This is a genomic window from Paractinoplanes pyxinae (genome assembly GCF_026626335.1).
Lineage (GTDB): Bacteria > Actinomycetota > Actinomycetes > Mycobacteriales > Micromonosporaceae > Actinoplanes > Actinoplanes pyxinae.
The window spans coordinates 1-57,113 of sequence record NZ_JAPNTZ010000024.1; the positions used below are offsets into that span (position 1 = coordinate 1).

Below are 57,113 nucleotides of genomic sequence, written 5' to 3' on the forward strand. Positions count from 1 at the left end.
GCCGAGGGGGAGCGGCGCGGGGGCAGAGCAGGGGCGGGGGGGGCGCGGAGCCCCCCCCGCCGTACCTTATGAATTGATCAGTTTGCTTGTTCGGCGAGAGCCAGGAACTGCTTCTTCGAGTTGAGCGCCTGCTCGGCCTCTTTGATGCGGCGCTGGTCGCCGGCGTTGCGGGCTCGCTCGAGACGGGACTCGGCCTCGGCCACCTGCTCGCGCATCTGCTGGAGCAGCGGGTTGTCCTGCGGGGTGGTCTTGCGCCAGGCCGAGTCCATGGCGACGCGGATGCGCTCCTCGGCGGCCCGCCAGCGACGGTCGAGCGAGGCGGCCGATTCGCGCGGCACGCGGCCGGCGTCGTGCCAGGCGGCCTGCGCGTCGCGCAGCTTGTTCTGGGCGCCGCGCGGGTCGGCGTCGACGTCGAGCGCCTCGACCTCGGCCAGGATCGCCTGCTTCTTGTCGAGGTTGCCCTTGTACTCGGCGTCGCGGGCCGAGAAGACCTCGCTGCGGCGGGTGAAGAACGCGTCCTGCGCGGCCCGGAAACGTTCCCAGAGGCGCTGTTCGGCCTCTTTGGCAGCGCGGGGAGCGGCCTTCCACTCGGCCATCAGCTCTTTGAGGCGGTTGGCCGTGGGCGCCCACTCGGACGACTCGGACAGGCTCTCGGCCTCTTTGACCAGCTCTTCCTTCGCCGTCTGGGCCTGCTTGCGCTGGCCGTCGAGGGTGGCGAAGTGGGCGCCGCGGCGGCGGGTGAAGCCGTCCCGGGCGGTGGCGAAACGCTTCCACAGCTCGCCGTCGGTCTTCTTGTCGACGCCGCGGATGGTCTTCCACTCGTCGAGGATTTCCTTCAGCCGGTCGCCGGCCGACTTCCAGCCGGTGGACTCGGCGGCGATCTTCTCGGCCTCTTCGACCAGTGCCGTCTTGCGGGCGAGGGCCTCGGTGCGGGCCTGCTCGCGGGCCACGCGGGCCTCGCCGGCCTTCTCGTCGGCCAGGGCGGCCAGCCGGTCGAGCCGGCCCGCGAGCCCTTCGATGTCGCCCACCACGTGCGCCTCGTCGAGCTGCTGGCGCAGGCGCTTGACGCTGCTGAGCGAGTGCGACGCGTCGGCGGCACCCGACTTGAGGCGGGCCTCGACGAGGTCGACCTCGGTCACCAGGTCGGCGAAGCGGCGCGCGAAGTGGGCCAGCCCCTCTTCCGGTGTGCCCGCCTGCCAGGAGCCGACCACGCGGTCGCCCTCCGCGGTCTTGACGTACACGGTGCCGTCGGCGTCCACACGCCCGAAGGTTGTCCAGTCGATCATGACCCATCCTCGTCTTCCCGGCGTCCCCGATCTCGCCTGACCGGTGACCACCGCCACAGCACAGTTGAACGCCTAGCTTCTCTACGGCATTCTTTCTCGCGCATTGTCACAGGTCCAACCCGGTTACGGGGAAGCGCCCGACGATGACCGTGGCCAAACCTTGTCCTACCGTTGCTCCGTGCCGTTCGAGACAGCTCCCCGCGTGATCACCGTCGTCGGGCCGACGGCCGCCGGGAAGTCCGCTCTGAGCATCGCCCTCGCCCACGAGCTGGGCGGCGAGGTCGTCAACGCCGACTCCATGCAGCTCTACCGGGGCATGGACGTCGGCACGGCGAAACTCACCCGGGCCGAGCGCGAGGGCGTGCCGCACCACCTGCTCGACATCTGGGACGTCACCTTTCCGGCCGCCGTGGCCGAATACCAAGGGCTGGCGCGGGCCGCGATCGACGACATCCTGGCCCGGGGGCGGGTGCCGCTGCTGGTCGGCGGGTCGGGGCTGTACGTGCGGGCGGTGCTCGAAGAGTTCGAGTTCCCGGGCACCGATCCGGTGATCCGGGCCCGGCTGGAAGAGGAGTTGGCCGCGGTCGGCACCTCTTCTCTGTACGAGCGTCTGCGCGCGAGCGACCCGGAGGCAGCGGCGAAGATCCTTCCCTCGAACGGGCGACGGATCGTGCGGGCCCTGGAGGTCATCGAGCTGACCGGGCAGCCGTTCACCGCGTCGCTGCCGTCGCCGACGCCTTATTACTCGTCCGTGCAGATCGGCGTCGACCGCGATGACGTGGACGAGCGGATTGCCCTGCGCGTCGACCTGATGTGGGAGCAAGGGCTGCTCGACGAGGTGCGCACGCTGATTCCGCTGGGGCTCCGCGAGGGGCGTACGGCGGGCCGGGCGCTCGGCTATCAGCAGGCGCTGGCCGAGATCGACGGCACGCTGAGCGAGGCGGAGGCCAAGGACGACACCGTACGGGGAACGCGTCGGTTCGTGCGCCGGCAGCGTTCCTGGTTCCGGCGGGACCCGTCGATCACCTGGCTCGACGGCGCCGCGCCGACGCTGGTGGCCGACGCGCTGAGAGTTGCGGGATGATGGACGGCGTGAATTTCACCAAGGGCCACGGCGCCGGCAACGACTTCGTGATCGTCGAGGACGTCGACGGCGCGCTCGACCTGACGCCGGCCCAGGTGGTGGCGCTGTGCCACCGCCGCTTCGGGATCGGCGGCGACGGCGTGCTGCGGGTGGTGCGTACGGCGAAAGACCCGGCCGCCGCCGGCCAGGCCGCAGAGGCCGAATGGTTCATGGACTACCGCAACAGCGACGGCTCGATAGCCGAGATGTGCGGCAACGGCGTCCGCGTCTTCACCCGGTATCTGGTGACGCACGAACTCGCCGAGCCTTCGCCCACCGGCATCCCGATCGCCACGCGGGCCGGTGTCATGGTCGCGATCGTCGAGGGCGACCAGATCCGGGTGCACATGAAGAGCCCCCGGGTGTACGCGGCGAGCACCGCCACCACCGGCCCTCTGACGTTCCCCGGCGTGGCCGTCGACTGCGGCAACCCGCACCTCGTCTGCGGCCTGCACGACGGGCTGCCGCTCGACTCGCTCGACCTGCACGTGGGGCCCGGCTTCGACCGCGCGCTGTTCCCGGCCGGGGTCAACGTCGAATTCGTGGTCGGCGCCGAGCCGCTGCCCGAGGCCGACCTGCACGTCGCGATGCGCGTGTTCGAACGCGGCTCGGGCGAGACGCTGGCCTGCGGAACGGGCGCGCTGGCGGTCGGCGCGGTCGCCCTGCGCGACGCCGGCCTGGCCATGGGCGTGGTGGCGATCGACCTGCCCGGCGGCCGGCTGACGGTGACCCACGACGCCGAGGACCGCTGGTGGCTGGCCGGTCCCGCCGTGCTGGTGGCGTCGGGCGAAACCACGCCGGCTTGATGCACGTCGTCGCGCATAGGGGCTATTCGGCGGTCGCCCCCGAGAACACGCTGCCCGCTTTCGCCGCCGCCGTTCGGGCCGGGGCGACACTCATCGAATTGGACGTGCGCACGACGGCCGACGACGTGCCGGTGGTGATCCACGACCGGACGTTGGACCGCACAACAACCGGATCAGGACACGTGTGGGAAGCCTCTTATGCGGAGGTGGCCGCCGTGGATGCGGGCTCGTGGTTCTCCGCTGCTTATTCCGGTGTGCGTGTGCCGACGCTGGCTGCGACCTTGGATCTGCTGCGCGCGCCCGGGCCCGACCTGCTGCTGGAGATCAAGCCGCCGGCCACGCTGCCGCAGGTGAAGACGATTGTCGAGATGATCGACTCGTATGGGCTGAGTGCGCGCACGATTGTGCAGAGCTTCGATCCCGAGATCGTGCGGCTGGTTCGCGAGGCGGAGCCGTCGCTGCGGCGGGGATTGCTTCGCCTGCGCTTCGAGGCCGACACGCTACCGCTGGTCGACGAGCTGGATGTCGTCTGCTGCAATCCGTCGACCGCTGACGTGCTCGGGGATCCGGACACGGTGGCGTCGCTGACCGAACGCGGCGTCGCGGTGATGCCGTGGACGGCCAATGACATGTCGGAATGGGCGGCATTGTCGAGCGCGGGAATCGCCGGCCTGATCACCGACCGCGTAGGCGAGCTGACGGGATGGTCGGCCGCCGCCGTTGAAGTTTTGAACTGATCAACTTCATAAAGTACGAATTTGGGCAGCCGCGCTGATGAAGCGGGGGCTCACTGCGTCCGGCCACAGCCTCACCCCCCGCGGGCGGTGCGGTTCCGTTGGGTCAGTGCAGGGCGGCTAATTCTTGTGGGGAGGCGTTGCCGCCCGAGCAGACGACGGCCACTGTGCGGCCGGCGAAGCGGTCGGGGTGATCCAGCAGGGCGGCCAGGCCGGCGACTCCGGCGCCCTCGGCGAGGGTGTGGGCGGCGGTGGCCAGCAGACGCTGCGCTTCGGTGATGCGGTCGTCGTCGAGCAGGAGGAAATCGCTCAGCTCGCGCATGTGTCGCTGCGGCAGGTCGTAGCCGCGGCCGGTGGCCAGGCCCTCGATGCGGGTGCGGTTGGGGCGGGTCTGCAGTTCGCCGGAGCGCCAGGAGTCGTGGGCGGCCGGTGACCCCGCCGACTGCACGCCGATGATCTCGCACTTCGGGGCCAGCTCGCGGGCGACCACCGTGGCCGCGGCGGCGCCGGTGCCGCTGCCGACGGGAACAAGAATCGCGTCGAGGTCGGGGCGGGCCGTGAGGATTTCGTCGTACAGGGTGCCCACGCCGGCCAGCAGTTCGGGGGTGTCGCCGGGGCTGACCAGGCGGTGACCGGTTCGCTCGGCCAGCTCGGTGGCGTGGGCTTCCGAGTCGGCCAGGACCGCGCCGGCCAGCACGACCTCGGCGCCCCAGGCCCGTACGGCGGCGACCTTGGACGGGTTGGCGCCCTCGGGCATCACCACCGTGCACGGCAGCTCGAACAGGTGACTGGCCCAGGCCATCGCCTGGGCATGGTTGCCGGTGGAGTACGTGACGGTGCCGGTGCGCACGCCGGCCAGCAGGGTCAGCGCGCCCCGGGCCTTGAAGGCGCCGATGGGCTGGGTGTTCTCGTGTTTGACGAGCACTGTCGCACCCACGGCGGCGTTCAGCACCGGGTACGACCACATCGGGGTGGGCGGCAGATGCCGGGCGACGGTGGCGTACGAGAAGTCCATATTTTGATCTTGGCGGGCCGAAACTCATTGGTCCAATGCCGGTTGTTGCACCAACCTATAGACGTGCTCGATATGACCCGAATGCGTGTGCTGGCCGCGGTGGCCCGCCACGGAAGCGTCACTGCGGCCGCCGAGGCGTTGCACTACGCCCAGCCGTCGGTGAGCCACCACCTGGCCCGGCTCGAGGCCGAGACCGGCAGCCGGCTCGTGCAACGCGTGGGGCGGGGCATCCGGCTCACCGCGGCCGGGCGGCTGCTGGCCGACCGGGCGGAAGAGATCCTGGGCCGGCTCGACGCCGCCGAGCAGGAGCTGGCCGCCCACACCGGGTTGCGGGCGGGGCGCGTACGTCTGGCTGCCTTCCCGTCCGCGCTGGGCACCTTCGTGCCGGGCGCCGCGGCCGCCTTCGACGCCGACCACCCCGGGGTCGAGCTGCGCTTCCGCGAGGCCGAGCCGCCCGAGGCGGTCGACCTGCTGCGCCGGGGCGAGGTCGAGGTGGCGGTGCTGTTCACCCACGCCGGCGGGCCCGACCTGACCGGGCTGCGCACCGAGGAACTGTTCGAGGATCCGACGTACCTGGTAACCCAAGCCGACGCCGAGGGCGACCGCATCACCGACTTTCGCGACCGGCGATGGATCGGCGGATGCGAGCGCTGCCGCGACGAGCTGCTGCGGGTGTGCGCGGCCGACGGCTTCACCCCGGACATCCGGTTCACCACCGACGACTACGTGGCCGCCCAGCAGCTGGTCGCGCGCGGTCTCGGCGTCACCACGCTGCCGGCGCTCGCGCTGGCCGCGCATCGCAACGACGGCGTACGGGCGGTGCCGTTGCCCGGCCACTCGCGGCGCGTGCTCGTCGCCGTCGTGGGTGAGCCGCCGGACCCGCCCGCCACGACAGCCCTGATGGCCAAACTCAGAGAGCGCAGCCCTGAGTGGCCGGCAGCGGGGCCGGGACGCCGATCGTCGGCAGGCCGAGCGAGACGCCCTTGAGCTTCGGGGTGCGGCCGGCCTCGAACGCGTCGCCGGCGCGGGTACGGCGGTGGGTCAGCGGCGCGCCGTCGGCGTTCAGGTGATGCGGTGCGGCGTACGTCACCACGGTCTCGACGATGTCGCCGGGGCGCGGGGAAAGCTCGCCGGTGGCGAAGTGCACGAGGCGACCGTCCCGGGCCCGGCCGCTCATCCGGCCCGTACGCTCGTCCTTGCGACCCTCGCCGACCGCGACCAGCACCTCGACCTTCTCGCCGACCAGCCGCTTGTTCTCGGCCCAGGTGATCTCTTCGAGCAGCGCGATCAGCCGCTCGTAGCGCTCCTGCACGACGGCCTTGGGCAGCTGCTCCTCCATGATCGCGGCGGGGGTGCCGGGACGCTTGGAGTACTGGAAGGTGAAGGCGCTCGAGAAGCGGGCCCGGCGGACGACCTCGAGGGTCTGCTCGAAGTCCTCGTCGGTCTCGCCGGGGAAGCCGACGATGATGTCCGTCGTGATGGCGGCGTCGGGCATCGCGGCCCGCACCTTGTCGATGATGCCCAGGTACTTCTCTTGCCGGTAGCTGCGGCGCATCGCCTTGAGCACGCGGTCGGAGCCGGACTGCAGCGGCATGTGCAGCGAGTGGCAGACGTTCGGCGTCTCGGCCATCGCGGCGATCACGTCGTCGGTGAAGTCTTTCGGGTGCGGGCTGGTGAACCGTACGCGCTCGAGGCCTTCGATCTCGCCCGTCGCGCGCAGCAGCTTGCCGAAGGCCAGCCGGTCGCCGAACTCGACGCCGTACGAGTTGACGTTCTGCCCGAGCAGCGTGACCTCGAGCACGCCCTCTTTGGTCAGCGCCTCGACCTCGGCCAGGATCTCGCCCGGGCGGCGGTCTTTCTCTTTACCGCGCAGCGACGGCACGATGCAGAACGTGCACGTGTTGTTGCACCCGACCGAAATGGAGACCCAGCCCGCGTACGTCGATTCGCGCTTGGTCGGCAGCGTCGACGGGAAGACCTCGAGCGACTCGAGGATCTCGACCTCGGCCTCCTGGTTGTGGCGCGCGCGTTCGAGCAGCGCCGGCAGCGAGCCGATGTTGTGGGTGCCGAAGACCACGTCGACCCAGGGCGCCTTCTTGACGATGTCGCCGCGGTCCTTCTGGGCCAGGCAGCCGCCGACGGCGATCTGCATGTCCGGGTTCTTGACCTTGGTGGGGCGCAGGTGGCCGAGGTTGCCGTAGAGGCGGTTGTCGGCGTTTTCCCGTACGGCACACGTGTTGAACACCACGACGTCGGCCGATTCGGGGTCGGCCGCGCGGACGTAGCCGGCGTCCTCCATGAGGCCGGAGATGCGCTCGCTGTCGTGCACGTTCATCTGGCAGCCGTACGTGCGCACGTCGTACGTGCGGGCGGCGCTCTGCGTTTCGGTAGTCATGGCGATTGACCAGCCTACGCTTCAGGCCGCCGGACGGTCGCGCCGGAGACGCCGCTCGGTGCCCGCGTCGGTCTCGGTCTCGTCGATCCGCACGTCACGCAGCCCACCGTCGGGGCCGGCCAGCACGTACGCGGAAGGGTCGAGCGAATCGTCAGGAAGAACGATCTCGACGCCGAGCCGGACCGCCACGGCGCTGGCCGCGGTCGACTCGGCCAGCGTCTCCGGAGCCAGATAGACATCGATGACGGTCGGGAAGTCGCCGCCGACGTGATAGACGTCGCACAGAACGGCCGACCCGGACTCCAGCGGCCCGACATTGCGCTCCAGTGCCCCGGCCAGCGCGCCGTGGACCCGCTCGGCCGGAAGGGACGCCGCGGCCGCCCAGTTCCAAAGGCCGCCTGTCGGATCCATGTCAGCCATACCGAACATGGTGGACAATGCCCTCGCTTCGCACTCGCTGTGTTACCGCTCCGTGACCATTCTCGGTGTGAACCGATACAAGGGCCCACATAGAGTGTGCCCATCCGGGTGATCCGCCAGAACAGGGACGGTGGTCCAGCAGTGTCCGACGAGGCTCTCATCGTCCTCGACAAGGTCAACAAGTGGTTCGGCCCGTTGCACGTTCTCGACAACGTGAACCTCACCGTCGCCAAGGGCGAGGTGGTGGTCGTCATCGGACCGTCCGGTTCCGGCAAGTCCACGCTCTGCCGTGCGATCAACCGGCTCGAGCCGATCAACGACGGCACGATCACCTTCGACGGCAAGCCGCTGCCCGCCGAGGGCCGGCCGCTCGCGCGCCTGCGCAGCGAGGTCGGCATGGTCTTCCAGTCCTTCAACCTCTTCGCGCACAAGACGATCCTGCAGAACGTCATGCTGGGCCCGACCAAGGTGCGCAAAGAGAAGCCGGCGGTCGTCCGTGACCGGGCCATGGGCCTGCTCGAACGGGTCGGCATCGCCAACCAGGCCGAGAAGTACCCGGCCCAGCTCTCCGGCGGCCAGCAGCAGCGCGTGGCCATCGCGCGCGCCCTGGCCATGCAGCCCAAGGCGCTGCTGTTCGACGAGCCCACCAGCGCGCTCGACCCCGAGATGGTCGGCGAGGTGCTCGACGTCATGACGTCGCTGGCCAAAGAGGGCATGACGATGGTCGTCGTCACCCACGAGATGGGCTTCGCGCGGCACGCGGCCAACCGGGTCGTCTTCATGGCCGACGGTCAGCTCGTCGAGCAGGCGCCGCCGGCCGAGTTCTTCGCGAACCCCAAGAGCGACCGCGCCAAGGACTTCCTGTCCAAGATCCTCACCCATTGAGACAGGTACGCGACTCTCCAGCCCCGCGGCTGCCGCGAACCACTCTCAATTGAGTCCATAAGACACACGAACGACACTCGAGGAGCGACATCATGCGCATCACCCGATTGGCCGCCACGATCGGAGCGCTCACCATGGCGCTGGCCGTGGCCGCGTGCGGCGGCGACGACGAGGGCAGCGGCTCCGGCAGCGGCGGCGCGAAGGGCATCGAGGGCAAGGCGGCGAGCGGCAAGCTGGTCATCGGCGTCAAGGCCGACCAGCCCGGCCTCGGCCTGCAGTCCGGCACCACCTACACCGGCTTCGACGTCGAGATCGGCAAGATCATCGCGAAGGGCCTGGGCGTTCCGGAGAGCGGCATCGAGTGGAAGACCACCGTCTCGGCCAACCGTGAGCCCTACATCCAGCAGGGCCAGGTCGACCTGGTCGTGGCCACGTACACGATCAACGACGAGCGCAAGAAGGTCGTCAACTTCGGCGGCCCGTACTACCTGGCCGGCCAGGACCTGCTGGTGCCGACCAACTCCGACATCACCGGTCCGGAGTCGCTGGCCGGCAAGCGGGTCTGCTCGGTGAGCGGCTCGACCCCGGCCAAGCGGATCCAGAGCGACTACAAGGACGCCAAGCTGCAGCAGTTCGACACGTACTCGAAGTGCGTGACGGCGCTGGCCGGCGGCAACGTCGACGCGGTCACCACCGACGACATCATCCTGGCCGGCTACGCCGCGCAGGACCAGTACGCGGGCAAGTTCAAGGTCGTCGGCAAGCCGTTCAGCGAGGAGCCGTACGGCATCGGCCTCAAGAAGGACGACAGCGCCGGCTGCAACAAGATCAACGACATCCTGAAGACGGCGGCGACCGACGGCTCGTACAAGAAGGCCTGGGACGACACGCTGGGCAAGAGCGGCAAGGCGGCGCCCGAGCTCGACGCCTCCAAGCTCACCAACTGCAGCTGAGAAGTTTCTCTGGGGCGGGGCCGGGTGACCGGCCCCGCCACCCTTTTACTCGAAGGTGCCGATGGACGTCTTCTCCGACCCGGCGAACCGGGACGTATACATAACCGGTTTCCTCTGGATCCTGAAGCTGACCCTGGCCGGCGGCGTGGGCGCGCTGGTGCTCGGCGTGGTCCTGGCCGCGATGCGGGTCTCGCCGGTCCCGGTGCTGCGCGGCTTCGGCACCGCCTGGGTCAACATCTTCCGGAACACGCCGCTCACGCTGATCATCTTCTTCTGCTACTTCGGTCTGTTCTCGACGCTGGGACTCTCGCTCGTCGACGACATCGACCTCAACAACTTCTGGCTCGGCGTGATCGGCCTGTCGGTCTACACCGCCGCGTTCGTCTGCGAGGCCATCCGCTCCGGCATCAACACGGTGCCGCCGGGCCAGGCCGAGGCGGCCCGCGCGATCGGCATGACGTTCTTCCAGACCCTGACGATCGTCGTCCTGCCCCAGGCCGGGCGGGCGGTGATCGCGCCGCTGGGCAGCATCCTGATCGCGCTCTGCAAGAACTCCACGATCGTCGGCACGATCGGCCTGATGGAGTCGTCGAACGCGATGAAGGACCTGATCAACGCGAACGGCAACGCCGTCATCCCGATCTTCCTGGTCTTCGCGGGCACGTTCGCCGTCGTCCTCATCCCCACCGGTTACGCCTTCGGCTGGCTGGCCAACCGTCTGGCGGTGAAGCGATGAGCACGGACGCCGTCTTGTACGACCACCCGGGGCCCCGGGCCAAGATGCGCAACCTGATCCTGACGATTGTCTTCGGGGTCGCGCTGCTCGGGCTGCTGTGGTGGATCTATTCGCGCTTCGACACCAAGGGCCAGTGGGCCGGCAACCTGTGGGAGCCGTTCACCCAATCCAGCACGTGGACCGACTACATCCTGCCCGGCCTGGTCGAGACGCTGAAGGCGGCCGCGGTCGCGATGGTGCTGTCGCTGGCGTTCGGCATCATCTTCGCCGTCGGGCGACTCTCGGACCACTGGTGGGTGCGCATCCCGGCCGGCGCGATCGTCGAGTTCTTCCGAGCCGTGCCCCTGCTGCTGCTGATGTTCTTCATCTTCTTCGGGGTGCCGTTCCTCACCGAGCAGCCGATGTCGATCTTCTGGGCCGTGGTGCTGGGCCTGACCCTCTACAACGGTTCGGTGCTGGCCGAGGCCTTCCGCGCCGGTGTGCACGCCGTGCCGAAGGGGCAGAGCGAGGCCGCGTACGCCATCGGCATGCGCAAGGGGCAGGTGATGACCCACGTCCTGATCCCCCAGGCGGCGCGGGCCATGCTGCCGGTGATCGTGAGCCAGCTCGTCGTGCTGGTCAAGGACACGGCTCTGGGCTACATCATCTCGTACGGCGAGCTGATCCAGCTGGGCGTCAACAACCTGTCGGCCAACTTCGGCAACGTGGTGCAGGCGGCGATCGTGGCGGCGATCATCTACATCATCATCAACTCGATCCTCACCGCCTTCGCCGGGTGGCTGGGACGGCGTACGCGTCGCAAGGGCCGGGCCCCGCGGGCGGCCGGCGCCGCGACCCAGCAGGCGACCATCGAGCCCGGTCTGGGCGGTGGCGGCGGCACGTTGTGAGGGTGATGGCCCCGGCTTGATCCGGGGCCATCACGCTTGACATGCTTTTGGCATGATCTCCGCGGACGACGTCATCAACCAGCCGGAACGGGTCCAGTTCGAGGCGTTCCTCGACGAGCACCGCAAGGCCCTGCACGACTGCCTCGATGACCTGTCCGAGGACCAGGTGCGGCAGTCGCTCGTGCCGTCCCGCACCACCCTGCTGGGTCTCGTGAAGCACGCGGCCTTTGTCGAGCGCGTGTGGTTCGACGAGGCTGTGACGGGACGGCCCCGATCGGAAATCGGCATCCCGTCTTCGCCGGACGAATCGTTTGTACTGGATGATTCGGACACGATCGCGTCCGTGCGGGCTGATTTTGTGGAAGCTTGTGCGGCGTCGCGCCGGGCCGTTGCCGACCTGTCGTTGGACGACAAGCTTCCGGGCAACCGGCGCGGGCCGATCCCGCTGCGCTGGGTCTACCTGCACATGCTGCGCGAGCTGGCCCAGCACTGCGGTCACGCCGACATCCTGCGCGAACAGCTGGGGCTAACGAGCGAGCTCGGTGACGCGTGATTCCCGTACGACAGTGACCCGGATCTGCCCCGGGTAGGTCAGCTCTTCCTCGATCTGCTTGGCGACGTCGCGGGCCAGCACCGCGGCGCCGATGTCGTCGATGTCGTCCGGGCGCACCATCACCCTGATCTCGCGCCCGGCCTGCATCGCGAAGACCTTCTCGACTCCGGTCTTGCCGGCGGCGATCTCTTCGATGCGCTCGAGCCGTTTCACGTACGCCTCCAGGCTCTCGCGCCGTGCGCCGGGCCGCCCGCCCGAACAGGCGTCGGCCGCCTGGGTCAGCACCGCCTCGATGGTCTGCGGCTGCACCTCGTTGTGGTGCGCCTCGATCGCGTGCACGACGTCGTCGCTCTCGCCGTACTTGCGGGCCAGGTCGGCGCCGATCAGCGCGTGGCTGCCCTCGACCTCGTGGGTGAGCGCCTTGCCGATGTCGTGCAGGAACGCCGCCCGCTTCATCGACGGCACGTCCAGCCCCAGCTCGGCGGCCATGATGCCGGCGATGTGGGCGGTCTCGACGAGGTGCTTGAGCACGTTCTGGCCGTAGCTGGTGCGGTAGCGCAGCCGGCCCAGCAGCTTGGCCAGCTCAGGGTGCAGGTCGGTGATGCCGACATCGACCAGCGCCTCCTCGGCGGCCCGGTCGCACAGCTGCTCGACCTCGCCCTTGGCGCTCTCGAAGACCTCCTCGATGCGGTGCGGGTGGATGCGCCCGTCCAGCACCAGCTTCTCGAGGGTCAGCCGGCCCACCTCGCGGCGCACCGGATCGAAACACGACAGCAGCACCGCCTCCGGCGTGTCGTCGATGATCAGGTTGACCCCGGTCACCGACTCGAAGGCCCGGATGTTGCGGCCCTCGCGGCCGATGATCCGGCCCTTCATCTCGTCGCTGGGCAGGTGCAGGACGCTGACCACGCTCTCGGCGGTCTGCTCGCTGGCGATGCGCTGAATGGCGTCGACCACGATGCGGCGGGCCCGGGTGTCGGCCGTGCTCTTGGCGTCGTTCTCGATGTCCCGTACGAGGATGGCCGCTTCCCGCTTGGCCTGGGCCTCGATGTTCTCGACCAGCTCGGACCGGGCCGCCTCAGCCGTCAGCTTGGCGATGCGTTCCAGTTCGCGGCGCTGAGCCTCTTCGGCCTCGGCCAGCCCCGCCTCACGGCTCGCCAGGGCGGCCTCGCGGGCGGCCAGGTCGGCGTCCATGGTCGCGAGGCGGCGCTCCCGCTCGACCAGGCGCTCCACCTCGTCGGCGTGCAGGCGCTCGCGCTCGTCGATGCGGGCGGTGCGGCGCTCGACCTCGGCCGCCTGTTCCTTGGCGGTGGTGTTGAGCAGGGCGACCTCGCGCTCACCCTGGCGGCGGGCGGCCGTGCGGACCTGCTCGGCGTCGGCCTCGGCCTGGCGGTGGGCGTGCTCGAGGACCGTGTCGGCCTCGCTGTGGGCGGCCTCGAGGACCCGGCGGGCCTCGGCCCGGGCGGCGCTGGCCTCGGCCTTGGCCGCGGCGGCCTCGGCCCGGACGGAAGCGGCCTTGGCGTTGGCGTCGTCGACCTTCGCGTTCGCGTCCTCGACCTTGGCGTTGGCGTCCTCGACCTTGGCGAGGGCATCGTCGACGGCCTGACCGCGGCCTTCCTCGCCGCCCTTGACCTGCAGCCGGCGCACGGCGCGGGCGCCGAGCACCAGGCCGGCCACCACGAGGGCGGCCAGGACGACGAACGCCACCACCAGTACCCAAACCAGGGCGGTCATCTCGCCGCGTCTCCCTTCGCCGCCCGGCGTGCCGGAGCACGCACGGACCATCTGCGGGATGCCCGACCATGGCAAGAAGACCGCACGCGTCATCGGACCACGGCACCGCTGGGGTGCGTGGGGCCGACCGCGCTGTGTCAGACCCCCGGCCGTTGCGGTCCGTGTGCCGGGGGCGCTATCAGGCCCGTTCGGGGCCCTCAACGGAACCCGCCTGGGGCTCCAAGTGATGCCGTAATGTGATGCGATCTATGTTGTGCGTGTTGCATGCGATGGTCGAACAAACCTTGTGTAACGCGAGGCTAGGTCGCGAGTGCCACTTCGGTCAAGGTTCCATGATTCGGCAGCGGATGGGACTTAGGGCACAGACTCGCTTACGCCCAGCTCACGACAGGGGTGGGCAATTCAGGCGTACCGGGACCAGAGATCGCGCATCGGCTCCCACTTCTCGCCGAGGCCTTCCTTCCAGTAAGCCAGCAGATAGCCGGCCACCGGGGCCTGAGCGTCGTCCCACCACATGCCGCTCACCGTGCGTGTGGTTCCTCCTTCGGTGAGGCGGAACGCGTACTCCAGGTAGTTGCCGGTGGTGCGGCCGGAAGGCGTGGGGCGCTCGGCGGCCGGGGCGACACCCGGGGTCAGCGTACGAGCGTCGACGGCCTGCCCCATCGCCTTGACCCGGGCCTTGTCCCGCTCGGCGACCGACTCGTACTCGACGAAGATGGCGCTCATCCCGTCGAGCGTGCACCGGACGCGCACCTTCTCGCCCGCGTTGACCTTCGGGCCGCCCGGGGTGCCACTGCGTGAACAGGTGGAAAGGTAGGGAAGCCAGCCCTCGGAGATCGCGGTGAGGCTGCTGCCGGCGAAGTCAGGCTGGTTGACGGCGACCTGGTTCTGCTCGAAGACCCCGAGCGGGCTGCTGGGCGCCGGAGCCGGCGTGCTGGGCTCGGCCGCCGCTTCGGGAGCGGTGGCGCGGCCGGCGAAGTAGCCGCCGGTCCCGAACAGCACGAGGCCGGCCACCAGCCCGGCGAGGAGCCCGACAATCAGGCGGCTCCGCTGCGGGGGCGGTGACGGCTCGATGCGCCGCCCGGGCGGGGCCGCGAAGCCGTACGGGGTGTCGGTCCAGCCTTCCGCCCGCTCGCCGAAGGGATCGGAGCTGCCCTGGAAGGGACCGTAGCCCGGATTGCCGCCGCCGCTGGTCGGGTAGGGCCCACCGGTTGGGTAGGGGTCGCCACCTTGGTGCGGGAGCCCACCTGAATGCCCGCCGCTGACCGGATGCGGGCCGCCGCCGGCCGGACGCGGGTCGCTTCCTGAATGCCCGCCGCTGACCAGGTGCGGGTCGCCGCCTGGATGCCCGCCGCTGGCTGGATGCGAGCCGCCGGTCGAGTGCGGATCTCTGCTTGCTGGAAGTGAGTCGCCAGCCTGACGCGGGTCGGCGCTGGGCGCGTGTGGGTGGCCGGGCTGAAGCTGACCGCTCCCCGTGGCCTGGTGCGGAGTGCCGCTTGCGGGAGTCGGTTCGGGGCTCGGCTGAGGTGAGGCAACCGCGGGCGGAGCGGTTGGTACGTGCGGGGTGCCGACCGCTGGGCTACCGCCCGGCGGGGTGGGTCGCGGGTCTCCCACGGCCCTCACCGCCTGGGGCGGGACGCCGGGTTCGGAAGGCTGCTGGGCACCGATCGGGGCGGTCGGCTCGGCACCCTCCGGGAAGGGACCGTAGTTCCGCATGCCGCTCTGCGAGTACTCGGTCACAAGCTCGCATGCTACCAACCAGTGGCGAACGCCGATGTCCGCCGAAGATCGTCCCAGGTGGACCCGGCCGACGATCCGGCCGAGCTCTCCGCTTCAGGCCCAACAACCTGGCCGGCCCGACTCTTCGCCTGAGACGGCCAGCCCAATTACGGCGACCTCACCGTGACTGGGCCCGACCCGGCTCTACCCTCGAGACGGCCGACCCGGTCGCAGCGGCTTAACCGTGACTGGGCCCGACCCGGCTCTCCGCTTGAGATGGCCAGCCCGGCCGCAACGTGCTCACCGCGACCGGGCCGACCGTCGATCAGGCCGAGGTTTCGGGGCGCCGGCGCCGCGTCACCAACACCAGGCCGACGCCGCCGGCTGCGATGGCGGCGCCGAGTCCGGCGATGCCGACCACGTTCATGCCGGTCACCGGAAGGCCACCGCCGCCGCTCGAGCCACCGGTTCCGCCGGTGTCGTCCCCGTCGCCAATGTCGTCCGCGTTGCCGTTGCCGTCGTCCGCCGAGCCGCCGTCGGGCTCGTCGTCATCGCCGGTGCCGCCACCGATGCCGGGGTCAGCGGTGGGCGGGGTCTCGCCCGGACCGTCGTCCCCCGGCGGAGTGTCGCCGCCGCCGGGCGGGTTGCCGCCACCGTCGCCGGGCGGATCGCCGCCACCGTCACCAGGCGGATCGCCACCATCGCCGGGCGGATCGCCGCCACCATCACCAGGCGGGTCACCACCGTCGCCAGGGGGATCACCACCGCCATCGCCGGGCGGGTCGCCGCCACCGTCACCAGGCGGGTCACCACCGTCACCAGGCGGGTCACCACCATCGCCGGGCGGATCGCCACCGCCGTCGCCGGGCGGGTCGCCGCCGTCGCCGGGCGTGCCGTCACCCGGCGTTCCGTCGCCCGGTGTGCCGTCGCCTGGCTCGTCGTCGCCCGGAGCCTTTGCGCCGTCTGTCGCGGCCGCGCCCTGCGGCTCTTCGGCCACGATGACGATTCCGCGAGTGGCGGTCTGAGTGGTCGCCGCACCGGCCGCATGGCCACCGGCGAGCGCCGCAACCCCGACCGCCCCCGCCAGAACGCCGAGGCGCGCGACCACACGCACACTCCGGTGCCGGGCAAGCTGATTGATCCGCATGTCCCTCCCCCGTTGTCACGATGCGGGGACACACGTCCGACGTCGAACAATTGCTCCCCCGCAATCAGGCGAGCAACTTAGCCCAGATCAGAGCCCCTTCGCCATCCACACTTAGCAATATGTGGATTTCCGGACACTGATCGTTACCTATATTGACCACCGGGCCGACGAAGCCACCACCCCCGCCCAGCTGCAGCACCAACGACCACGACGTGCCGGTTCTCGCCGGTGTCATGCTGCGCGTCATTTCTCCACCTCAGCCGGAGCAGGCACCCACGACACAGCGCAAAAGCGACCGGCCATCACGGCCACCACGACGCACATCGCCGTCGCGGTGTAGTGCCGGATCGGGCAGCGCGACTGGGCGTCAAGTCGGGTGGTGGATCAGGCGACGGAGTCAGGCGGTGAGATCGGCGTCGGTGGCCAGGCGGTGAGATCGGCGTCGGTGGCCAGGCGGTGGGTCGGCGTCGGTGGCCAGGCGGTGGGATGGGCGTCGATGGTCAGGCGGTGGGATCGGCGTCGGTGGTCAGGGCGTCGGCGTCGAGTTGGTCGGCGAACTCGGCGGCCTCGGCGTCCCGGGCGGCGAGGGCGTCCTTCACCGCGCGGATGGCCACGCCCGCCGAGTAACCCTTGCGGGCCAGCATGGCGACCAGGCGGCGGAAGATGGCGTCGGGCTCGCCGCGCGCGGTGCGGAGCTTGCGGTCGACCAAGGCGCGCGCGGTGGCGGCCTCGTCTTCCTCGTCGACGATCTCCAGGGCCTCGCCGGCCACTTCGGCGTCGACGCCGCGCTGGCGCAGCTCGTTGGCCAGCGCCCGGCGGGCCAGGCCGCGGCCGTGATGGCGGCTGGTCACCCAGGCCCGCGCGAAGGCCGCGTCGTCGATGATGCCGACCTCGTCGTACCGGTCGAGCACCTCGGCGATGACCTCTTCGGAGATCTCTTTGCGGGCGAGCACCTTGGCCAGCTCGGCACGGGTGCGCGGCCGCACGGCGAGCTGCCGCAGACAGATCTCGCGCGCCCGCTCCCCCTCGCTCTGAGCAGGCTGCTTGGCCCCACCCTCACCCGACTGCCGGCCGCCGCGACGCCCACGCCCCGCCCCGGCCTCGGATGACCCGCCGTCCGAGCGATCGCCCGCAAAACCGCGACGCCCGCGCCTGGGTTCGGACGGCTCATCGGCGGAACGTTCACCCGAAAAACCGCGACGCCCACGGACCGGCTCGGAAGACCCATCGTTCGAATAGCGGCGACGCCCACGCCCCGCCGCTGACGACGACTCACCGGAAGAAAAGCCGGAAGCCGGCTCGTCACCGTCGGAACCGCCGCCGAAGCGGTCGCCGCGACGACTGCGGCCCGGCTCGAGCGGATCGTCAGAGCCATACCCGCCGAAGGAACGGTCACCGCGAGAAGTGCGGCCCGGTTCGGGCGGATCATCAGGGCCGTACCCGCCGAAGGAACGGTCGCCGCGACGGCTGCGGCCCGGCTCCGGCGGATCGTCAGGACCGTACCCGGAAGAGCGGTCGCCCGAATGGTCGCGACGGCCGACCTCGGAAGGGGCGTCCTGACCGGAGCCGACCAAGTTCGGAAAGCTCACGGCAGGCCCGTCGAAGCCGCGGCGGACGACGCCGGAAAGGGGGTTACCGCCCGGCGAAGCCCCCGGGCGACGGGCGGGAACGTTGCCGCGTTCCGCGTCGTCGCCGGTGGAGGGATCGCCGGGCGGGTGCTCATCGTGGTTGCGGGCGGGGCGGGGTGGGATGGCGTCCCACCCGCGCCCGGAGCGCGCACCCCGTCGGGCCGGCACGGCCGGTCAGCCGATCAGAAGTCGACCGGCGGGAGCTCGGGGCCGCCGGCCGCGTCGCCGGTCGTCTGGCCGACGCCCAGCTTCTCGAGGATCTTCTTCTCGATCTCGGCGGCGACGTCGGGGTTCTCTTTCAGGAACTCGCGCGCCTTCTCCTTGCCCTGGCCCAGCTGGTCACCGTCGTACGTGTACCAGGCGCCGGACTTGCGGATGATGCTCTGCTCGACGCCGACGTCGATCAGCGAGCCCTCGCGCGAGATGCCCTTGCCGTACATGATGTCGAATTCGGCCTGCTTGAACGGCGCGGCCACCTTGTTCTTGACCACCTTGACGCGGGTGCGGTTGCCGACCACGTCGGTGCCGTCCTTCAGGCTCTCGATGCGGCGCACGTCGAGACGCACCGAGGCGTAGAACTTCAGCGCGCGGCCACCGGTCGTCGTCTCGGGCGAGCCGAACATGACGCCGATCTTCTCGCGGAGCTGGTTGATGAAGATCGCGGTGGTGCCCGAGTTGTTCAGTATGCCGGTGATCTTGCGGAGCGCCTGGCTCATGAGGCGGGCCTGCAGACCGACGTGGCTGTCGCCCATCTCGCCCTCGATCTCGGCCCGGGGCACGAGCGCGGCCACCGAGTCGATGACGATGATGTCGAGCGCGCCCGAGCGGATCAGCATGTCGGCGATCTCGAGCGCCTGCTCACCCGTGTCGGGCTGGGAGACCAGAAGCGCGTCGGTGTCGACACCGAGAGCCTTCGCGTACTCCGGGTCGAGCGCGTGCTCGGCGTCGATGAACGCCGCGATGCCGCCGTTGCGCTGCGCGTTGGCCACCGCGTGCAACGCGACTGTCGTCTTACCGCTCGACTCGGGGCCGTAGACCTCGATGACCCGGCCGCGCGGCAGGCCGCCGACGCCGAGAGCCACATCGAGCGCGATGGAGCCGGTGGGGATGATGGCGGTCTCCACGACCGGCCGCTCCCCGAGCCGCATCACCGAGCCCTTGCCGAACTGCTTGTCGATCTGAGCCAGCGCCAGATCGAGAGCCTTGTCCCGGTCAGGTCCTGCCACCATGTCCGCCACCCCTGTACCCGATTTAACGGTCGTCTTCGCCGATGCGTTTCTGTTCATCGCCACGGGCACCAAGGTAGGCGGTGGGTATGACAAAAACTCGCCGCCCTGCCCTGCCTGTGGATAACTAGGCCGCTGTGGACAATAGCCGAACACGTGTACGACTATCGAGTGACACGCCAGAACGGGTGTACTAAAAATGCGTCACCGCAGGCGGGAAGGCACCCGATCGGGGTACGCGGCCACTACCGCGCGCCAGATAGTGGCCGTCTCGATACCGTCCGCAATCGCTTGGTTTATCGTCCGGTTGCCCAACTCGCCAAAAGAATGGTCCGCCGCGATGCTGCGCGCATAGGCGCCGCCGAAGGCTTCCTCCAGCCGGGCCCAGAAATCCGTCAACCGCACCCCACGAGCCTACCCACTTCGCAAACGGCGGTAGGCCCGCGCCGACAGCGGCAGGAAGACGGCCGTGAGCAGCAGCGGCCACCCGACGGCGAGCCACACCGACGAGTCGGCCAGCGGCCCCTCGGTGATTCCGGTCGGGTTGCCGAACAGCGAGCGCGCCGCCGTGGCGGTGGCCGAGAGCGGATTCCAGGCCGCGATCGCCCCGAGCCAGTCCGGCATCGTCTCGGCCGACACGATGGCCGTCGACAGGAAGCCGATGGGCCACACCAATACTTGTACGGCCATCGTGGAGCCCTCGCCGCGAAACGCCAGTCCGACGAAGATGCCGATCCAGAGCATCGAGAACCGGAAGAGCAGCAACAGCAGTACGGCGAAGGCGGCCGAGGCCGGATCCGAGGTGATCCGCCAGCCGATCAGCAGGCCGCCGCCGATCAGCACCAGCAGTTCGACGGCCGAGTTGGCCAGGTCGGCCCCCACCCGGCCCAGAGCCACCGAGGCACTGCCGATGGGCAGTGACCGGAACCGGTCGGTGATGCCCTTGCGGGCGTCGTTGGCCATCGCGGTGGCCGTGGTCTCGACGCCGAACATCATGCTCAGCGCCAACATGCCGGGCAGCAGGAACGTGATGTAGTCGCCGCCGCCGGGCACGGTGATGGCGCCGCCGAAGAGAAAGCCGAAGACCAGCAGCAGCATGATCGAGAACATCAACCCGAAGATCGGCGCCCACGGCTGACGGGCCCAGTGGGCCAGGTTGCGCTGGGTGAGAATCCATCCGGCCCGTACGGCGGTCATCGCGCAGCCTCCTGCGGAGCGGCGGTCAAGGTGAGGAAGACCTCGTCGAGGGTCGGCCGGCGCAGCACCAGATCCTCCGGGGTGATTTCGAGGTCGTCCAGGGCGCGGACGACGGTGGCGAGCCCGGTGACACCGGCGCCGACCTCGAAGGTGAGGCTGTGCGCCTCGGTGTCGGGCACGGCGGGCAGGCCGACGGCGGCGGCGAGTTGCTCGGCCACCGACTCCAGCGGCTGATCGGCCGCGATGGTCACGGTCACCCGGTCGCCGCCGATCTGGCGCTTGAGCGCGGCCGGGGTGTCGTCGGCGACCACCCGGCCGTGGTTCATCACCGAGATGCGGGCCGCCAGCTGGTCCGCCTCGTCCAGATACTGCGTGGTCAGCAGCACGGTGGTGCCGGCTGCGGCCACTTCCCGGACGGCGGCCCATACCTCGTTGCGCGCCCGTGGGTCGAGCCCGGTGGTCGGTTCGTCGAGGAAGAGCACCGCGGGCGTGAGAATGAACCCGGCCGCGATGTCGAGCCTGCGGCGCATTCCCCCGCTGTACGTCGAGACCGCGCGCTCGGCCGCGTCGGTGAGCCCGAACATGTCGAGCAGTCCGTCGGCCTTGGCCCGGGCGTCCCCTTTGCTCAACCCGTAGAGCCGGCCGAACATCACCAGGTTCTGCCGGCCGCCGAGGATCTCGTCGACCGCCGCGTTCTGCCCGATCAGTCCGATCCGCTTCCGCACTTTCGCTGCTTCATTGCGTACGTCGAAACCGGCCACCCGAGCCGTGCCGCCGTCGACGTCGACGAGGGTGGCGAGCGCCTTGACCGCCGTGGTCTTGCCCGCACCGTTGGGGCCCAGCAACCCGTGGATCACGCCGGGCGGCACGGCCAGGTCGAAGCCGTCGAGGGCGCGCACGTCCCCGTACCGCTTCCGTAGCCCTTCAGCTTCCAGATTCACCGCTGCTCCTAACTCCGTATGCCTCACGGTATTTGGTGCGCGGTACACCGTACACCCCACGGGGTAATCTCGGCACATGGAAAACGGGGACGTCGATCGCACGCTCACCCTGATGTGGCGGCGGGCGTTGGGCGTACCGAAGGGTTCGCGCGGCCCCAAGCAGCGCTTCAGCGTCGACGAGGTGATCCGGGCCGGCATCGCGGTGGCCGACGAGGAGGGGCTGCCCGCGTTCTCGATGCGCAAGGTGGCCGACCGGCTCGGCCTCAAGCTGATGTCGATCTACACGTACGTGCCGAGCCGCGACGAGTTGATCGGGCTCATGGTCGACGAGGTGATGGGCGAGCCGGGGCTGCCGCCGCACGAGGGCGGCTGGCGCGAGCGGCTGACGGTGGTGGCCCGGCAGATGTGGGACGAGTTCCACCGGCACCCGTGGCTGCTGCAGGTCGAGCAGAGCCGGCCATGGATCGGGCCGAACGGCTCCGACCGGTACGAGTGGCAGCTGGCCGCGATCGAAGGGGCCGGCTTCACCGACCTCGAGATGGATCAGACCATCACCCTGATCGGCGACTTCACCTGGGCGTCGGCCCGCGCCGACGTGGCCGCACAGCGCGCGGCCGAGCAGTCCGGCATCTCGGACGCCGAGTGGTGGGCGGTCAACGCGCCGGTGCTGGACAGGCTGATGCCGCCCGGGGCCTACCCGATCTCGGGCCGGGTCGGCACCGCAGCCGGCGAGGAGTACAACGCCGTACGGGACTCGGAGCGGTCTTTCCGGTTCGGGCTGGACCGCATCCTCGACGGCTTGGCGTTGATGCTCAGCTCACGGAACTAGGCCGCGCTCGGCGTTACTTCCGGACGGCGTCGGCGGCGATCTTGAGGTCGTCGACGAGGCCGCGGTAGGCGGTTTCGCGGTCGTCGGCGCGCAGCACGGCCGACGGGTGGATGGTGGCCAGCGCCTGGATCTCGGCGATCGGGAAGTCATCGGGGTGCTGCGCCGAGGCGGGCCACGGCATCAGCTTTCCGCGCTGCTGGGTGACCCGGAACGACGGACCGATCAGCGCCCGGCCCGCCGTCGCGCCCAGGATCACCACGAGCTCGGGCTTGAGCAGCGAGAACTCCGAGACCAGCCAGGGCCGGCAGGCGGTGATGTGCGCGGGCCCCGGATTCTGGTGGATCCGGCGCTTGCCCCGCAGCTCGAAGCGGAAATGCTTCACGGCGTTGGTGATGTAGACGTCGGTCGGGTCGATGCCGGCGTCGTCGACCGCCTCGCGCAGCAGCCGACCGGCCGGGCCGACGAAGGGCAGGCCCTTCTGGTCCTCGACGTCGCCCGGCTGCTCGCCGACGAACACGATCTTGGCGTCGGCCGCGCCCCGGCCGAAGACGGTCTGTGTGGCGTCCGCGTACAGCTCGCAGCCCTCGCAGTGGGCCGCGGCCTCTTTCAGCTGATCGATGCCGCGCGGCTCGGGCGGCACCCACTGCTGCGCGCCGACCGGCGCTTCGGTCCTAGGCATGCCGAAGGTTCTACCCCAAAAGCAGGTGAGGAAGCATCCGCACCCCCTAACGAGTCGGGGCGTACAGATGAGGTGGGCTGACTGCCGCGGCCACCGCGTCGGCGACGGCCGGGATCTCCCCTTCTTCCAAAGAGCCGATTGATATTCGTACGCCTGGGGGCGCCGCCACCCGGAACAGGGAACCGGGCGCGACGGCGTAGCCCGCCTCGCGCAGCAGACCGACCGTGCGCGTCTCGTCGGCGACCGGCACCCACACGTTGATGCCGGTGTCACCCTCGGCCGCCACTCCCCGGATGCGCAGAGCCTCGAGCAGGGCGCGGCGCCGACGACCGTACGTCTCGGCGGCGTTAGCCACCGCCGCGGTGACCTCGTCGTCCTGCCAGAGGTGCAGAAGCAGCCGCTGCAGAACGGTGGAAACCCAACCCGAGCCGATGCGCATGCGGCCGACCACCCGGGCGATCGTGGCCGCGTCGCCGGCCAGCACGGCGATGCGCAGGTCGGGGCCGAACGGCTTGGACGCCGAGCGGGTGCAGGCCCAGGCCTCGGTGACCGGGCCGACGCAGTGGGGCGGATGCTCGGCCAGTTCGGCGGCGTGATCATCCTCGATCACCAGCACGCCGGAATGACTCGCGAACAGCGCACGCAGCGCCTCGGCCCGGGCCGCGCTGACCGCCACCCCGGTCGGGTTCTGGGCCCGCACGGTGATCACCGCGGCCCGCGCACCCGCGTGCAGGGCGGCCGCCATCGCGGCCGGATCGGGACCTTCCGCGTCGACGGCGACGGGAACCGGGCGCAGGCCGAGCGCGGCCAGCAGATCGAGCAGGTTGGCCCAGCCCGGATCCTCGACCGCGACCGCGTCGCCCGCCCGCAGATGGGCCGTGAGCAGCCGCTCGATGGCGTCGAGGGTGCCGGAGGTGACCGTGAGCTCGGCCTCGGCGGCCGGGATGCCGCCGGCGACCAGACGCGGGCGGGCCGCCTCGATCAGCTCGGGCATCGCGGCGGCCGACGCGTAGCCCTGCGGCGGGCCGTTGGACTCGGCCACCGCGAGCAGCGCCCGGCCGAGCGGCGGCAGAAGCCCGACGTCGGGCTCACCGGAGGAAAGATCGCGCACCCCCTCGGCGATGGGCAGGCGTGACGCGGAGCGCGGGCCGGCGACGGGAGGGCGCGACCGGATGCGGGTGCCCCGGCGGCCCTCCGTCTCGACCACGCCGCGATGCCGCAGCTCTTGATAGGCCTTGGCCACCGTGGCCGGGCTGACGTGCAGGGCACCGGCGAGCACGCGGACCGGCGGCAGGGCGGCGCCGAAGACCCAGTCGCCGCTGCGGACGCCCGCCTCGATGCTGGCGGAAATCGATGCGGCGCTGTCACCGCTGACCTGATACTGTGCTGGCACACGACAGATTCTGTACTAGCACAAGAACGAAAGCAAGCCGGCTGGGAGGGCCCGATGTCCGACTCCTATCCACGGACGAGCCGCACGACGGCCACCCGCTATCGCGATCGCATGCACTACGATCGCGCGCTCGCGCACGCCATTCTGGACGAGGCGTACGACTGCACGGTCGGCTTCGTGGCCGACGGTGAGCCCCGGGTGCTGCCGACCCTGCACGTCCGCGTGGGCGAGACGCTGTATCTGCACGGCTCGTCCGGCGGCCGCATGGGCTTGACCGTGCGGCACGGCGAGGTGCCGGTCGCGGTCAGCGTCACCCTGCTCGACGGCATCGTCTACGCCCGCTCCCACGTGCACCACAGCGCCAACTACCGTTCGGTGGTCGTGCACGGCCCGGCGCGGTTGGTCACCGACCCCGACGAGAAGAAGGCCGCGATGGCGGCCCTGGTCGACAAGGTGGGCGCCGGCCGCGCCGCCGACAGCCGCCCGCCGAACAAGCGCGAGATGGCCGAGACCAGCGTGCTCGCTCTCGAACTGCGAGAGGTGTCGGCCCGGGCCCGTTCCGGCGGCGTGATCGACGACGAGGACGATCTCTCGCTCCCGCACTGGGCCGGCGTTCTTCCCGTACGGCAGGTGTTCGGCCCGCCCGCGGCGGCCGACGGTGTATCGGCCGCCTTGCCGGCGTACCTGCCGGGCAGCGAGCTGCCCTGGGCCGCGCCCGTGCCGCTGACCGGCCGGCACGTCAGGCTCGAGCCATTGACCCTCGGCCACGCGGCCGGGCTGGTCGAGGCGCTGGGCGACGACGAGGTCTGGCAGCACATGCCGACCACTCGCCCGCGGACGGTCGAGGCGATGCGCGATTACCTGACCCGGCTGCTGGGCGCTCGGTGGTCCGGTAGCCAGGTCGCGTGGGCCCAGGTCGAGCCGGCCACCGGCCGCGTGCTCGGCATGACCAGCTATCACGACATCGACCCCGAGCGGCGCGCCCTGGCGATCGGCCACACGATCGTCGGCCGGCCCTGGTGGCGCACCGGGGTCAACACCGAGGCCAAGCTGCTGCTGCTCACGCACGCCTTCGACGAGCTGAAGGCCGAGCGGGTCTCCTGGTACACCGACATCCGCAACGAGCGCTCCCAGCAGGCGATCGCCCGGCTCGGCGCGGTGCGTGAGGGGGTGCTGCGGCGGCACAAGCAGCGGCCCGACGGCTCGTGGCGCGACACCGTAGTGTTCGGCCTGACCGTCGACGAATGGCCCGCCGCTGGTCAGAAGCTGCGGGAAAGACTGACCGCCGGCTAGGAGGGGAAAGTGCTGGGCATAACCGACTTCTGGACGTACGTCATCGGCACGCTGGCGATCATCCTGCTGCCCGGGCCCAACTCGATCTACGTGCTCTCGGTCGGGGCCCGGCGCGGGGTGCGCGCGGGTTACCAGGCCGCGGCGGGGGTGTTCCTCGGCGACGCCGTGCTGATGGTGCTGTCGGCGGCCGGCGCGGCCTCGCTGCTGCGCACCTACCCGCCCCTGTTCCTGGTCATCAAGTACGCGGGGGCGGCCTACCTGCTGTGGGTCGGCTTCGGCATCGTCCGCGGCGCGTGGCGCAAGTGGCGCAACCGCGGTTCGGCCCCGTCGGCGACGGCGGCTGTCGACGAACCCGCCGATCTGCGCAACCCGTTCCGCCGGGCGGCCGTGATCAGCCTGCTCAACCCGAAGGCGATCCTGTTCTTCGTGTCGTTCTTCATCCAGTTCGTCGAGCCCGGTTACGCCCACCCGGCGCTGTCGTTCCTGATCCTCGGCGCGGTGGTCCAGCTGTTCAGCGCGCTGTATCTGACGGCGCTGATCTTCAGCGGCAGCTTCCTGGCCGGTCAGTTCCAGCGCCGCCGGCGGCTCGCCGCGGGGGCGGCGGCCGGGGTGGGCGCCCTGTTCGTCGGCTTCAGCATCAAGCTGGCCACCGCCAGCGTCGGCTGACCGCACCGAACCAGTCCCTACCGCCTTCGGCTGACCGCACGAAACCGGGCCTGGAGCCGTCGGCTGACCGCACCAAACCGGGCCCGCCGCCGTCGGCTGACCGCAGCGAACCGACCGCGAACGATGTGCGGCGGAAATGCCGCGGGCGGCCCTGCCGAAGCAGAACCGCCCGCGGGTGGCTGTGCGATCCGCCCCAGTGGAGCGCACGGCCGGGGTAAGTCACTCCTCTTCGAAGTCGCCGCCGTCGTCCTCGAAGACCTCTTCCATGGCCTCGCCGAGGATCATGCCGCCGACGACACCGCCGGCCACGCCCGCGGCCATCGCGCCCATGCCCATGCCGCCGCCGTGGCCCCGGCGGTAGTGACCGTGGTGGCCGCCGTGCCCGTAGCCACCGTGGCCGCCGTAGCCCGAGGCGCCGTAACCCGGAGCGCCGTGCCCGCCGAAGCCGCCGGCCGCGCGCAGGCCCTGGTAGCGGCCCGCCGCCTCGGAGACCCACTGCTCCACGACGGCCGCCCAGTCGGTCGTGTCCGCGTCGGCGTGCGAGACCCGGAATCGGCCGTACGAGTCGTGGCCGGGGGCCAGGAAACCGCCGCGCTTGTCGAACTCGAGAACCACCTCGACGCCCTGCGGGTCGGCGATGAAGGTCACCTCGACCTCGTTGATGGCGCCCGCGTACTGCGGCGGCGGGTAGAACTCGATCTCTTGGTAGAACGGCAGCGTCGTACGCACGCCGTAGATCGCACCGTGCTCGAGGTCGGCACTCTTGAAGCGGAAGCCCAGCCGCGCGAAGGCGTCGAGGATCCGCTCCTGAGCGGGCAGCGGGTGCACCGCCACGTGGTCGAGGTCGCCCTTGTCGACGGCCTTGGCCACGGCGAGCTCGGTGCGCAGGCCCATCGTCATGCCGTGCAGCCGCTGGCCGTAGACGTCGGTGATCGGCGTCTCCCAAGGCATCGGGAACGAGAACGGCAGGTCGCGCTGCTCGCCCTTGCGCAGCTGGAAGGCGCCGGCGACCGGCAGCCGGTGGAACTCGATGAGGTTGTCGCCGTGCTCCGACTCGACCCGGGTCACCAGGCCCAGCACGACTCCGTCGATGGCGACGTCGTGGTCACCGCCGGCGATCCGCACCTGACCCTCCAGGGCCAGACCGGGCCGCGTGTTCGGGTTGGCCAGCACGGTGTCGACGGTCGGCCCGCCGACGCCGAAGGCGCGCATCATCTTCTTGAAAACCACCGGGTCATTCCTCCTTGAATCGACGATGGGGTGGCTTGAACATGCACTGCTGGACGAGGGGGCGCCTCAGACGCCGGTGGTGGCCGGCAGGTCGTCGGTCTCGTCGTCGAACCGCCCGATGACCTGCTCCAACAGGTCTTCGAGGGCGACGAAGCCGACCTGCTCGACCGTCCCGGACGGCCCGGCGGTGGTGACGATGGCCAGCTGGGTGCGGCCGGCCCGCAGGTTCGCCACCGCCTCGACCACGTTGACGCCGCAGTCCATGAGGAAGGCGGGCTCCATCAACTCGCCGGCCGTCGCGGCGCGCCCGGCCGCGCTGGCCCGGACCGCCTCACGGACGTGCACGACGCCGACCACCCGGCCGCCATCGCTGGTGACCGCGAGCCGCGACCGGCCGCTGGTCAGCGAGCCCAGCTCGATGTCGGCCACCGAAGCCGACCGCGGCACCGACACCAGCTGCTCGGTGGGCAGCATGACCTCTCGCACCGGCAGCGACGCCAGGGAGAGCACGCTGGTCAGCAGCTCGCTCTGCTCCGCCTCGATCAGGCCCTCGGCCCGCGAGCGGTCGAGCAGGATGCGCATCTCGGCCGGGCCGTGGGCCTGAGCCAGCTGATCCTGGGGGTGCACGCCGAACGGCTTCAGCGCCGCGTTGGCCATGGCGTTGAGCACCCGCAGGGCCGGCCCGACTATCCGGGCGTACATGCGGAACGGCAACGCCAGCAGGATGGCCGAGCGCTCCGGGTGGGTGATGGCCCACGACTTCGGCATCATTTCGCCGATCACCAGGTGCAGGAACGTGACGATGATCAGGGCGAGCAGGAACGCGATGACGTGGCTGGCCACATCGGGCAGGCCCAGCGCGTGCAGGGCCGGGCCGAACAGGTGCTCAAGCGACGGCTCGGCCAGCGCACCGAGGCCCAGCGAACACAGCGTGATGCCGAGCTGAGCGCCGGCCAGCATGACCGACAGCTCTCTGGTGCCGTCGAGCGCCGCCTTGGCCGCCCGGCTGCCGTTGGCCGCCGACTGTTCCAGCCGGTGCCGCTTGCTGGCCACCAGCGCGAACTCGGCGGCGACGAAGAAGGCGTTGCCGATGAGCAGCAACGTGACCCAGAGGGCGTTCATCGTGAGATCCGAACCGTGAGGGGGACGTGCCGGTCGACGCTTTCCACGCGTACGGAAAGGGACCCGCCGTCGAGAGTGACCGAATCGCCCGCCTGGGCCACCCGCCCGAGCCGGGCCAGCACCAGGCCGGACACCGTCTCGTAGTCGTCGCCGACCGGCAGGTCGACGCCGGTGGCGTCGGTGATCTCGTCGATCCGCCAGCGGGCCGGCACCAGCCACGAGCCGTCGGGCTGGCGCACCGGGGCGGGCTCGGCCTCGTCGTCCTCGTCGCGGATCTGGCCGACCAGCTCCTCAGCGATGTCCTCGAGCGTGATGATGCCGGCGAAGCCGCCGAACTCGTCGACCACGCACGCGAGCTGGCGGTGGGCCGAGCGCAGCCGCTCGAGCACGGCCGGCAGCCGCAGTGAGGACGGAACCAGGATGGGCGCCGACATCACCGACGAGACGGGCACCGACGAACGGTCGGCGGGCGCGATGGCCAGGATGTCGGCGATGCTGACGACACCGACGATCTCGTCGACCTCGTCACCTCGTACGGGAAAACGAGAGCGATGCGTGTCGAGCAGAGCAACCACGTCGGCCGCACTGGCGGTGGCCGGAATGGTGTGCACGTCGACGCGCGGGATCATCGCCTCGGCGGCCGTGCGCCCGCGGAAGTCGAGACCGCGGTCGAGCAGCGTGGACAGCTCGGCGTCGAGACCGCCGTTGGCCCGCGACTCGCGGATGATCTGCTCGAGGTCCTCCTCGGTGGCACCCTCGGGCAGCTCTTCGATCGGCTCGATGCCGATGCGGCGCAGCAGGCCCGCGGCCGTCCGGTCGAAGAGCCGGATGATCGGGCCGAAAACGGTCAGATACATCAGTGTGGAGCGGCTGAGCGCCTTGGCCAGGGTCTCGGCCCGCGCGATGGCGAGGTTCTTGGGCGCCAGCTCGCCGAGCACCATCTGCACGACCGTGGCGATGAGAAGGGCCAACGCGACCGAGATGGGCAGGCTCACCGCGGTGGGCACGCCGGCGCCGCCGAGCAGCGCCGAGAAGCCCTCACCCAGGAAGGGCTCGGCCACGTAACCCACGAGCAGCGCAGTCACGGTGATGCCGAGCTGCGCGCCGGACAGAACGAAGGAGAGGCGCTCGGTGACCTTCAGGGCGCGGGCGGCGGCTTGGTCGCCCTGTTCGGCGTCGCGCCGCAGGCGACCTCGGTCGGCGGCGACGTACCCGAACTCCTGCGCGACGAAATAGCCGGTGACAGCGGTCACCACGAGCACCAGGAGGAAGCCGGTGAGGATCAACACGGCAGGAGGGATCTGACGGGGAGCCGGGCCGAGCCCGGCTGACTACTACTGCCGATCATGACGCAGAACGATATCAGCGAAGGCTGTACGAACGCTGTGAGTCAGGCGATCTAGCTTTTCGCGTAGAACGAGGTCAGCACCATGTTGATCTTTGCCGCGTCGCCGGTCCAGTCGAAGTCGCGGGTGGCCCAGGTGATCGCGTAACCCTTGCCGCCCTTCACGAACCAGCGGGTCTGGGCGTGCATTCGCGTGCCGTTCAGGTCGTACCGGTATTCCCAGTCCGCGGCTTTGTTGAGCAAAGGCCGTCTTTCGATGTATATCTCCTCATAGCCGGGCAGTGCGCCCGCTTGAACGAGCCGCGTCGCCTCGGCCCGGCAGGCCCGCACCGGGTCACCGGCCGGGTTGCGGCCGGTGTCGAGGCTCATCACGGTGTCGCCGACCGGGTCACGCAGGCAGAACGACGTGCCGACCCGCTGATAGGTCCAGCCGTCGGGCACCGGCATGAGGAAGCCGGAGCCGTCGCTGAGGTAGGACCAGCCGGACATCAGCGCCAAGCCGGCCACCTCGCGCACCGCGTTGGGCTGAGGTGCGGCCGGGAGCCCGCTCGGCTCGGGAGCGGTGCAGACGGCCGCGGAGAAGCCGGTGGCGGCGGCCTGGGCCGGGGACAACGCCGAGGTCGGGGCGGTGGCAGCGCTGGGTGGTGGGGCGGCCGCCGGGGTGTCGTCACGCACCAGATAACCGGCCAGAATGCCACCGACGCCGAGCACAGCGACCAGGGCGAGACCGGCAGCGACCAGGGCCGGGCGGGGGTGGTGGTTCTTGGTGCGTACGGGTGACGGCGGACCCGGCTTGAGCGGCTGCGACAGCACATCGACGCCCGGAGCCACCGACGACCGCACGGCGGCCGACTGATCAACCTCGGACGCGATCATGGCTCGCGCGGCCCGGGGCGAAGGCACCCGGGGCGGGGCCGGGGTCACCGAGACGATCATGCGGAGGCGGCGCTCGACCTCGATCGCCGTCAGCCTTTCCCGCGGCTCGCGCCGCAGCAGCCCGGTCAGCACCGGGCCCAGCATGCCGGCCCGGGACGGCGGGTCCGGCTCCTCGGTGGCCAGGGCCATCAGCGTGGACATGGCGTTCTCACGGGCGTAGGGCGAACGACCCTCGACCGCGGCGTACAGCGTCGCACCCAGCGACCACAGGTCGGACTCGGGCGTCGACGTGCCGTCGCGGGCTCTTTCCGGAGACACGTACTGCGGCGAGCCGACCACCAGGCCGGGCCCGGTGACCGAACCGTCGTCGACAAAGGTGGCCAGACCGAAATCGGTCAGCACCACGCGGCCGTCGTCGCCGATGAGAACGTTGTGCGGCTTCACATCACGATGCAGCACGCCGGCCGCGTGGGCGGCCCGCAACGCGTCGAGCAGGGCGACGCCGATGCGGGCGGTGGTGGCCGGGGAGAACGGGCCGTCCTCGTGGATCACCTGGTGCAGCGAGCGCGACGGCACGTACTCCATGACTATCCAGGGCAGGCCCTCGAAGTGCACGACGTCGTAGATGCGGACAACGTGCGGGTGGTTGAGGCGGCCGGCACTGCGGGCCTCGCGCAGGGTGCGATCACGCAACCGGGCGCGTTCCTCGTCGGTCATCCACTCGGGCGGGACGAACTCCTTGACCGCGACGTCGCGGTCGAGCATCTCGTCACGGGCCAGCCAGACCCGGCCCATGCCGCCGGAGCCGACCGGCTCGCCCAGGCGATACCGACCGGCGACGAGCATGCGTGCGACCGCCATCCCGCCCCCACCCGTCGACTCGATCTCAACCATAAGTCGGCCTCCCCGCCGGCGGAATCACGGTCACCCGGCCACCGCGTAGACCACCAGGTTGTCGCGATAGGACCGAAGCGATCGATCGAACACGCCACCGCACGTGATGAGCCGCAGCTGCCTGTCCGGGGTCGGGCCGTACACCTCCTCGGTCGGAAATTCGGTCTTGGGATACCAGCGGATTGCCGTGACCGTGAACCTCAGCGACTTGCCGCCGCGCACGACGTCGACGCGGTCGCCGGTCGCGAGCTCGCGGAGCCGGTAGAAGACGGCCGGCCCGGTCTTCGAGTCGACGTGGCCGGCGATGACGGCGGGGCCGGTGTCGCCGGGGGCGGTGCCGCCGGCGTACCAGCCCGCCTTGGCGAAGGCCTTGGGCGGCTGCAGGGCGCCGTCGCCGCCGATCCGCAGCGTCTCGAGCGGGGTGTCGATCTTGATGGCGCCGATGCGGAGCCTGGTCGGGGGGCCGGTGGGCGCGGCGGCGACGCTGCCGAACGGGTCGCCGGCCGGGCGGCCCGCGGAGCTCGTGCCGGTTGCCGCGGCGCCAGTTGCTCCGGCGCTGGTTGCCTCGGCTGTGGGCAGGGCGGCCCAGCGGCCGAGGTCGCTCTCCTGATGATCTGTCACGGCCAGGTACCCGGCGCCGGCCGCGACAGCAGCCACTGTGGCAGCGACGAGAGGCAGGATCAACCCCTTCTTTCGTACGGGGTGAGACCCCTCCTTCGGTAGCTGGTCCGGCGGTGGGGCGGCCGGGAGACTCGTGCCGTCAGCGAGGGGAGCATCCATGATCACACTTGATTCGGCGCCGGCGGCCGCGGGGATGGGTGCCCGCAGGGCCGGCGGCTGCACCGGCTGTTCCTCCGGTTCCGGCTCGGGTTCCGCGTGGGGGAACACGCGCCGCGGGAAGGGCATGGCCGCCTGGCCCAGCCGGAGCTTCCGGCTGGGCTTGGGCCGTGGGATCGACAGGGCACCCGGCACGGTCGCGCGCGCCCGCACCGGCCCCGGCTTGACGATCTTGGCAACGCCCCGGGCGACCCAGGCGACCCCCTCGTCGTCGACGGGATCGGCCGGCCGGGGAACGTTGCCTTCGGTGGTCGCCGCCAGGGCCTGCGGGCTGGTGGGCACGCGGACGATCAGCGGGGTGTCGGTGTCGTCGGCTGGCACCGCGAGCCTCTCAGACCGCCCGGAGCCGTCGGCGCAACACGATCACGAGCCCCCCGGTCACCAGGGCGGCCGCGAGTCCGGTGATCAGGACACCCGTGAGCGGCGAACCCGGGCTGGTGCCGCCCACGCCGGTGGCGACGCTGCCCAGCGGCACCGTGCCCTGCCGTTCAGCGTCGACGTGCAGCTCGGGCTTGAGGCCGCCGGCGTCGTCGTCCAGCACCACCAGGGAATAGACGCTGCCCGCGCCGAGCGTGCACGGCAGCTCGCTCGCGCGGCCACCGCCCGTGGGCTCGACCTCAACGCTCCACTTGCCCGGCTTGACCTCGCGATAGGCCGTGGTGGTGGCGAACTCGACGCCATCCGCGATCGTGGTGCCGTTCTTGCCGGCCACGTCGAGCACCGGCGCCTTGACCGAGGCCTGGATGATGCGCACCTTCGACTTGCCCGGGTCGGGCAGGCGCAGGTCGTCCTTGAGCACGCGCAGGCCCAGGTCGGCGAAGCGGCCCACCCCGGCGACGGTGTAGGCGCCCTTGTTCTCCACGCTGACCTGCGTGGTGATCACGGGCTTCTCGCTCGCGGGCGCGCCCGCCTTGCGCATCGCCACCTGGTAGGCGCCGGCCGGCAGGCGCAGGTAACGAGACATGTCGCCATAGGCGACGGCCTTGAAGGTCTGCGGCTCGACGGCGCCGGTGTCGGACTTCAGATAGACGTCGACCGCCGGGGTGTCGGGCGACAGGTGGGCCAGCCGCACGTAGCCGTCGCCCGCCGCCGCATGCGCGGGCGTCGAGCCGAGGGCGACGATCGTCAGCGCCGCCGCGGCGGCGCCGAGGCGCCGCAACTGCCGGATCGGGAGGGACACGGTGCCTCCTTCATCGATGAAGCTCAGCAACTAAGTGGCGCCCATGTATATCCATCCGCCACTCGATCGCACCATGGTCCGGCTCGTCAAGAAATTCCGCTGGCCGGACGTCCGACCCGTGCCCGGATGACCATTACGCGGGTATTCAGTTTTTGTCATACCCCCGAGAGAGCATGGTGAGGTGACAGAAGTGTTGGAGCAGTTCGGTCCGGCCACCCGTGAGTGGTTCACCGCGGCCTTCGCCGCGCCCACCGCCGCTCAGGCCGGCGCGTGGCGGGCGGTCGGCGCCGGGCGCAACGCGCTCGTGGTGGCCCCGACCGGCTCCGGCAAGACCCTGGCCGCGTTCCTGTGGTCGCTCGACCAGTTGGCCCGCGAGGGCGCCCCCGAGGATCCGAAGCGCCGGTGCCGGGTCCTCTACGTCAGCCCGCTCAAGGCGCTGGCGGTCGACGTCGAACGCAACCTGCGGGCCCCGCTCACCGGCATCCGTCAGGCCGCCGGCCGCCTCGGGATCACCCCGCCCGACATCACCGTGTCCATGCGTACCGGCGACACCCCGGCCGACGAGCGGCGCCTGTTCACCCGCACCCCGCCCGACATCCTGATCACCACTCCCGAGTCGCTGTTCCTGCTGCTCACCTCGGCCGCCCGCGAATCGCTGCGCGGCGTCGAGACGGTGATCATCGACGAGGTGCACGCCGTCGCCGCCACCAAGCGCGGCGCTCACCTGGCTCTCTCCCTCGAGCGGCTGGACGCGTTGCTCGGCCGCCCGGCCCAGCGCATCGGCCTGTCGGCCACGGTCCGCCCGATCGACGAGACGGCGCGTTTCCTCGGCGGCGCGAACGACGTCGAGATCGTCCAGCCTCCCACCGCCAAGACCATCGAGGTCGCCGTCGAGGTGCCGGTCGAAGACATGACCCGTCTCGACGAGGTGCCCGAGGTCGACCCCGACGATCCCGGCGCCGGCCGCAACACCCCGTCCATCTGGCCCGCGGTCGAGGAAAGGGTGCTCGACCTCATCCAGAGCCACCGGTCCACGATCGTCTTCACCAACTCCCGCCGCGGCGCCGAGCGGTTGTGCGCTCGCATCAACGAGCTGGCCGCCGAGCGGGCCGGTGAGGCGCCGGCCGAGGGCACGAAGCCGCCGGCCCAGATGATGGCCCAGGCGGGTCAGGCCGGCGGCGCGCCCCCGGTCGTGGCCCGCGCCCACCACGGCAGCGTCTCGCGTGAGGAGCGCAAACAGATCGAAGAGGCGCTGAAGTCGGGCGTCCTGCCGGCCGTGGTGGCCACCTCCAGCCTCGAGCTCGGTATCGACATGGGCGCGGTCGACCTCGTGGTGCAGATCGAGGCGCCGCCCTCGGTCGCGGCCGGCCTGCAGCGCATCGGCCGGGCCGGCCACCAGGTCGGCGCGGTGTCGCGCGGCGTGGTCTTCCCGAAGCACCGGGGCGACCTGGTCTCCTGCGCCGTGGTGGCCGACCGCATGACCGCCGGCGCGATCGAAGAGCTGCATTACCCGCGCAACCCGCTCGACGTGCTCGCCCAGCAGATCGTCGCCATGGTGTCGCTCGACGCGTGGCAGGTCGACGAGATGGCGGCCCTGGTCCGCCGGGCCGCGCCCTTCGCCGAGCTGCCCGAGTCGGCCCTGCACGCCGTGCTCGACATGCTCTCGGGCCGCTATCCCTCCACCGCCTTCGCCGAGCTGCGCCCCCGCCTGGTGTGGGACAGAGGCACCGACGAGCTGACCGGCCGGCCCGGCGCTCAGCGGCTCGCCGTCACCAGCGGCGGCACCATCCCCGACCGGGGCATGTTCGGCGTCTTCCTGGCCGGGTCGGAGCGCGCGTCCCGGGTCGGCGAGCTCGACGAAGAGATGGTCTACGAGTCCCGCGTGGGCGACGTGTTCCTGCTCGGCTCCACCTCGTGGCGCATCGAAGACATCACCCCCGACCGGGTGCTCGTCTCCCCCGCTCCCGGCGCCCCGGCCAAGATGCCGTTCTGGAAGGGCGACTCCCCCGGCCGGCCGATCGAGCTGGGCCGGGCCATCGGGGCGCAGCTGCGCTCGCTGAGCCGCGCCGACGAAGAGAAGGCCACGGCCACCCTGCGCGAGACGGGCCTCGACGAGTGGGCCGCCGGCAACCTGCTGGCCTACCTGCGCGAGCAGCGCGAGGCGACCCGCAACCTGCCCGACGACCGCACCATCGTGGTCGAGCGGTTCCGCGACGAGCTGGGCGACTGGCGCATGACCGTCCACTGTGTGCTCGGGGCCCGGGTCAACGCGCCGTGGTCGCTGGCGATCGCCCGGCGGCTGTCCGAGCGCTACGGCGTCGACGGCCAGGTGATGCCGTCCGACGACGGCATCGTGGTGCGCCTGCCCGACACGGCCGAGGAACCGCCCGGCGCCGACCTGGTGGCCTTCGACCCGGAAGAGATCGCCCAGCTGGTCGAGGAATCGGTCGGCACGTCGGCGCTGTTCGCCTCCCGCTTCCGCGAGTGCGCGGCCCGGTCGCTGCTGCTGCCCCGCCGCGACCCGCGCCGCCGCCAGCCCCTGTGGCAGCAGCGGCAGCGGTCGGCCCAGCTGCTCGACGTGGCCCGTGAGTACGCCGACTTCCCGGTCACGCTCGAGGCGGCCCGTGAGTGCCTGCAGGACGTGTTCGATCTGCCCGGTCTCACCGGGCTGATGCGTGAGCTGGCCGGCCGCAAGGTGCGCCTGATCGAGGTCGAGACCCCGAGGCCGTCGCCATTCGCGCGCAGCCTGCTCTTCGGCTACGTGGGCGCGTTCCTCTACGAGGGCGACGCCCCCCTGGCCGAGCGGCGGGCCGCTGCCCTCGCCCTCGACGCCACCCTGCTCGGCGAACTGCTGGGCCGGGTCGACCTGCGCGAGCTGCTCGACCCCGACGTGGTCGGCGAGACCGAGGCTCAGCTGCAGTGGCTGACCACTCAGCGGCAGCCACGCGACGCCGAGGACGCGGCCGAGCTGCTTCGCCTGCTGGGTGACCTCTCCCCCGTCGACCTGGCCGCCCGGGCCGTCGACGAGGCGTGGTTGTCCACGTTGGAAGCGTCCCGCCGCGCCATCCGCATCCGGGTGGCGGGCGAGGAACGCTGGATCGGCATCGACGACGCCGGGCGTTACCGCGACGCGCTGGGGGTGGCACTGCCGGTCGGCATCCCCGAGGCCTACCTGGAATCGGTCGCCGACCCGCTGGGCGACCTGGTGGCCCGCTATGCCCGCACCCACGGGCCGTTCGCCGCGGCCACCTGCGCGGCCCGGTTCGGGCTCGGCGTCTTCGTGGTCGAGCAGGCGCTCAAGCGGCTCGCCGCGACCGGGCGGGTTGCCTCGGGGGAATTCTCGCCCGGTGGCGCCGGCAACGAGTGGTGCGACGCCGAAGTGCTGCGCATGCTGCGGCGGCGGTCGCTGGCCGCGCTGCGCCGCGAGATCGAGCCGGTGCCGCCGCGGGTGCTGGCCGCGTTCCTGCCGCGCTGGCACCAGATCGGCGGCAACGCCCGCGGCATCGACGCGCTGGCCGCCTCGATCGAGCAGCTGCAGGGCATCGCGGTGCCCGCCTCGGCCTGGGAGAGGCTGGTGCTGCCGGCCCGGGTGGCCGACTACGCGCCCCCGATGCTGGACGAGCTGACCGGCGGCGGCGACCTGCTGTGGGCCGGCTCGGGCTCGATCGGCAACAACGACGGGTGGATCACCCTGGCCTACGCCGACAGCGCTCCCCTGCTGCTGCCCCCGCCCGACGAAGAGTTCGCGGCCACCCCGCTGCATCAGTCGGTGCTCGACGCGCTCGACGACGGGCAGGCGCTGTTCTTCCGCGCGCTGTCCGACCGGGTCAAGTCGACCGACGACACCGCGCTGGCGGCCGTCGTGTGGGATCTCGTGTGGGCCGGCCACCTGACCAACGACACGCTCGCACCGTTGCGAGCCCTGCTCGGCGGCAGCGGCGCCCACCGGGCCAAGGCGGCGCCCGCGCGCACCCGCTATCGACGTCCCGGCCGGGCGGCGCTGCCGTCACGGAGCGGACCGTCCAACATGGCCGGTCGCTGGTCCCGCCTGCCCGCCCGCGACCTCGACCCGACCCGGCGGGCCGCCGCGCTGGCCGACCTGCTGCTCGAACGCCACGGTGTGGTCACCCGGGGCGCGGTCATGTCCGAGGGTCCGGTCGGCGGTTTTGCCGGGGTCTATCCGGTGCTCGGCGCGCTCGAAGAGAGGGGCGCGGCCCGGCGCGGCTACTTCGTCGAAGGCTTGGGGGCGGCCCAGTTCGCGGTGCCGGGCGCGGTCGACCGTCTGCGCGCGCTGGCCGAGCCGGCCGAACTGGCCAAACGCACCGGCGCCACCGCCGTCGTACTGGCGGCCACCGACCCGGCCAACCCCTACGGCGCGGCGCTGCCCTGGCCCGACCGCATCATCGACAGCGGCGACGGCGAGCCGGTGGCCAAGGCCGGCCACCGCGCCGGCCGCAAGGCGGGAGCCCTGGTGGTGCAGGTGTCGGGCGACCTCATCCTCTACGTCGAACGCGGCGGCCGCACCCTGCTGTCCTTCGTAGACGATCCCGAGGCCCTGATCGCGGCGGGCGAGGCGCTCGCGGCCTCGGTACGCTCGGGCGCCCTGGGCCCGATGTCCGTCGAACGAGCCGACGGCGACTCCGTCCACGCCTCCCCGCTGCGCGACGCCCTCACGGCGGCCGGCTTCCGAGCCACACCAAGGGGGTTGCGCTTGCGCGGATGATCGGGCATCCCTCGTGGGCGCTGGTGCGACGTCGGCCCGGCCCCGGCGAGGGCGTCGGCGGCCGGAGTTTGGGGCTGGCTCGTCACACCTGGGTTGGGCAAGGCCCCTTCGGGGCTTAGCACCGCCGGGCTGCGGGCTGCGGGCTGCGGGCTGCGGGCTGCGGGCTGCGGGCTGCGGGCTGCGGGCTGCGGGCTGCGGGCTGCGGGCTGCGGGCTGCGGGCTGCGGGCTGCGGGCTGCGGGCAACCTTCCCACAGGCTGCGCGACCTCAGTGCGGGCGTTGAGCACGAACGTGCCCGCGCTCTGCGCGCGGCTTTCCTGCGCGACCGTTCTTGCGGGGGTGAACGGGTCGCCATGCGGGGCTAAGCGCGGCCTGCCTGCACGGGATTGAGGGTGGCCTGCATGCGGGGTTAAGCGCGGCCTGCCTGCACGGGACTGGCTGAGCGCGGCCTGCCTGCACGGGACTGGCTGAGCGTGGCCTGCATGCGGGGTTAAGCGTCGCCTCGCAGCGGGGCTGGAGGCGGCCTGAGTGCGGGGCTGAGCGCGGCCTGCCTGCACGGGACTGGCTGAGCGTGGCCTGCATGCGGGGTTAAGCGTCGCCTCGCAGCGGGGCTGGAGGCGGCCTGCCTGCGGGGCTAAGCGCGGCCTACCTGCACGGGCTGAGCGCGGCCTGCATGCGGGGCTGAGCGCGGCCTGCATGCGGGGCTGAGCGCGGCCTGCATGCGGGGCTGAGCGCGGCCTCGCAGTAGGGCTGAGCGCGGCTTGCCTGCGGGGCTGAGCGCGGCCTCGCAGTAGGGCTGAGCGCGGCCTGCATGCGGGGCTGAGCGCGGCCTCGCAGTGAGGCTAACCGCGGCCTGCCTGCGGGGCTGGGCGCGGCCTCGCAGTGGGGCTGAGCGCGGTCTCGCAGTGGGGCTGGGGTCGCCGGGCCCTTGGGCGGGGCGGTTCAGGACGGGGGGTCGGTGTGGAGGCCTGCGGTTAGTTCGCGGTAGGCGTCGAGCACTGAGCGCGTTTGGTTGGCCAGGTCGGCGGCGGGGTCAGCCGGGGTGAGGGCGGAGGGGGTGGGGTCGGGCGAGCCCAGGGTTTCCTTGGCTTGGCTGATCGCGCGGCGCATCTCGTCCTCGCGGATGAAGGCTTGGCCGGCTTGTTCGGCTCGGCGCAGGTTGGACATGCGCTGCGACAAGTCGGCCTCCAGCGTTGTGAGGGCCTGCTCGGTTGCCTGTCGTTGGTTGTGCAGCTCCAGGGCCGTCTCGTCGGACGGGGACTGGGCTGCGAAGTCGGGGCGGCTCAGCTCGGCGAGCACGCGGGAGAGTTTCTGGCGCCGGGTCAGGACGCTCGAGATCTCCCACACGGCTTCGGCCAGCATCGGCTCGGCCTCGGCGGTGTCGATCAAGGAGCCCAGGCGGGGCCAGGTCGCGCTGACCGCGTCGGCCAGGCGGACGGCTTCGTCGAAGGCGACGCGCTCGGCGGCTGCGGTGAGGATGTTGGCGCTGACCGGGGCGGGACGGGAACGCCGGGCCTGCCAGCGGCGGCGAATGACTGGCTCGACGTACGCCACGCCGAAGAACGCCACGGCCGCGACTGCGATACCGATCTCAGCTGCTCCCAGCGAAGCTGCGATCGCGCCGGCCGCCAGTGGAGGCACGACGATCCAGCTCGCGCCGCCGTACTTCCGCTCTTCGTCGGGCTCACGGACGTCCGGGACCGTCACCTCGACCAGCGCCGTCCACGACCGGTCGACGAGCCGGGCGCGGGCCATCGGCAGCCTTTCCCGGGAGATGACGGTGGCCGCCGCGTCCCGCGCGACGTAAACCCGTGACCCCGTCAACCAGCCGCTCCCGTCTCACTCACCCGCCGCCGAAAGACCGGCCACCGAAACCCGACGGCCCATTGCGCAACACCCAATGCCCGGCCGCCGGATGCCCGGCCATCGAAGCCAACCGCCGGATGCCCGGTCATCGGAGAACCCGCCCGCCTGACAGCCCAACCGTGAACAGTCCGGCCCTGGACGAACCCGACCGCCGAAAGGCCGGCCGCCGACGAACTCGACCTTGAAGAATAGGCGACCTTGCCTACCTTCGTCGTCCGCCGTTCGACCCCCACTCAGCACGCGCGTCGAGACTCGGCCGGCACGAACAGAGCGAGTCGGCAAGAGCGCGCGCAACGGGCGGGCGAGATGGAGCCGGTCGGGCCGGACCGGGATGAGGCGATCATTGGGCGGGGCATCGAGTTGGTCCTCGGCCGCAGGCCGATAGCCGCGGGCCGGTGGCCGCAGGCCGGTAGCTGCGGGCCGGTGGCCGCAGGCCGGTAGCTGCAAGCCAGTCGCCGCGAGCCAGTCGCCGCGAGCCGGCCGCTGCAAGCCAGTCGCCGCGAGCCGGCCGCTGCGAGCCGGCCGCTGCGAGCCGGTCGCCGCGAGCCGGTCGCCGCGAGCCGGTCGCCGCGAGCCGGTCGCTGCGAGCCGGTGGTTGCGGCCGAGGGAACTCGTGTTAGAGCTGGGGGGCGACCTCGGCCGCGACCAGCTCGATGTGGTCGATGTCGTTGAGGTCCATGGTTTGCAGGAAGAGGCGGGTGGCGCCGGCCTCGGCGTACGCCTTGATGATTTCTACGGCCTGAGCGGGTGTGCCGACTACGCCGCCGTTCTCGCGCATTTCGTCCACCTCGCGGCCGATCGCGGCGGCTCGGCGGCGGACCTCGGCGTCGTCGCGGCCTACGCAGAGGATCGCGGCGGCGGAGAACGTGGGCAGCTCTGTGCGGCCGATGGCGGCTGCGGCTGCGCGGACACGGTCGTAGGTGGGGGCTACGCCTTCGATTTTGGCGAACGGGACGTTGAACTCGTCGGCGAAGCGGGCGGCCAGGTTGGGCGTCCGCTTCTTGCCGTGGCCGCCGACGATGACCGGCGGGCGGGGCGACTGGGCCGGCTTGGGCAGCGCCGGGGAGTCGCTGAGCTGGTAGAACTTGCCCTGGTAGTCGTAGGTGTGGCCGGCCGGGGTGGCCCACAGGCCGGTGATGATCTCGAGCTGTTCCTCGAGGCGGTCGAAGCGTTCGCCCACCGGCGGGAACGGGATGCCGTACGCGGTGTGCTCGGCCTCGAACCAGCCGCCGCCCAGGCCGAACTCGATGCGGCCGCCGCTCATCTGGTCGGCCTGCGCTACCGCGATGGCCAGCGGGCCCGGCAGCCGGAAGGTCGCCGAGGTCACCAGCGTGCCGAGCCGGATGCGGGACGTCTGCACGGCCAGCGCGGCCAGCGTCAGCCAGGCGTCGCTGGGGCCGGGCCGGCCGTCGCCGCCCATCGTGAGGAAGTGGTCGGAGCGGAAGAAGCCGTCGTAGCCACTGGCCTCGGCGGCCTGCGCGAGCTTGCGCAGGTCGTCGTGGCTTGCCCCCTGCTGGGGCTCGGTGAAGATCACGAGACGCATGCCTCAACCCTGCCAGAACGCGCGCGGCGCGCCCGGGGGAACCTGCCACACACGATCCGTAGCAAGGCAGTAACGTTTCTCACCATGGCCGGGTATGAATGGATCAGCCTCACCACCGACTACGGAACGTTCGACGGCTTCGTCGCGGCGTGTCACGGGTCGATCGCGAAGGTCGCGCCTCAGGCGCGCGTCATCGACATCACGCACCACGTCCCGCCGGCCGACGTGGCCCGCGGCGCCGCCGTGCTGGCCCAGACGGCGCCCCACCTGCCGCCCAGCGTGCACGTCGCCGTGGTCGACCCGGGCGTGGGCACGGCCCGCCGCGGCGTCGTCCTCGCCACCCCCCACGGCCTGCTCGTCGGACCCGACAACGGCCTGCTCATCTGGGCCGCCGAAGCGCTCGGGGGCATCGAGGCGGCCCACGAGATCAGCGTGAAGGAAGAGGTCTCGAGCACGTTCCACGGCCGTGACGTCTTCGCCCCGGCCGCCGCCCGGCTCGCCGTGGGCGCCTCGCTGTCCGACACCGGCCCCGAGATCGACAAGGGCACCCTCGTCCGCCTGCCCGATCCCGTCGTCACTGTGGGCGACGGCTGGCTCGAGGCGGAAGTACTCACCGTCGACCGGTTCGGCAACGTGCAGCTGGCCGCGACCGGCGAGACGCTGCGCGGCCTGGGGGCCGACCTGGTGATCAACGGCACGGTCAACGCCCGCCGCGGCGCCACCTTCGCCGACGTGGGCAAGGGCGACCTGCTGGTGTTCGAGGACTCGGCCGGCCACGTCGCGATCGCCGTCAACAACGGCCGCGCCGTCGTCGTCCTCTCGGTGACTCCGGGCGACATCGTCAAGGTGTCCGTCCGGCAATGACCGGCCCCGGGCGCCATCGTCAAGGTCTCCGTCCGGCAATGACCGGCCCCGGCCGTCCGGCAATGACCGGCCCCGTCAGGCGGTGACGCGCACCCGGTCGCGCGCCGCGCCGTAGACCCGAGCCCCGGCCAGCCGCCACAGAACACGGGCGGCAACCGGCAGCTCGGCCAGGAAGCGCTTCTTCTCCACGGGTGTGGCCTCCTCCAGAATCGCGCCCAGGAAGACCAGCGCCATCTTGCCCGGCGGAATCGACTCCTTGCCGCGTTCCCCGACCGCTCGCCACTCGGCCGGCGTCAGGTGCTGCTCGATGATCGGCAGGATCTCGCGTTCCTCGTCGGCCAGGTGCTCGTCCAGCGCCACCGAGGCCTGGGCGATCACCTCGGCCAGGGCGTCGCGGTCCTCGGCGGCCGCCGACGCCCGCCAGCGCGGCAGCAGCTCGTCGATCCGGGCCAGCGGCTCGTGCAGCCGCTCGTGCTGCGCCTCCATCCGGTTGACCAGATCGGTGTGCGGGCGGGCCCGGTCGAGCAGCAGCGGCCAGACCATCTCGTCCTCGGTCGTGTGATGGTGGTGCAGCCCGGCGGCCACGTTGGCCAGGTGCTCGCCGAGCACATCGGCGCGGGCGGTGTCGCCCGGCGGGACGGCCCGCACGAGCGCGGGCATGATGCGGAACTCGCGCCGGAAGACCCGGTGCACCAGCACCATGTCCCAGGTGTCGGTGTGCGTGGTTGTCATGAACGCACACTCGCAAGGTCGACTTGCAGACTGCTTGCAGGCGGTCTGCACTCCTATGCTCGGACCCGTGCTGATCGGCAAGGTGCTCGGGGCCACCGAGATCGAGGTGGACGGCGTCGTGGCCGACCTGGGCGGGCCGTTGCCGCGCCGGCTCGTCACGGCGTTGCTGGCCGCCGAGGGCCGGCCCGTCAGCGAGGGTGCTCTGGCCGAGGCGATCTGGGGCGGCGAAGCTCCCGCCCAACCCGGCAATTCCCTGCAGGCGTACGTGTCCCGCCTGCGACGAGCCGTGGGCCGGAGAGCACTGGAACGGGCCGGCGACGGCTACCGGCTCACGGTCGACGACACCGACGCCGCCCGGTTCGCCACCGACGTACGCCGGGGCCGTGACCTTCTCAATCAGGAGCGCCCGGCCGAGGCTCTGCGGAGTCTGGACACCGCTTTGGGACGGTGGCGGGGTGACGCGTACGCGGATCTGCCGGACACCCCGGCCCGCACCCGCCTCGACGAGCTGCGGGCGGTGGCGGTCGAGGAAAGGCTGGCGGCCCGGCTGGCCGGCGGCGACGCCCCGGGCGCGACCGGCGAGCTGGAGGCGGCGACCCACGACCAGCCCTACCGCGAGCGCCGGTGGGAGTTGCTGATCCTGGCGCTCTACCGCAGCGGGCGGCAGGCCGACGCGCTGGCCGCCCTGCGACGCGTCCGGGAAAGACTCGCCGACGATCTCGGGATCGACCCCGGGCCGGCGCTGCAATCCCTGGAGAGCCGCCTGCTCGCCCAGGATCCGGGTCTGCTGCTGACGGCAAGGCCAATTCCCGCGGTACGCCCGCTGTCGCACTTCTTCGGCCGGAGCACCGAACTGGCCGCACTGACCCAACTCACCTCCCCCGAGCCCTCGGCGGGACCCGGCGCCGCCGACGGCTGTTTCCGTGCCGGTCGCCTGGTCACGTTGGTCGGGCCGGGTGGCGCGGGGAAGACCCGGCTGGCGATCGAGCACGCGGCCGGGCAGGACTCGTGGTTCGCGCGGCTGGCCGACGTCACCGACCCAGCGCTCGTGACGGCCGCCGTCGCCGCGGCGATGGGTGTCCGTGGTGGCAGTGCGGAAGCGATCGCGACCGCTCTGGGTGACGCCGACGGGCTCCTGTTGCTCGACAATTGCGAGCACGTCGTGGCGGCCGCGGCCGAGATCGCTTTCGATCTGCTCAGCCGGTGCCCGCGGCTGCGGGTGCTGGCCACCAGCCGCGAGCCGCTGGGGGTGGACGGTGAGCGGCTGCTGCCGGTGGCGCCACTGCCCGCGGCCGACGCGGTCGCACTGCTCACGGACCGGATCACCGCGGTCCGGCCGGGCTGGCGGCCCAGCGCGGCCGAGGCTCGGACTCTGACCGGTCTGGCCGCGGCGCTCGACGGCATCCCGCTCGCGCTCGAACTGGCGGCGGCCCGCGCCCGGGTGCTCGGCCTGGCCGATCTGCTCGAGATGTTGCGCGACCGGTTCCCGCAGCTCGGCCCGGCGCCGCGGGGCGCCCTGACGCCGCACGAGACGCTGGAGGCCGCCGTGGCCTGGAGCGTCGACCTGCTCGGCCCGGCCGACCGAGCCCTGCTGCTGCGCCTGTGGCCGTACGAGGGCGGTTTTCCGCTGTCCGCCGTCGAGGACGATCTGGACGTTCTGTCGGCGCTGGTGGCCCGCTCCGTGGTGGTGGCCGACACGACGGTCTCGCCGGCGCGCTACCGCCTGCTCGAGATCGTGCGGGCGTACTGCCGTAAGCACGACTCCGACCCCGCGAGCAGCCTGGAGCGTCACGCGGCCTGGGTGCGGGGTCTGGTCGAGCATCAGGCGCCGCTGCTGCGGGGTGAGCATTCGGCCCACGCCATCCGGGTGCTCAACCGCGAACTGCCCAACCTGCGGGCCGGCATCGGGCACGACCTGGCCGTCCGGCCGGCTGCGGCGCTGCGCACGGCGGGGCTGCTGGAGTGGTTCTGGTTCCGGGGTGGGCTCGCCGCCGAGGGCCTGCCTCTGTTGCGCGCGGCACTGGCGGCGGTGCCGGACGCGCCCGCCACCGATCGGGCCCGAGCCCACATCAGCATGTCGATGCTGCGCTACATGATCGGCGACCTAGACGCGACCGACGATCTCTACGCCGGCCTGGAGCTGTTGCGCGATCACCGGGACCACGAGGGCGAGATCCTGGCCGCGCAGGCCGCCTACTACGAGTCGTTGTACTGGACGTTCCGCGGCGATTTCGAGGGCGGCGTCGAGCCGGCGCGGCGGTCGATGGCGCACGCGCGGCGCATCGGCGAGGAGTGGATCGTGCCGGCGGCCTCGATGTCGCTGGGCGCCGCCCTGTCCGGCTCGGGCCGGCTGGCCGAGGGGCGGCGCGTGCTGGCCGAGGCCGGCGAGAGGGCGGTCGCCCTGAAGCAGATGTGGACGGCCGCCATGAGCGACCTGCTGCTGGCCCGAGCTCTGCTGCTGGACGACGACGCAGGCGACGCAGGTGGCGGCAAGGACGAACCGAGGCGGATTGCGCGGGCGGCTGAGGCACTGGCCGTCCTGCGGCGGTCGCTGGCCCGCTTCGGGGAGGAGGACGACGTCGGCAACGTGCTCGGCGGACTGCACACCGCGGCCTACGCCCTGGCCCGTACGGGAAGGAAGCGGGACGCCGCCGCCATGCTCACGGCCGTCCGGCGCCTGGCCGCCCGCCGCGGCCTCGACCCGGACACCGCGGACCCGGTCCGCACCGCCGCCCTGGCCACGCTTCTGAGCGAATCCGACATGGCGTCCGCCGCGAACGTGGCCGCCGGAGTGGACGAGGCCGGGATGATGTCGTTTCTCGAGCCCTCACCGGGGCAGGATTGAGGCATGCCCGAGGGCGATACCGTCTGGAACACCGCGCGCGTGCTGGAGAAGGCCCTCCAGGGCGACGTGCTGACCGGCTCCGACTTCCGCGTGCCCCAGCTGGCCACGGCCGACCTGAGCGGCTGGACGGTCGCCGAGTCGGCCAGCCGCGGCAAGCACCTGCTGCTGCGCCTGACCCGCGACGGCGAGAAGCCGCTCACTCTCCACTCGCACCTGCGCATGGAGGGCGCCTGGCGGGCGTACGCCCCGGGCGAACGCTGGACCGGCCGGCCCGCGTACCTCATCCGGGTGGTGCTGCGCACGCGGCGCTCGGTCGCCGTCGGCTATCACCTGCACGAGCTCGCGCTCTATCCGACGGCCGAGGAGGAGCAGCACGTCGGCCATCTCGGCCCCGACCTGCTGGGCGCGGACTGGGACGTGGACGAGGCCGTACGCCGCATCGCCGAGCAGCCGGAGCGGACGATCGCCGAGGCCCTGCTCGACCAGCGCAACCTGGCCGGCGTGGGCAACCTCTACAAGGCCGAGACGCTTTTCCTGCGCGGGGTGTGGCCGTGGACGCCGGTGGCTCAGGTGGCCGATCTGCCCGGCACCGTGCGGCTGGCGCAGAAGCTGGTGGCCTCGAATCGCGGCCGGTGGACCCAGACGACGACCGGCTCGCTGCGGCGCGGTCAGACGAGCTATGTGTACGGCCGTCGCGCGCAGCCCTGTCGCCGGTGCGGCGCCGCGATCCAGAAGGACGAAAAGGGCGAACGCATCACCTACTGGTGTCCGAGATGCCAGCCCCGCCCGGAAGAACCTAAGCCGGACGCTTGAGCTCCGAGAGCCCCTCGGCCACGCCGCGCAACTTGTCGGTGGCGTCGACCAGGCTGGCGAAGGCCGGATGCTTGCCGTCGGTGACCGGGTGCCCGTCCTCGGCGACGTAGCTGGCGGCCGCCGCGACCAGTCGCTCGTACGCCCCGACGCCCTCGGTGAACTGCTCGGCCAGCAGGCCGTGCGACTCGGTGAGGCCGGCCCGCTGCTCGGGCGGGCTGAGCGGCAGCGCCCGTTCGACGCTGGCCACCCGCTGACCCAGATCGCGCAGCCATTCCTCGGCCACTGCGGCCTCGAGCATGGCGCCTTCACCGGGACCGGTGAGCCGACCCGACAAAGCGGTCAAAGTGGACGATGCCGCATCGAGTCTGTCCCACGCCTGAGTGATGGCCGAGCCGCGCAGCGCGTACCGGTTCTTCTGCCGGCGCACCTCGTTCATCATCGTGCGGCCGGCCGGGAAACGCTCGAGCGCCGCGGTCAGCTTCGCACCGGCGATGGCGGGCGGGGGTGGCGGCGGAGCCGGCTGGGCGGCCAGCTCACGGTGATCGCTGAAGCGCCACCAGGCCAGCGCGATCGACGCCCCGGCCGAGCCGGCCCAGATCGCGTCGGCCCAGCCGATGCCCTGATAGGGAGTGAGGACGGCGGTGGCCGCGGCCAGTCCGCCTCCCAGCACGCTCCACCGTCGCGCACCGCTGCGCAGACGCTTGAGCCGCCGGAAGTATCTGGTCCGCTCGTCCACCGTCGTCCTCCCTGAGGTGTGTCAGCCGGCGGCCGTCGTGTCGCCGCGCTTCTGGTTCATGCTGGCGCGGATCTCGTCGAGCCGGGCCACGCTGGCCGGGTCGGACGCCGGCGCACCGGACTGCTCGACCGCGGGCTGGGTGGGGGCGGCGCCGAGCTTGTCGCCGGCCATGCTGGCCCGGATCTGCTCGAGCCGGGACGAGCCGGCCAGGTCGAGGCTGGACTTCTGCACCTCGAGCATGCGGCCCTCGACCGAGTTGGACGCCAGCTCGGCGCGGCCCATGGCGTTGGCGTAGCGCTGCTCGATCTTGTCGCGCACCTCGTCCAGCGAGGGCGTGTTGCCCGGCGCGGCCAGCGAGGACATCGACTCGAGCGACTTGGCCACGGTCTCCTGCATCTTGGCCTGCTCGAGCTGGCTCAGCAGGCGCGAGCGCTCGGCGATGCGCTGCTGGAGCACCATGGCGTTGTTCTCGACCGCCTTGCGGGCCTGGCCCGCCGCCGAGAGCGCCTGGTCGTGCAGCGTCTTCAGGTCTTCCATCGACTGCTCGCCCGAGACCAGCTGGGTGGCCAGCGTCTGCGCGGTCGACTCGTACTTCTGGGCCTCGGCCTCGTCACCGCCGGCGCGCGCCCGATCGGCCAGGACGAGCGCCTGCCGGGCCATGCCCTGCAGCTTCTCGACCTCTTCCATCTGACGGGACAGCTTCATCTCCAGCTGACGCTGGTTGCCGATCACCGCCGCGGCCTGCTGCACGAGGGCCTGGTGCTGGCGCTGCGCGTCCTCGATGGCCTGCTGGATCTGAACCTTGGGGTCGGCGTACTCGTCGATCTTCGCGCCGAAGAGCGCCATCATGTAACGCCAGCCCTTGACGAACGGATTCGCCATTTCGCGGTATCCCCTCAATGTCGCTCTATCGGGTCCGCCACCGACGCAGATCGAGGAGCTGTCGCGATGGCGAGTCACCAGTTGTGTCATGCCATCGTGTCAGCTCGACGCCACCGACGTCACGTGACCTCGGGGGGATCTCAGGGTGACCCCCACGCTACGAGGCTACGCGCTCCTCCGGCTCGGGGTCGATCCCGAGGGAGCCACCCCGAGGAGTCACAGCAATCCCACAGTCCCCGGACAGAAATCGGGCCGCGCCCGCTCGTGGAAGCGGACCCGGCCCGGGCAGTTGATCTTTGTTTTATGCGGCGTAGACGACGTCGCGCTGCGGCTTGCGCGTCGCGTGCAGCGTCGCCTTGAGCGGCGATTCACGGCGGACCGAGACGGAGACGTCCCCGTCGGTCGCCTTGCTCTCATCGACCGGCACGAGCACACCCTCCATGCCCTCGGCGAGCGACAGCGTGCTGCTGACCTCGCTGAGGAGTTCGGAGAGGCGGGCACCGAGAGCGTCACAGATGGCGGCGAGCAGCTCGCTGGACGCTTCCTTCTGGCCGCGCTCGATCTCGGACAGGTAACCCAGGCTGACATTCGCGGCGGTGGACACCTCGCGCAGCGTGCGGTGCTGCCCCTGCCGGCGCGCCCTTAGTGCGTCGCCGATGACCCGGCGTAGCAGGACCATGGCACCTCCTCCTGCGGCGGGGCCGCCGGCATACGCCGGAGGCTTCCCGCAACCGTACCCGCTGCCGGCCGGACCGACATACCGCCCCGCCGAATTCCGGGGCGGCCCGACAACGGGGCTTTCGTACAACCATTGCGGTCAGAGGGACATTCCCCAGCTCACACGGCTGCGGAAGCGTCCTGGAGACATTCTGAGAGCAGGACTAGCGCGCTCGTCACACTTTCAGTGCGGATCGCCTCGCGATTTCCCTCGAGCCGGAGCTCGCGCACCCGGCTGCCGGCCGGACCGGCGACCGCCACGTAGACGAGCCCCACCGGCTTGCCGTCCTGCGGTTCGGGCCCGGCCACACCTGTCGTCGCCACACCCCAGTCGGCGCCGCAACGCTCGCGGGCGCCCTGGGCCAGGGCCACGGCGACATCAGGGTCGATCGGCCCGCGCTCGTCGAGCAGGTCTTGCGGCACGCCGGCCAGCGTGTGCTTGAGCTCGGTGGCGTAGACGACGAAGCCGCCCCGGTAATTCGCGCTGACCCCCGGGATCTCGACCACTGTCGCGGCGACCAGGCCGCCGGTCAGTGACTCGGCGGTGGCGAACGTCTCGTGCCGGTCGACCAGGCGGTGCACGGCCGCAGCGGCTGCGTTGTCGGGACCCACCAGGACGAATTTACTCTTCGGAGCGGGCCGCCCGCCGGGCATCCCGGCGCAGCCGCAACGCTTCGACCACATAGTCCACACCGGTCACGACCGTCACGATCGTGGCCGCGCCCATCAGCACCACACCGACCACGTCGAACGGCTCGGGCACGGGCCACAGGTACCAGGCGATGGCCGCGATCTGCAGCACCGTCTTGAGTTTGCCGCCGCGGCTGGCCGGGATGATGCCGTACCGGATCACCCAGAACCGCAGGCCGGTGATCCCCCACTCGCGTACGAGAATGAGAACCGTGACCCACCAGGGCAGCCGGTCGTAGACAGAGAGCAGCACCAGCGCCGTGCCGGTCAGGGCCTTGTCGGCGATCGGGTCGGCCACCTTGCCGAACGAGGTGACCAGCGACCAGCGCCGGGCGATCCAGCCGTCCACGAAGTCGGTCGCCGAGGCCACGCAGAACACCAGGCAGGTGACGATGCGGGCGCCGGTGCCGGTGAGCTGCGACGAGACCACCAGGGCGAGGAACACCGGGACCAGCACGATGCGCACCACGGTCAGAACGTTCGCCATGTTGTACGGCGACACTGTTCGTGGCGCGGTCACCGGGACCGGCTCGTCGGTCACCGCGGGGACACCGGCGCCGCGGAGATCATCGCGACCGGCACGGCCACCAGGTCGACGCCCTCGGTGGCGGTGACCCTGGCCCGGACGAAGTCGCCGGGGCGCAGCGCGGCCAGATCGGCACCGGCGTCGCCGGCCACCAGCGTGGTGGAGCCGTCGACCTCGGGCGCCTGATGCTCGGCGCGACCCTCGACCTCGCCCCGCTCGACCGTGTCGACCAGCACCTCGACGATCGAGCCGAGCCTTTCCTCGGCCCGCTGGGCGCAGAGCTCGTCGGCCAGCGTGACGATCCGGTCGTACCGGCGCTTGATCGTGTCTTCCTTGACCTTCTTGTCGAGGCCGGCCGCCTCGGTGCCGTCCTCGTCGCTGTAGTCGAAGACGCCGATCGCGTCGAGCCGCGCCTCGGACAGGAAGCGCACCAGCTCGTCGACGTCCTGCTTGGTCTCGCCGGGGAAGCCGACGATGAAGTTGCTGCGGGCGCCGGCCGCGGGGGCCAGCTTGCGCGCGGAATCGAGCAGGTCGAGGAAGCGGTCGGTGGAGCCGAAGCGCCGCATGCGCCGCAGCACCGGCTCGCTCGAGTGCTGGAACGAGAGGTCGAAGTAGGGCGCGACACCGGGGGTGTTCGCGATCGCCTCGATCAGCCCCGGGCGGGTCTCGGCGGGCTGCAGGTAGCTGGCCCGCACCCGCACGATGCCGTCGACGGCGGCCAGCTGGGGCAGCAGCTTCTCGAGGGCCCGGGGGTCGCCCAGGTCTTTCCCGTACGAGGTGCTGTTCTCACTGACGAGAACGAGCTCACGGACGCCGGAGCGGGCCAGCCATTCCGCCTCGGCCAGCAACTCTTGCGGATCACGCGACACGAACGCCCCGCGGAAGGCCGGGATGGCACAGAACGCGCACTTGCGGTCGCACCCGCTGGCCAGCTTCAGGCTGGCGACCGGCCCGTTCTCGAGCCGGCGGCGCAGCACCGGGCGCAGGTGGGCCGGGGTGTGCTCGTCGACCGTGGCGTGGCCGGGGATGACGACCTTGGCCGCCTGGCGCTGCACCGGCGTGATCGGCAGCAGCTCGCGCCGGTCGCGCGGGGTGTGGGCGTCGAACTTCTCGCCCGCCATCACGCCGTCGAGCCGGGCCGCGATGTCGGTGTAGTCGTCGAAGCTGACCACCGCGGACGCCTCGGGCAGGCTGTCGGCGAGCTCTTTGCCGTAGCGCTCGGCCATGCAGCCGGCCGCGACGACCTTGGCGCCGGTGTCGGCCGCGGCGAGCAGCGTCTCGATCGAGTCCTGCTTCGCCTTCTCGACGAAGCCGCAGGTGTTGACGACCACCACGTCGGCCCCGGAGGCATCGGTGCTGACCTGCCAGCCGCCCGCGTCGAGGCGGGCGGCGAGCTCTTCCGAGTCGACCTCGTTACGGGCACAGCCGAGGGTGAGAAGGGCGACACGACGGGAGGAAGGAGTTACCGACACCCGACCAGGTTAGCCGGGTTCTGTGCCCGGCTGGACCGCGCACTGATCCGACCGGCGGTCAGGACCGTATCCCAGGACGCCATGCAGACTCTGAAGAAGCCCACGCCGCACGCCGAAGCCCTGCTCATCGCCGCGCTGGTCGTGATCGCGATCCTCGCCCGCTGGGTCGGCTTCCACGAGAAGACCACCGACATGCGGATCTTCTTCTCGTGGTACCACCAGCTGGGGCAGAACGGCAGCTGGCGCAGCCTGGGGGCCGAGGTCGGCAACTACAACGCGCCGTTTCTCTACCTGCTGGCGTTCACCCACCTGCTGCCCGGGCCGCTCCTGCTGAAGATCAAGGCGATGTGGGTGATCTTCGACGTCGTTCTGGCGTTCTTCGCGTACCGGATCGTCGCGCTGCGGTGGCCGGGCAGCCGCCTGCCGATGGCCACGGCGTTGATCGTGGTGCTGCTTCCGACAGTCGTGCTCAACGCGTCGTTCTGGGGGCAGATCGACGCGATGTGGGCGGCGCCGGCCCTGGGTGGCCTCTACTACCTGCTGCGGGACAAGCCGTGGTGGGGGGTGGCGCTGTGCGGAGTCGCGGTGGCCATGAAGCCGCAGGGGATCTTCATCTTCCCGCTGCTGCTGCTCCTCGCGCTGGGCGGCAAGATTCCCTGGCGTACGTTGCTGGCCGCTCCCGCCGCGTATCTGGTGCTCGACCTGCCGGCCATCATTGCCGGGCGGAACCCGATCGAGCTGCTGACGATCTACAGCATGGACCGGCAGGCCCGGAACGTGCCGGAACTCAGCCTGCGGGCGCCGAACGTGTTCGCCCTGATGCCCGGCGGGCCGCGCGAGGACACCCTGCGTACGTTGGGTTATCTGTTCGCCGCCGCGGTGGTGATCGGGGTCATCTACGTGCTGATCGCCCGCCAGGTCGAGCTGACCCGGGAGCGTGTGGTGCTGGCGGCCGCCCTGTTCTCGATCCTCATGCCGTTCCTGCTGCCCGGCATGCACGAGCGCTACTTCTTCCTGGCCGATGTGCTGACCGTGGTGCTGGTGATGTTCCTGCCCCGGCTCTGGTTCGTGCCGCTGCTAGTGCAGGCCGCGTCACTGCTCTCGTACCAGCCGTACCTGTTCGGAAGGGTTGTCGCCGTTCTGCCGACGATCGCCGCGCTGCTGATGCTGGCCGCGCTGATCGTCGTCGGCCACCACCTGCTGCGGGAAGCGTTCCGCCGCGATCCGCTCGAGGAGGAGCTGGAACTGCTTACTCGTCCACCTTCAGAGCGGCCAGCGCCTCTTCCAGCTCGTCGGGCTTGACGAGTACGTCGCGGGCCTTGCTGCCCTCGGACGGGCCCACGATGCCGCGGGTCTCCATCAGGTCCATCAGGCGGCCGGCCTTGGCGAAGCCCACCCGCAGCTTGCGCTGCAGCATCGACGTCGAGCCGAACTGACTGGTCACGACCAGCTCGATGGCCTGGATCAGCAGCGCCAGGTCGTCGCCGATCTCCTCGTCGATCTGCTTCTTCTTGCTCTGCGGGACCTCGGTGACGTCCTCGCGGAACTCCGGCTCGCGCTGGTCCTTGCAGAACTTGACGACCGCGGCGATCTCTTTCTCGTCGACCCAGGCGCCCTGGATGCGCACCGGCTTCGAGGCGCCCATCGGCAGGAACAGGCCGTCGCCGCGGCCGAGCAGCTTCTCGGCGCCCGGCTGGTCGAGGATGACCCGGCTGTCGGCCAGCGAGGACGTCGCGAAGGCGAGCCGGGACGGCACGTTCGCCTTGATCAGACCGGTCACCACGTCGACCGACGGGCGCTGGGTGGCCAGCACCAGGTGGATGCCGGCCGCGCGGGCCAGCTGGGTGATGCGTACGACGGAATCCTCGACGTCGCGCGGCGCCACCATCATCAGGTCGGCCAGCTCGTCGATGATCACCAGCAGGTACGGGTACGGCTTCATGACCCGCTCGCTGCCCGGGGGCGCGGTGATCTCGCCGTTGCGGACCTTGCGGTTGAAGTCGTCGATGTGGCGCACGCCGTTGGCCGCGAGGTCGTCGTAGCGCATGTCCATCTCGCGCACGACCCACTCGAGGGCGTCCGCCGCCTTCTTGGGATTCGTGATGATCGGCGTGACGAGGTGCGGGATTCCCTCGTACGCGGTCATCTCGACGCGCTTCGGGTCGACGAGCAGCAAGCGGACCTCGTCCGGCGTGGACCTGGTCAGCAGCGACACGAGCAGCGAGTTCAGGCACGAGCTCTTGCCGGCGCCGGTGGCCCCCGCGATCAGGATGTGCGGCATCTTGGCCAGGTTGGCCACGACGAAGCCGCCCTCGATGTCCTTGCCCAGCGCGACCAGCATCGGGTGGTGGTCGGCGGTGGAGGCCCGCGAGCGCAGCACGTCACCCAGGGCCACGTTCTCGGGGTCGGTGTTGGGGATCTCGACGCCGACCGCGCTCTTGCCCGGGATCGGGCTCAGGATGCGCACGTCGGGCGACTTCACCGCGTACGCGATGTTGCGCGACAGCTGCGTGATGCGCTCGACCTTGGTGCCCGGCCCGATCTCGACCTCGTACCGGGTGACCGTCGGCCCCCGGGTGAAGCCGGTGACCTCGGCGTCGACGTTGAACTGGTCGAACACGCCGGTCAGGGCGGCCATGATCTCGTCGTTGGCCCGGCTGCGGGACTTCGGCGGCGCGCCCTGGCCCAGCAGCGAGGGCGGCGGCAGACGGTAGTCGCCCGGCACCGAGCTGATCTCGAGCTGCTCGGCCCGGGTCGGCAGCGGTTCCGAGTGGTCGGGCGGCGCGGGCGCCGGGGCCGGCTTCTTGCGGCTGGCCGGCACCTTGGGCACGGCCACCGTGTCGTGCAGCAGGAAGTCGTCCTCGTCGGCGGCCGGCTCGTCGTCGGGGGCCAGGCCGATGTCGGCCAGCGAGCCCTGCCGGCGGCGGGACGGGCGGCGCTTCTTGGCCGGTTCCTCGCCGGCGGCGTCCTCGTCGTCCCCGTCCAGCTCGGGCAGGGGCAGCGGGGCCCGGTCGGTCGAGCGGCCCAGCAGCACGTCGACCAGCAGGAGGATCCGCTCGGGGATCTTGTTGATCGGGGTGGCCGTGATCACCAGCAGGCCGAAGACGAACAGCAGCACCAGCAGCGGCACGGCGACCCAGGCCGTGACCGCCCGCTCGAGCAGCGCGCCGAAGGCGTACCCGAGCAGGCCACCCGCGTTGTCGAGCGAGCCCTCGCCGGTCGGGCGCTGCGAGATGTGCAGCAGGGCGGCGGTGGAGATGACGATGGCCGTCCAGCCGACCAGGGTGCGGCCGCGGTGCTCCGGGTCGGCCGGCTTGCGCATCAGGCGTACGGCGCCGTAGAGCAGCAGCAGCGGGAGCAGCACGGCCAGCCCGCCCAGGAACAGGTGGGTGGAGTCGGCCAGCCATTGCCCGACCGGGCCGGCGCTGCCGAACCACACCGCGACCCCGACCAGGATGGCCAGGCCCAGCAGCAGCAGGCCGGCGCCGTCACGGCGGTGCTCGGGATCGATCTCTTTGGCCGTGGCGGCCTGCCGGCCGACGCCGCGGGCGGCCCAGCCGACGCTGTGGGCCAGGCCCATCCACAGGGCGCCGAGACCGCGACCGACACCGGTGGCGACCGCCGAACCCATGGACGGCCGCGTGCGGGCGGCCGAGCGGGCCCGAGTCGCCGGCTTTCGCGCCGCGGGCTTACGAGCGGGTTGGCGTGCCGGCTGACGGGCACGGTTGGTCGCGGAGCCGCGCGTCGACGCGGCGCGGCCCCGGCTCGCCGGAGAGGTGCGGCCCGCCATGGTCACACCGTAACGCCGCGATGCTCATGAATCCGGTAGGCGCACCGACCTAGGATCGGCAGGGTGCAGGCCTTCACCAAAGAAATGATCACGGACGTACTCGACGCGCGCGAGTTCAAGTACTTCGAGGACGCCGACGGGGACATCGGCGGCAACTTCCAGGGCAACCTCATCTACTTCTTCCGCATCGGCCAGCAGCAGGAGGTGCTGCAGGTCCGCGCGATGGTGCAGCACCTCTTCGGGATCGACGACGTCCCGCGGCTCTACGAGTTCTGCAACAGCTGGAACCACGACCAGCTCTTCCCCAAGGCGTACGTGCACGTCAACGACGACGGGACGGTGCTGGTGGTCGGCGAGGTGATCGCCGACTGGGAGCGCGGCGTCGAGCCCGAGCAGCTCGACCAGGTGATGATCGCCGCCATCGCGACCAGCGTGCAGCTCGCCAACGAGGTCGCCGAGCTGCGTCAGAGCAGCTGAGACGCAGCGATGCCGGGGAGCCGCAGGCTCCCCGGCATCGTCCGATGCGCTGACGCCACCTAGGCAGGGTTGGTGGCGGGGCGCGTCACGGGGTGCTGAACCCCAGGTTGTACGCGCCGCTGCCCGAGGTGGCGACGACGACGTACCGGTAGGTGCCGGAGCGGCCGTTGAAGCTCAGCTCCTTGTCGCCCGCGCCGGTGGCGCTGGCGACCGTGCGGAAACCGCGGTTGGTCAGCCGCTGCAGGAAGAGGTCGAAGTCGGCCCCGTCGGCGGCGGTCAGGCAGGCGGTCTGGGCGCCGGCGTTGGACCGGAAGGCACCGCCGTTGGGCTGGGCCTGGGCGGTGCGGGCCCGGGGCAGGTTGCCCTCGCGCTGCACGGCCTGGTCGGCGCAGGCGCCGGCCGACTCGGCGGGCGGTGCGGCGCCCTCCTCGGCGGGCGGCTGAGCCGCGCCGCCGCCACTGGTCACCAGCGTCAGATCCTCGGCGGCCAGGATCTCGTTGACCGGCTGGAAGAACGTCTCGCCGCCGACCGTGCAGTCGCCGGAACCGCCCGAGGTCATGCCCTGGGCCTGGTCGCCGCTGAGCCACGGGCCGCCGGAGTCGCCGCCCTCGGCGCAGACGTTGGTGCGGGTCAGACCGGTGACCGCGCCCTCCGGGTAGACCACGGTCTGGTTCTTGGCCAGGATCGTGCCGCAGAACGTGCCGGTGGT

General features: G+C 71.3%; 50 protein-coding genes (1 of these 50 running past the window's edge). 18 read left to right on the forward strand and 32 right to left on the reverse strand.

Going from position 1 to position 57,113, the window contains the following annotated elements; genetic code table 11:
- Positions 1–77: 77 nt before the first annotated feature.
- The gene (locus tag OWR29_RS44635; RefSeq protein WP_267569725.1) at positions 78–1,286 is read right to left on the reverse strand and encodes a DUF349 domain-containing protein; all 1,209 of its coding nucleotides are present in this window, start codon (positions 1,284–1,286) and stop codon (positions 78–80) included.
- A gap of 178 nt (positions 1,287–1,464) precedes the next feature.
- Between OWR29_RS44635 and miaA the strand changes: the two genes are divergently transcribed.
- The 3 genes from miaA to OWR29_RS44650 are packed head-to-tail and all read left to right on the forward strand — an operon-like array spanning position 1,465 to position 3,952.
- Positions 1,465–2,370 carry a tRNA (adenosine(37)-N6)-dimethylallyltransferase MiaA gene (miaA, locus tag OWR29_RS44640; protein WP_267569726.1) on the forward strand — a complete coding sequence of 302 codons (906 nt, stop codon included), beginning with the start codon at positions 1,465–1,467 and terminating at the stop codon, positions 2,368–2,370.
- A complete protein-coding gene (gene dapF / locus OWR29_RS44645) occupies positions 2,370–3,215 on the forward strand; it encodes a diaminopimelate epimerase (protein WP_267569871.1) in 846 nt (281 codons plus the stop codon). The genes miaA and dapF overlap by 1 nt, the downstream gene beginning before the upstream one ends.
- Positions 3,215–3,952 (forward strand): glycerophosphodiester phosphodiesterase, encoded by a 738-nt coding sequence (locus tag OWR29_RS44650; protein WP_267569727.1) that lies wholly within the window; start codon positions 3,215–3,217, stop codon positions 3,950–3,952. Before dapF ends, OWR29_RS44650 begins: the two co-directional genes overlap by 1 nt.
- A gap of 103 nt (positions 3,953–4,055) precedes the next feature.
- Here OWR29_RS44650 and OWR29_RS44655 read toward each other — a convergent pair whose 3' ends face one another.
- Entirely contained in the window at positions 4,056–4,964 is a 909-nt protein-coding gene (locus tag OWR29_RS44655) for a threonine ammonia-lyase (protein WP_267569728.1), read from the reverse strand.
- Between the two features lie 72 nt (positions 4,965–5,036).
- Between OWR29_RS44655 and OWR29_RS44660 the strand changes: the two genes are divergently transcribed.
- A complete protein-coding gene (locus OWR29_RS44660; protein ID WP_267569729.1) occupies positions 5,037–5,951 on the forward strand; it encodes a LysR family transcriptional regulator in 915 nt (304 codons plus the stop codon).
- On the opposite strand, the gene miaB is transcribed toward OWR29_RS44660, so the two are convergent.
- Positions 5,875–7,365 carry a tRNA (N6-isopentenyl adenosine(37)-C2)-methylthiotransferase MiaB gene (miaB, locus tag OWR29_RS44665; protein WP_267569873.1) on the reverse strand — a complete coding sequence of 497 codons (1,491 nt, stop codon included), beginning with the start codon at positions 7,363–7,365 and terminating at the stop codon, positions 5,875–5,877. The genes OWR29_RS44660 and miaB overlap by 77 nt on opposite strands.
- A 15-nt stretch (positions 7,366–7,380) precedes the next feature.
- Complete coding sequence (locus OWR29_RS44670; RefSeq protein WP_267569730.1) at positions 7,381–7,779, reverse strand: hypothetical protein; 399 nt, start codon at positions 7,777–7,779, stop codon at positions 7,381–7,383.
- A gap of 141 nt (positions 7,780–7,920) precedes the next feature.
- Between OWR29_RS44670 and OWR29_RS44675 the strand changes: the two genes are divergently transcribed.
- The 5 genes from OWR29_RS44675 (at position 7,921) to OWR29_RS44695 (ending at position 11,793) form a co-directional block, all read left to right on the forward strand.
- Positions 7,921–8,664, forward strand: a complete 744-nt coding sequence (locus OWR29_RS44675) for an amino acid ABC transporter ATP-binding protein (RefSeq protein ID WP_267569732.1) — start codon at positions 7,921–7,923, stop codon at positions 8,662–8,664.
- Positions 8,665–8,756: 92 nt separating this feature from the next.
- Positions 8,757–9,617 (forward strand): glutamate ABC transporter substrate-binding protein, encoded by an 861-nt coding sequence (locus OWR29_RS44680; protein WP_267569733.1) that lies wholly within the window; start codon positions 8,757–8,759, stop codon positions 9,615–9,617.
- 61 nt (positions 9,618–9,678) lie between these two features.
- The gene (locus OWR29_RS44685) at positions 9,679–10,353 is read left to right on the forward strand and encodes an amino acid ABC transporter permease (RefSeq protein WP_267569734.1); all 675 of its coding nucleotides are present in this window, start codon (positions 9,679–9,681) and stop codon (positions 10,351–10,353) included.
- On the forward strand, positions 10,350–11,240 hold the full coding sequence (locus OWR29_RS44690; protein WP_267569735.1) for an amino acid ABC transporter permease: 891 nt from the start codon (positions 10,350–10,352) through the stop codon (positions 11,238–11,240). The genes OWR29_RS44685 and OWR29_RS44690 overlap by 4 nt, the downstream gene beginning before the upstream one ends.
- Positions 11,241–11,292: 52 nt before the next feature.
- On the forward strand, positions 11,293–11,793 hold the full coding sequence (locus OWR29_RS44695) for a DinB family protein (protein WP_267569736.1): 501 nt from the start codon (positions 11,293–11,295) through the stop codon (positions 11,791–11,793).
- Here OWR29_RS44695 and rny read toward each other — a convergent pair.
- The 9 genes from rny to OWR29_RS44740 form a co-directional block, all read right to left on the reverse strand.
- Positions 11,767–13,527: a ribonuclease Y gene (rny, locus tag OWR29_RS44700; protein WP_267569737.1), complete on the reverse strand. Its 1,761-nt coding sequence runs from the start codon at positions 13,525–13,527 to the stop codon at positions 11,767–11,769. The genes OWR29_RS44695 and rny overlap by 27 nt on opposite strands.
- Positions 13,528–13,929: 402 nt before the next feature.
- Positions 13,930–14,529 (reverse strand): hypothetical protein, encoded by a 600-nt coding sequence (locus OWR29_RS44705; RefSeq protein ID WP_267569738.1) that lies wholly within the window; start codon positions 14,527–14,529, stop codon positions 13,930–13,932.
- A 1,042-nt stretch (positions 14,530–15,571) separates the two neighbouring features.
- The gene (locus tag OWR29_RS44710; RefSeq protein ID WP_267569739.1) at positions 15,572–16,393 is read right to left on the reverse strand and encodes a hypothetical protein; all 822 of its coding nucleotides are present in this window, start codon (positions 16,391–16,393) and stop codon (positions 15,572–15,574) included.
- Positions 16,394–16,457: 64 nt separating this feature from the next.
- On the reverse strand, positions 16,458–16,640 hold the full coding sequence (locus OWR29_RS44715; RefSeq protein WP_267569740.1) for a hypothetical protein: 183 nt from the start codon (positions 16,638–16,640) through the stop codon (positions 16,458–16,460).
- Positions 16,641–16,893: 253 nt separating this feature from the next.
- Positions 16,894–17,400, reverse strand: a complete 507-nt coding sequence (locus tag OWR29_RS44720; protein ID WP_267569875.1) for a regulatory protein RecX — start codon at positions 17,398–17,400, stop codon at positions 16,894–16,896.
- Positions 17,401–18,203: 803 nt separating this feature from the next.
- Positions 18,204–19,250, reverse strand: a complete 1,047-nt coding sequence (gene recA / locus OWR29_RS44725) for a recombinase RecA (RefSeq protein WP_203377732.1) — start codon at positions 19,248–19,250, stop codon at positions 18,204–18,206.
- A gap of 201 nt (positions 19,251–19,451) precedes the next feature.
- Complete coding sequence (locus OWR29_RS44730; protein ID WP_267569741.1) at positions 19,452–19,652, reverse strand: DUF3046 domain-containing protein; 201 nt, start codon at positions 19,650–19,652, stop codon at positions 19,452–19,454.
- Positions 19,653–19,661: 9 nt separating this feature from the next.
- A complete protein-coding gene (locus OWR29_RS44735; RefSeq protein ID WP_267569742.1) occupies positions 19,662–20,444 on the reverse strand; it encodes an ABC transporter permease in 783 nt (260 codons plus the stop codon).
- Positions 20,441–21,385: an ATP-binding cassette domain-containing protein gene (locus tag OWR29_RS44740; protein WP_267569744.1), complete on the reverse strand. Its 945-nt coding sequence runs from the start codon at positions 21,383–21,385 to the stop codon at positions 20,441–20,443. The genes OWR29_RS44735 and OWR29_RS44740 overlap by 4 nt, the downstream gene beginning before the upstream one ends.
- Positions 21,386–21,461: 76 nt before the next feature.
- Here OWR29_RS44740 and OWR29_RS44745 point away from each other — a divergent pair, with 76 nt between their 5' ends.
- A complete protein-coding gene (locus tag OWR29_RS44745) occupies positions 21,462–22,214 on the forward strand; it encodes a TetR/AcrR family transcriptional regulator (RefSeq protein ID WP_267569746.1) in 753 nt (250 codons plus the stop codon).
- Between the two features lie 13 nt (positions 22,215–22,227).
- Here OWR29_RS44745 and OWR29_RS44750 read toward each other — a convergent pair whose 3' ends face one another.
- Both OWR29_RS44750 and OWR29_RS44755 read right to left on the reverse strand, forming a co-directional pair.
- Positions 22,228–22,893: a UdgX family uracil-DNA binding protein gene (locus OWR29_RS44750; RefSeq protein WP_267569748.1), complete on the reverse strand. Its 666-nt coding sequence runs from the start codon at positions 22,891–22,893 to the stop codon at positions 22,228–22,230.
- 46 nt (positions 22,894–22,939) lie between these two features.
- Positions 22,940–24,286 carry an aminotransferase class I/II-fold pyridoxal phosphate-dependent enzyme gene (locus OWR29_RS44755; RefSeq protein ID WP_267569750.1) on the reverse strand — a complete coding sequence of 449 codons (1,347 nt, stop codon included), beginning with the start codon at positions 24,284–24,286 and terminating at the stop codon, positions 22,940–22,942.
- A gap of 111 nt (positions 24,287–24,397) precedes the next feature.
- On the opposite strand from OWR29_RS44755, the gene OWR29_RS44760 reads away from it, so the two are divergent.
- Positions 24,398–25,579 (forward strand): bifunctional pyridoxamine 5'-phosphate oxidase family protein/GNAT family N-acetyltransferase, encoded by a 1,182-nt coding sequence (locus OWR29_RS44760; RefSeq protein WP_267569751.1) that lies wholly within the window; start codon positions 24,398–24,400, stop codon positions 25,577–25,579.
- Positions 25,580–25,588: 9 nt separating this feature from the next.
- Entirely contained in the window at positions 25,589–26,245 is a 657-nt protein-coding gene (gene leuE / locus OWR29_RS44765; RefSeq protein WP_267569752.1) for a leucine efflux protein LeuE, read from the forward strand.
- Positions 26,246–26,464: 219 nt separating this feature from the next.
- Here leuE and OWR29_RS44770 read toward each other — a convergent pair whose 3' ends face one another.
- The 6 genes from OWR29_RS44770 to OWR29_RS44795 all read right to left on the reverse strand — a co-directional run bounded on the left by OWR29_RS44770 (position 26,465) and on the right by OWR29_RS44795 (position 33,729).
- On the reverse strand, positions 26,465–27,475 hold the full coding sequence (locus OWR29_RS44770; RefSeq protein ID WP_267569753.1) for a sporulation protein: 1,011 nt from the start codon (positions 27,473–27,475) through the stop codon (positions 26,465–26,467).
- Positions 27,476–27,541: 66 nt separating this feature from the next.
- On the reverse strand, positions 27,542–28,597 hold the full coding sequence (locus OWR29_RS44775) for a hemolysin family protein (protein WP_267569755.1): 1,056 nt from the start codon (positions 28,595–28,597) through the stop codon (positions 27,542–27,544).
- The gene (locus tag OWR29_RS44780) at positions 28,594–29,886 is read right to left on the reverse strand and encodes a hemolysin family protein (protein ID WP_267569756.1); all 1,293 of its coding nucleotides are present in this window, start codon (positions 29,884–29,886) and stop codon (positions 28,594–28,596) included. Before OWR29_RS44780 ends, OWR29_RS44775 begins: the two co-directional genes overlap by 4 nt.
- 110 nt (positions 29,887–29,996) lie before the next feature.
- Positions 29,997–31,712, reverse strand: coding sequence for a serine/threonine-protein kinase (locus tag OWR29_RS44785; RefSeq protein WP_267569757.1), 1,716 nt, complete (start codon positions 31,710–31,712; stop codon positions 29,997–29,999).
- Positions 31,713–31,742: 30 nt separating this feature from the next.
- Positions 31,743–32,870 (reverse strand): class F sortase, encoded by a 1,128-nt coding sequence (locus OWR29_RS44790; protein ID WP_267569759.1) that lies wholly within the window; start codon positions 32,868–32,870, stop codon positions 31,743–31,745.
- A 10-nt stretch (positions 32,871–32,880) separates the two neighbouring features.
- Entirely contained in the window at positions 32,881–33,729 is an 849-nt protein-coding gene (locus OWR29_RS44795; protein ID WP_267569760.1) for a DUF4397 domain-containing protein, read from the reverse strand.
- Positions 33,730–33,910: 181 nt separating this feature from the next.
- Between OWR29_RS44795 and OWR29_RS44800 the strand changes: the two genes are divergently transcribed.
- Positions 33,911–38,452 carry an ATP-dependent helicase gene (locus tag OWR29_RS44800; RefSeq protein WP_267569762.1) on the forward strand — a complete coding sequence of 1,514 codons (4,542 nt, stop codon included), beginning with the start codon at positions 33,911–33,913 and terminating at the stop codon, positions 38,450–38,452.
- Positions 38,453–39,393: 941 nt separating this feature from the next.
- Here the strand turns inward: OWR29_RS44800 and OWR29_RS44805 are convergent.
- Together OWR29_RS44805 and OWR29_RS44810 are read right to left on the reverse strand one after the other, a co-directional pair.
- On the reverse strand, positions 39,394–40,275 hold the full coding sequence (locus tag OWR29_RS44805) for a hypothetical protein (protein WP_267569763.1): 882 nt from the start codon (positions 40,273–40,275) through the stop codon (positions 39,394–39,396).
- Between the two features lie 658 nt (positions 40,276–40,933).
- Complete coding sequence (locus OWR29_RS44810) at positions 40,934–41,860, reverse strand: LLM class F420-dependent oxidoreductase (protein WP_267569764.1); 927 nt, start codon at positions 41,858–41,860, stop codon at positions 40,934–40,936.
- Between the two features lie 84 nt (positions 41,861–41,944).
- Here OWR29_RS44810 and OWR29_RS44815 point away from each other — a divergent pair, with 84 nt between their 5' ends.
- Positions 41,945–42,724 (forward strand): SAM hydrolase/SAM-dependent halogenase family protein, encoded by a 780-nt coding sequence (locus OWR29_RS44815; RefSeq protein WP_267569766.1) that lies wholly within the window; start codon positions 41,945–41,947, stop codon positions 42,722–42,724.
- A 75-nt stretch (positions 42,725–42,799) separates the two neighbouring features.
- Here OWR29_RS44815 and OWR29_RS44820 read toward each other — a convergent pair whose 3' ends face one another.
- Positions 42,800–43,456, reverse strand: a complete 657-nt coding sequence (locus OWR29_RS44820) for a hemerythrin domain-containing protein (RefSeq protein WP_267569767.1) — start codon at positions 43,454–43,456, stop codon at positions 42,800–42,802.
- 67 nt (positions 43,457–43,523) lie between these two features.
- Between OWR29_RS44820 and OWR29_RS44825 the strand changes: the two genes are divergently transcribed.
- Together OWR29_RS44825 and OWR29_RS44830 are read left to right on the forward strand one after the other, a co-directional pair.
- On the forward strand, positions 43,524–46,301 hold the full coding sequence (locus OWR29_RS44825; RefSeq protein WP_267569769.1) for an AfsR/SARP family transcriptional regulator: 2,778 nt from the start codon (positions 43,524–43,526) through the stop codon (positions 46,299–46,301).
- Between the two features lie 3 nt (positions 46,302–46,304).
- Positions 46,305–47,114: a DNA-formamidopyrimidine glycosylase family protein gene (locus OWR29_RS44830; protein ID WP_267569770.1), complete on the forward strand. Its 810-nt coding sequence runs from the start codon at positions 46,305–46,307 to the stop codon at positions 47,112–47,114.
- Here OWR29_RS44830 and pspM read toward each other — a convergent pair.
- The 6 genes from pspM to rimO form a co-directional block, all read right to left on the reverse strand.
- Positions 47,098–47,850 carry a phage shock envelope stress response protein PspM gene (gene pspM, locus OWR29_RS44835; protein ID WP_267569772.1) on the reverse strand — a complete coding sequence of 251 codons (753 nt, stop codon included), beginning with the start codon at positions 47,848–47,850 and terminating at the stop codon, positions 47,098–47,100. The two genes, OWR29_RS44830 and pspM, sit on opposite strands and share 17 nt — an antisense overlap.
- Positions 47,851–47,871: 21 nt before the next feature.
- Positions 47,872–48,732 carry a PspA/IM30 family protein gene (locus OWR29_RS44840; protein WP_267569774.1) on the reverse strand — a complete coding sequence of 287 codons (861 nt, stop codon included), beginning with the start codon at positions 48,730–48,732 and terminating at the stop codon, positions 47,872–47,874.
- A 301-nt stretch (positions 48,733–49,033) separates the two neighbouring features.
- A complete protein-coding gene (locus OWR29_RS44845; protein ID WP_267569776.1) occupies positions 49,034–49,411 on the reverse strand; it encodes a helix-turn-helix domain-containing protein in 378 nt (125 codons plus the stop codon).
- Positions 49,412–49,569: 158 nt separating this feature from the next.
- Positions 49,570–50,103, reverse strand: coding sequence for a CinA family protein (locus tag OWR29_RS44850; protein ID WP_438872738.1), 534 nt, complete (start codon positions 50,101–50,103; stop codon positions 49,570–49,572).
- The gene (gene pgsA / locus OWR29_RS44855; RefSeq protein ID WP_267569876.1) at positions 50,072–50,626 is read right to left on the reverse strand and encodes a CDP-diacylglycerol--glycerol-3-phosphate 3-phosphatidyltransferase; all 555 of its coding nucleotides are present in this window, start codon (positions 50,624–50,626) and stop codon (positions 50,072–50,074) included. Before pgsA ends, OWR29_RS44850 begins: the two co-directional genes overlap by 32 nt.
- 50 nt (positions 50,627–50,676) lie before the next feature.
- Positions 50,677–52,137 carry a 30S ribosomal protein S12 methylthiotransferase RimO gene (gene rimO / locus OWR29_RS44860; RefSeq protein WP_267569778.1) on the reverse strand — a complete coding sequence of 487 codons (1,461 nt, stop codon included), beginning with the start codon at positions 52,135–52,137 and terminating at the stop codon, positions 50,677–50,679.
- Positions 52,138–52,218: 81 nt separating this feature from the next.
- On the opposite strand from rimO, the gene OWR29_RS44865 reads away from it, so the two are divergent.
- Positions 52,219–53,439 (forward strand): glycosyltransferase 87 family protein, encoded by a 1,221-nt coding sequence (locus tag OWR29_RS44865; protein WP_267569780.1) that lies wholly within the window; start codon positions 52,219–52,221, stop codon positions 53,437–53,439.
- On the opposite strand, the gene OWR29_RS44870 is transcribed toward OWR29_RS44865, so the two are convergent.
- A complete protein-coding gene (locus OWR29_RS44870; protein ID WP_267569781.1) occupies positions 53,387–55,927 on the reverse strand; it encodes a DNA translocase FtsK in 2,541 nt (846 codons plus the stop codon). The genes OWR29_RS44865 and OWR29_RS44870 overlap by 53 nt on opposite strands.
- A gap of 63 nt (positions 55,928–55,990) precedes the next feature.
- Between OWR29_RS44870 and OWR29_RS44875 the strand changes: the two genes are divergently transcribed.
- On the forward strand, positions 55,991–56,404 hold the full coding sequence (locus tag OWR29_RS44875; RefSeq protein ID WP_267569782.1) for a YbjN domain-containing protein: 414 nt from the start codon (positions 55,991–55,993) through the stop codon (positions 56,402–56,404).
- An 85-nt stretch (positions 56,405–56,489) separates the two neighbouring features.
- Here OWR29_RS44875 and OWR29_RS44880 read toward each other — a convergent pair whose 3' ends face one another.
- A protein-coding gene (locus OWR29_RS44880) for a S1 family peptidase (RefSeq protein WP_267569783.1) crosses the window boundary here: on the reverse strand, positions 56,490–57,113 show its final stretch. It continues 912 nt past the right edge of the window; only the last 624 of its 1,536 coding nucleotides appear in the window; its start codon lies off the right edge, out of view; it ends in the stop codon at positions 56,490–56,492.

Bases quoted from the DNA above. Each gene is read 5' to 3' on its own strand.
- OWR29_RS44650 (WP_267569727.1), top strand. From the start codon at position 3,215: ATGCACGTCGTCGCGCATAGGGGCTATTCGGCGGTCGCCCCCGAGAAC.
- OWR29_RS44660 (WP_267569729.1), top strand. From the start codon at position 5,037: ATGACCCGAATGCGTGTGCTGGCCGCGGTGGCCCGCCACGGAAGCGTC.
- OWR29_RS44870 (WP_267569781.1), bottom strand. From the start codon at position 55,927: ATGGCGGGCCGCACCTCTCCGGCGAGCCGGGGCCGCGCCGCGTCGACG.
- rny (WP_267569737.1), bottom strand. From the start codon at position 13,527: ATGACCGCCCTGGTTTGGGTACTGGTGGTGGCGTTCGTCGTCCTGGCC.
- OWR29_RS44715 (WP_267569740.1), bottom strand. From the start codon at position 16,640: ATGACGCGCAGCATGACACCGGCGAGAACCGGCACGTCGTGGTCGTTG.
- OWR29_RS44760 (WP_267569751.1), top strand. From the start codon at position 24,398: ATGCACTACGATCGCGCGCTCGCGCACGCCATTCTGGACGAGGCGTAC.
- OWR29_RS44710 (WP_267569739.1), bottom strand. From the start codon at position 16,393: ATGCGGATCAATCAGCTTGCCCGGCACCGGAGTGTGCGTGTGGTCGCG.
- OWR29_RS44685 (WP_267569734.1), top strand. From the start codon at position 9,679: ATGGACGTCTTCTCCGACCCGGCGAACCGGGACGTATACATAACCGGT.
- OWR29_RS44635 (WP_267569725.1), bottom strand. From the start codon at position 1,286: ATGATCGACTGGACAACCTTCGGGCGTGTGGACGCCGACGGCACCGTG.
- OWR29_RS44865 (WP_267569780.1), top strand. From the start codon at position 52,219: ATGCAGACTCTGAAGAAGCCCACGCCGCACGCCGAAGCCCTGCTCATC.
- dapF (WP_267569871.1), top strand. From the start codon at position 2,370: ATGGACGGCGTGAATTTCACCAAGGGCCACGGCGCCGGCAACGACTTC.
- OWR29_RS44735 (WP_267569742.1), bottom strand. From the start codon at position 20,444: ATGACCGCCGTACGGGCCGGATGGATTCTCACCCAGCGCAACCTGGCC.
- OWR29_RS44690 (WP_267569735.1), top strand. From the start codon at position 10,350: ATGAGCACGGACGCCGTCTTGTACGACCACCCGGGGCCCCGGGCCAAG.
- pgsA (WP_267569876.1), bottom strand. From the start codon at position 50,626: ATGGCGAACGTTCTGACCGTGGTGCGCATCGTGCTGGTCCCGGTGTTC.
- OWR29_RS44775 (WP_267569755.1), bottom strand. From the start codon at position 28,597: ATGAACGCCCTCTGGGTCACGTTGCTGCTCATCGGCAACGCCTTCTTC.
- OWR29_RS44810 (WP_267569764.1), bottom strand. From the start codon at position 41,860: ATGCGTCTCGTGATCTTCACCGAGCCCCAGCAGGGGGCAAGCCACGAC.
- OWR29_RS44695 (WP_267569736.1), top strand. From the start codon at position 11,293: ATGATCTCCGCGGACGACGTCATCAACCAGCCGGAACGGGTCCAGTTC.
- OWR29_RS44850 (WP_438872738.1), bottom strand. From the start codon at position 50,103: ATGCCCGGCGGGCGGCCCGCTCCGAAGAGTAAATTCGTCCTGGTGGGT.
- OWR29_RS44820 (WP_267569767.1), bottom strand. From the start codon at position 43,456: ATGACAACCACGCACACCGACACCTGGGACATGGTGCTGGTGCACCGG.
- OWR29_RS44670 (WP_267569730.1), bottom strand. From the start codon at position 7,779: ATGGCTGACATGGATCCGACAGGCGGCCTTTGGAACTGGGCGGCCGCG.
- OWR29_RS44750 (WP_267569748.1), bottom strand. From the start codon at position 22,893: ATGCCTAGGACCGAAGCGCCGGTCGGCGCGCAGCAGTGGGTGCCGCCC.
- OWR29_RS44830 (WP_267569770.1), top strand. From the start codon at position 46,305: ATGCCCGAGGGCGATACCGTCTGGAACACCGCGCGCGTGCTGGAGAAG.
- OWR29_RS44840 (WP_267569774.1), bottom strand. From the start codon at position 48,732: ATGGCGAATCCGTTCGTCAAGGGCTGGCGTTACATGATGGCGCTCTTC.
- OWR29_RS44680 (WP_267569733.1), top strand. From the start codon at position 8,757: ATGCGCATCACCCGATTGGCCGCCACGATCGGAGCGCTCACCATGGCG.
- OWR29_RS44845 (WP_267569776.1), bottom strand. From the start codon at position 49,411: ATGGTCCTGCTACGCCGGGTCATCGGCGACGCACTAAGGGCGCGCCGG.
- OWR29_RS44655 (WP_267569728.1), bottom strand. From the start codon at position 4,964: ATGGACTTCTCGTACGCCACCGTCGCCCGGCATCTGCCGCCCACCCCG.
- OWR29_RS44785 (WP_267569757.1), bottom strand. From the start codon at position 31,712: ATGGTTGAGATCGAGTCGACGGGTGGGGGCGGGATGGCGGTCGCACGC.
- OWR29_RS44745 (WP_267569746.1), top strand. From the start codon at position 21,462: ATGGAAAACGGGGACGTCGATCGCACGCTCACCCTGATGTGGCGGCGG.
- recA (WP_203377732.1), bottom strand. From the start codon at position 19,250: ATGGTGGCAGGACCTGACCGGGACAAGGCTCTCGATCTGGCGCTGGCT.
- OWR29_RS44815 (WP_267569766.1), top strand. From the start codon at position 41,945: ATGGCCGGGTATGAATGGATCAGCCTCACCACCGACTACGGAACGTTC.